We start from the raw sequence: 57,671 nt of genomic DNA on the forward strand, positions 1-57,671 counted from the left end.
GGTCCACGACGGCAGCTGGCTCGACCGCTGGCACCGCCGCGCAGCCACTCACCAGGCCTACTACCAGGCACACCCCGAACGATTCCGCCGACGCCCACACACCCCAGCACCAGCCAATACCGTCGGCATCAACCTACCCAAACCCGAAAACCGACTCCAAGCAGCTTGACAACGGCCGTGCGCGGCGGGCAGCGCAACACTTTCGTCGAAGTGGGCGCACGATAATGGCGCCATGAGCACGTGGACCAGAAACCTCCGTCTCGCGACGGTCACGGCCGGTGCGCTATTCGCGTGGTGTGAGTGGAGAACGTGGCAGGCATCGCGGGACGCGTTACCCGCCGACCGGCTCGATCCCGGCCGGATCACCCCGGGCGAGGCGATCCTTGTTCTCGGCTGCCCCGAGCCTGCCCTGCACCGCTGGCGCGTGCGCATCGCGATGCGCTCGACCGACCCGTCGCAAGCACGCTTCGTGTTCTCCGGCGGAGCTGTGCGGTCCGAACTCTCGGAAGCGCAGATGATGGCCAACTACGCCGTCGTGTCACGCGGTGTGCCCGCAGCCAACATTCGGCTCGACGATCAGTCACGCACGACGGTCGAGAACATCAGGAATTCGATACCGCTGTTGTCCGACGCCCCGGCCATCAAGATCGCGTCGAACACTTTCCACGCCCGCCGGGCGCGGCGCATATTGCACGACGAATCACCCGAATTGGCAGCCCGATTGGTGCGGGCCCGCGATTATCTCCCGGTCGAGTGGGGTGCCCTGCACGCGGTCATGGCGGGGCACGAAATCCTGCGGCGGCTGGTCCGGCGGGCACAGGGCACTCAGCGTCGGCGGGTTCGCAGATAGTCGCCGACGACCGCGGCACCCAGCCCGTCGAGATCCGGCACCACAACCCGCCCCGCGACGCGCCGCGCCACCTGGTCGATGAACCGGGCCAGCCCCGGATCACTGCCGAGCCGGAAGATCGTCACCTGAGCACCGAGCCGGGCGACCTCGTCGAAACCCCGCACGGTGTGGGCGATGGTGCGGGGGTGGGGTGGGTAGTCGAAGAACACCTCGGAACCATCGTCGAAGCCCTCCAGGTGCGCGGTGGGTTCGCCGTCGGTGACCACGAGCACGACGGGCTGCGCATTGGGATGCCTGCGCAGATGCCGAGACGCCAACGCCAACGCATGATGCAGGTTGGTGCCCTGCTCGTAAACCCCTTCCAGCGCGGTCAACTCGGCAGCGCTGACGGTGCGCGCATAGCGGCCAAAGGCGATGATCTGCAACGCATCTGACCGGAACCGCGTGCTGACGAGATGATGCAATGCCAGCGCCGTGCGCTTCATCGGCAGCCAGCGGTTCTCCATGACCATCGAGAACGAGGTATCCACCAGCAGCGCTACGCACGCCTGGGTGCGGGTCTCGGTCTCGGAGATCTCGACGTCTTCGACGGCAAACCGGATCGGCCGCTCCGCGACACCGGTGCCCGCCTGCCGTAACACCGCGTTGGTCACCGTGCGGGTGACGTTCCACGGCTCGGTGTCGCCGAACTGCCAGGGCCGGGTCGCGCCTGTCAGCTCGCCCGCTGCGCCGGCCCGACGGGTGTCGCGTTCCCCGTGCCGGCCCGAAAGTTGTTGCGCCACATCACGCAGGGCGGTCTGGCCCAGCTGACGCATGGCCTTGGGCGACAGCCGCCACTGCCCGTCGGAGCCGCGGTCCAGGAAGCCCTGGCTGACGAGGGCCCGCTCCAGCTCGGCGAGCGTGCGGGCGTCGATGGCGGCCTGGTCGCCGAGCTGGCGCGCCAGCGCGTCGAGGTCGACGTCCTCCATCGTGGCCCCGGAATAGCTCTGCGACAGCGCGTCGGCGAGTTGCTCCAGCTCGGCGATGTCGGACAGTGCCTGCGCGCCCTCGCCCATGCCCATCGGGTTGTCACCCGAGAACCGCTGCGAGCCCGACCAATCCTCGCCGGGGCGCGCGGCCTGCAGGTGTGCGTCGAGCCGGTTCAGCGCGTTCATCAGCGAGGGCGACCCGAAAGCCTGCTCCGCCAGGGCATCCAGCTCAGCACGCTGCTGCGCCGAGAGGCTGTTGCGGAAACGCTGCGCAGCGGCCGCACGCTGTGCCAGCGAGTCGAGCAGCTCGTCGATGTTCGACGGGTTCTCCGGGAAGAACTCGCCGTGCTTGTCCATGAAGTCTTGAAAATCCTGCTCGGTGTCCTCGCCGCGGGCGTGCTTGTCCAGCAGGTCGTTCAAGTCGTCGAGCATGTCGTTGACCCGCTGGCGATCCTCGTCGGTGGCGTTCTCCAACGCCTGTTTCATCCCGGCGAAGCGCTGGTCGAGCATCTCACGACCGAGCAGATCCTTGATCTGCTCGTACTTTTCGCGGGCCTCCGGCGAGCGCCACGCATACTCCGAGAGTTCCTGCACGGCCTTTGCAGGCGACGGCGACAACGACTCGAGCTGCAGTTCGCCGAAGCGGGCATCGTCGTCGAGGGCTCGGGCCAGCTCCTTGCGCTCGGCTAGCACGGCCTCGTCGAGCAGCTTCTTGATCTCCTGCAGGGTGCCGTCAAGGTTGTTGCGGGACAGCAGTTCTCGCCGACGCCGATTGGCCTCGGCGGCCAGCCGGTCGGTGCCACGCATGTCCCGCGTCCCGCGGCGCAGCAACTCCGACAGCGCGCGGCGTGGCGAGCTGCCCTCCATCACGTTCTGGCCGATCTGCTCGAGTGCGTCGCGCAGATCGATCGGCGGCGCCAGCGGATCGGGGCCGCCGCTGTATCGCGAATACCGCGAGGTGTGCCCGTGCCCTCTGGCCGCGCGGCCACTAGCCATAGACCGTCTCCCCCTCGCCCGACACCTTGTCGATGCGCTTGGCCAGATAGAGCGCTTCCAGGGCCAGTTCGACCGCTGCGGCCCGTTCACCCACCGACCGGGCTCCCAGCCGCGCGGCCACCGCATCCAATGCCGGCAGGGCGGGAAGGGCTGCCAATACGTCCTTCGCGGAGACCCGCTCACCGGTGGTCACCGGAGAGCCCTCCTCCACCGCGGCCACCACCGGGCCGACGTCGATGCCGCCGAGTAGCCGCTGCGCGGTGTCGGCGGTGGCGCGGCGCAGCAGATGCTCCAACACCGCCTGCTCGCGGCCTTCCTCGCCGGTCTCGAACTCCAGCTTGCCGCGCAGCACGTCGATCACGGTGGCGAGATCCACCACGCGCGCCACCGGATCGTCCTCGCCGATGATCGCGGCGCGGTGCCGGGCCGAGGCCGCGACCGTCTCGGCCGCCGCGATGGCGAACCGCGCGGACACACCCGAACGCTGGTCGATCGAGCTCGACTCACGCAGATTGCGGGAGAACCGGGCGAGCACACCGAGCAGGTAGTCGGGCACCTCGGCGGCCAGATGCGCCTCTTGGCGTATCACTCCGACCTCGGATTCGATCTCCAGCGGGTAGTGCGTGCGGATCTCGGCGCCGAACCGGTCCTTGAGCGGAGTGATGATGCGACCGCGGTTGGTGTAGTCCTCGGGGTTGGCACTGGCGACGACGAGCACGTCGAGCGGCAGCCGCAGGGTGTAGCCACGCACCTGGATGTCGCGCTCCTCCATCACATTGAGCATCGACACCTGGATCCGCTCGGCGAGGTCGGGCAGCTCGTTGACGGCCACGATGCCGCGATGCGCCCGCGGGATCAGGCCGTAGGCGATGGTTTCGGGATCGCCGAGGCTGCGGCCCTCGGCCACCTTGATCGGGTCGATGTCGCCGACCAGGTCGGCGACGCTGGTGTCCGGCGTGGCCAGCTTCTCGGTGTACCGCTCGCTGCGGTGCCGCCATTCGATCGGCAGGTCCTCACCGGAATCGGCAGCACGCCGGATGGATTCCGGCGTGATCGGGCTGTAGGGGTGCTCGCCCAGCTCGGCGCCGGCGATCACCGGTGTCCACTCGTCGAGCAGCCCGGTCAGCGCCCGCAGCAGCCGCGTCTTGCCCTGACCGCGTTCGCCGAGCAGCACCACGTCGTGTCCGGCGATCAGTGCCCGCTCCAGTTGCGGAATCACGGTGTCGTCAAAGCCCAGGATGCCGGTCCATACGTCACGCCGGTCGGCAAGGGCCGCCAGGAGATTCTCCCGGATTTCGGCTTTCACGCCTCGCTCACGATGCCCGGATGCGCGCAGCTCACCGACCGTCCGAGGCAGGTCCTTTGGTTGGCTCACCACTCCAAGCTACGACTGCTCCGGCGGCTCGGCATGGTCACCGGTCTGACTTGCGGTCACCATAGGGCTACAAAGTCGTGGCGACTGCCACTCGCCCGGTAGTCTGCGCCCATGCCGTTGGCTAGCGGTCAAGTCTTCGCGGGGTTCACCATCGTCAGGTTGGTGGGCACCGGTGGCATGGGCGAGGTGTATCTGGCGGCTCATCCCCGGCTGCCCCGCGAGGACGCCCTCAAGGTGCTTCCGCAGACCGTTAGCGCAGATAATGAGTTCCGTCAGCGGTTCATCCGCGAAGCCGACATGGCCGCCACGCTGTGGCACCCGCACATCGTCGGCGTCCATGATCGGGGCGAGTTCGAGGGCCGGTTGTGGATCTCGATGGACTACGTCGACGGCCACGACGCCGCCCGGCTGCTGCACGACGTGTATCCGTCCGGGATGCCCGCCGCGGATGTGATCGAGATCATAGCGGCGGTGGGCGACGCGCTGGACTACGCGCATCAGCGCAAGCTGCTCCACCGCGATGTCAAGCCGGCCAACATACTGGTGGCCGGCAAACATGGCGCCAAGCGCAGGATCATGCTCACCGACTTCGGCATCGCGCGCCGGGCCGACGAGGTGAACGGGTTGACGTCCACCAACATCACGGTGGGCTCGATGTCCTACACGGCGCCCGAACAGCTGATGGGCCAGACCCTCGACGGCCGGGCCGATCAGTACTCGCTGGCAGCGACCGCCTACCGCCTGTTCACCGGGTCGCCGCCGTACGCGCACAGCAACCCGGCAGTTGTCATCAGCCACCACCTGAGCTCCCCGGTTCCCAAGCTCGCGGCCACCAAACCTGAACTCGCCGTATTCGATTCGGTGATGGCCAAGGGTTTGGCGAAGGATCCCAAGGATCGGTACGACACCTGCCACGACTTCGCCAACGCGCTGGCCGAGGCCGCCGCCGGGGCATCGGCAACCCTCAAGATGCCTGCGCTGGCGCCCCCGCCGCCGGTGGCTCAGCAGCCTCTGGCCGCACCGCCGGTGGCGCCGCCGCCCATGCCACCGCCGCCGCGACCGATGTCCCCGTCGAATCCGACGAGCGCACCGGCCGCGCGCCCCACGCCGCCGTCTGAGCCTCCGGTCTTCACCTCGTCGTGGTCGGTCGCCGAGCCGCCCCGCAAACCGCCGACGACTCCACCGATGCCTGCGCCGGCGACCAGCTACGGCCCGCCGCCGATGCCGTACGTGGCACCGGTGAAAACGTCGGGGGGCAAGCGCAAGGGCCTGCTGATCGCGGGCGCGCTCGCCGCGGTCGTCCTGATCGTCGGCGGTGTGACGCTGGCGGTGACATCAGGTGGCGACGAGACTCCTCCCGGCCCCCAGACCACGACGGCCGCTGCGTCGACGAGCCCGACGACGACGGCATCAACGCCCCCGCAGCCGCCGGGCCACTCGTACACCATCGCGGACTACATCCGCGACAACAAGATCGCCGAAACGCCCATTCACCGCGCCGACCCGGGCGCACCGGTGTTCACCATGCCCACCCCGCCACCGTGGGCCGACGCGGGTACCCGCACCCCGTCGTGGGCCTACTCGGCGATCGTCAACGACAGCGTGACCCCGACGGATCCGCCGTCGGTGATCTCGTTGATCTCCAAGCTCGTCGGCGACGTCGACACCAACAAGCTGCTCGAGTTCGCGCCGAACGAACTGCAGAACCTCGCGGAGTACGAGCCGGTCGGCGGTGTCACGCGCGGCAATCTCAACGGATTCCCGTCGGTGTCCCTGGGCGGCTCGTACGTCAAAGACGGCCGGCGTCGGGCCATCACGCAGAAGACGGTGACGATGCCGATCCCGGGTGGGGCGTTCGTGCTGCAGATCAACGCCGACTCGCTGTACCGAGACATGAGCTCGCTGACCGACATCAACAAGGTCATCGATGCTCAGGCCACCATCGTGATGCCCTGAGCCGACGTCGCGTTTTTGTCTCACCCGAGTTACCCGATACCCTCGGTATCGTGAATTCGCTAGATTGGCACTCTCGGCCGACAACAGTGCACTTCGGACCGGCCGCGTGGCAGTCCAGAGCTCTGGGCGTTGGGTCGGCGATATTCTTCCGGCCGTTGCTGGGGCTGTTGACGCTGATCGGCCTTGCCGTCAATCGCGTCGCACCGGCGTTGTTGCAGCGCGCTCATCTCGACGTGATCGACCGCCCGCTGCGCGTCGTCCCGGCGCTGCCGGGTACCGAGGTGACGCCGGTCGCGCTGCCCAATTGCCCGGCGGAGTGGGTCAGCCAAGCCGGCGACTCCGAGTCGGTGATCGTGTACATGCACGGGTCGGCACTGGTGACGCTCGGGCTGAACTCACACCGGCGGTTCGTCTCGAAACTGTCGGCCAGCACCGGGGCCCGGGTGTTGAACGTGGGCTACCGACTGGCCCCGCAAGCCGGCATCGAAGAGGCGGTCGCCGACGGCCTCGACGCCTACCGGTACGTGCTCTCACTCGGCTACCAGCCCAATCGCATTGTGCTGGCCGGTGATTCGGCAGGCGGGCTGATCGCCGCCGACATCGCCATCGCCGCGCGCGACGCCGGCTTGGTGCCACCGGCGGGCCAGGTGCTGCTCTCGCCGTTGACCTCGTCGGACATGGAGCTCAAATACCGTGCCCTGCAACAACATCGGGACGTGATGTTCCCGTTCATGACGGTCAAGTTCATCTATGACGTGTTCGCCACCGTCAACGGCACCCGGCCCACGCCCGTCATGCCACCGGAAGCCGACCTGCACGGCCTCGGTCCGTTCCTGCTTCAGGTCGGCACCCACGAGATGCTGCTCAACGACGCCTTCGCCCTGGCCGACCGGCTCACCGCGGAGGGGATTCCCGTGTGGGTTCAGGTGTGGGAACGGGCGATGCACATGTTCCAGCTGAGCTTCGACGTCAACCCGGACGCTCGTCGAGCCATCGACGAGATCACGTCGTTCATCGAATTCGTGACGGCCGAGGAACAGGACGAAGTCAGCGCCTGACGCCGGCTACGGGTTCTTGACCGGCAGCACTTGAAAGCCTGACACCATCATGTCGGAGTCACGCTGGTACGTCAGGTTGTCGGGAGCTGTGGTCTGCACCGTCAAACCTGCGCAGTACGTTCGCAGTTCGCTGCGGTAGGCCACGAACAACGCGATGGCCGGGTGTGGCTGCAGCACACCCATCTGCGGTATCTGGTAGTGCACGGTCTGCGCCGGCAGTCCGCAGATGGTGATGTTGTCGACCTTCATGGCGCTCTCGGGCACGCCAAGGGTCGAGATCGACTTGCGCTGAGCAGCGAACACCTCGTCGGGAGTCATCGCATCGGCGACGCTTTCCAGCGCGATCACGATGGTCGGCTTGAAATTGCCGTTCTGCAAGCTCGCGTTGCTCATCGTGTAGCGCAGCAGATCGGTGTCGCGGCCCTCCACCCGCTCCCAGCCCGGAGGTTGCGGAATTCTGATGGTGGGCTCGTCGGCGTCCACGCGGGGCACCGTGACCAGCGGCGCGTCAACCGGATTGCACTTGAGCTCCCCGGTTTTCGCGGCCGCCAGCAGGTCTTGTGAGGCCACCGGATGACCGTCGACCAGATGCGTGCAGGACGTCAGCACCAGCGCCGCAGCCGCCAGCGCAACGGCCATCTTCGACGCAGTCGCCATGGTCGTCAATATTAGTGTGCGAAATGCCGTGCACCAGTGAGGTACAGGCTGATGCCGGCCTTGGCGGCCGCCTCGGTGACCACGTCGTCGCGCATGGAGCCGCCCGGATGCACGATGGCCCGGACCCCGGCTTGCGTCAGCGTCTCGAGCCCGTCGGGGAACGGGAAGAACGCATCGGAGGCCGCGACCGCGCCCACCACCCGGTCCCCCGCTCGCTGCACGGCCAGCGCCGCCGCGTCGACGCGGTTGACCTGTCCCATGCCGACGCCGACGGTGGCGCCGTCCTTGGCCACCACGATCGCGTTGGACTTGACCGCGCGGCACGCGCGCCAAGCGAAGACCAGGTCGGCCAACGTCTGCTCGTCGGCGGGGTTGCCGGTGGCCAGCGTCCAGTTGTTGGGGTCGTCGCCTTCGGCGTCGAGCGCGTCGCGGTCCTGCAGCAGCAACCCGCCGCTGATCGGGCGCATTTCGATGCCGCCGACCAAGGGTTCGGATGCGACCAGGATGCGGATGTTCTTCTTGCGCGCAAGCACTTCCACTGCACCGGGCTCGTACGCCGGCGCGATGATGACCTCGGTGAAGATGTCGGCGACGGTCTCTGCCATCTCGACGCTGACCTCGGTGTTCGAGGCGATGACGCCGCCGAACGCGCTGAGCGGATCGCACTCGTGGGCCTTGCGGTGCGCATCGGCCACCGAGACCGACGAGATGGCGATGCCACACGGGTTGGCGTGCTTGATGATCGCCACGCAGATCTCTTCGTGGTCGAACGCCGCCCGCCACGCCGCGTCGGCGTCGGTGTAGTTGTTGTAGGACATCTCCTTGCCGTGCAGCTGCTCGGCCTGCGCGAGGCCCGGCCACGCCGAATTGTCCCGGTAGACAGCGGCCTGCTGATGCGGGTTCTCGCCGTACCGCAACACCGCGCTGCGGTGCCAGGTGCCTGCGAACCAAGCCGGCAAGGGTTGCGCAGGCTCTTCCGGCGCCAGCGTCGAGGCCATCCAGCCGGCCACCGCGACGTCGTATTCGGCGGTGTGCCGGAATGCCAAGGACGCCAGCCGCTTTCGCTCGTCGAGGGTGAAACCGCCGGCCCGCACGGCGGCCAGCACTCCGTCGTAACCCAGCGGGTCCACCACCACCGCGACACTCGGGTGGTTCTTGGCCGCCGCCCGCACCATCGAAGGTCCGCCGATGTCGATCTGCTCGACGCATTCGTCGACCGACGCGCCGGATTCCACGGTCTCGGTGAAGGGGTAGAGGTTGACCACCACCAGCTCGAACGCTTCGACGTTCAGTTCTTGCAGGGCGGCAAGGTGTTCCGGCTTGCGGGTGTCGGCCAGCAGGCCCGCGTGCACGCGCGGGTGCAGAGTCTTCACCCGGCCGTCGAGCACCTCGGGAAAACCCGTCACCTCTTCGACCGGGGTCACCGGAACACCGCTCGAGGCAATGGTTTTGGCCGTCGAACCGGTGGAGACGATGGTCACCCCGGCCTCGTGCAGGCCGCGGGCCAGGTCGGCGAGGCCGGTCTTGTCGTACACGCTGATCAATGCGCGCCGGATCGGTCGCTTGTCGCTCATCCTATGGTCGCCTTTCGTCCGGTCCAGGTCACGCCGCGGGTTGCCAGCGCGGCCAGCACGTCCACCAAGAGTCGTCGTTCGACGACCTTGATGCGCTCGTGCAGTGTCTCTTCGGTGTCCTCGTCGCGCACCTCCACGGCGTGCTGCGCAAGGATCGGCCCGGTGTCCACTCCGGCGTCGACCAGGTGCACCGTGCATCCGGTCACTCGTACGCCGTAGGTCAGTGCGTCGGGCACGGCGTGCGCGCCGGGAAAGCTCGGAAGCAACGCCGGATGGGTATTGACCACCCTGCCGTTGAAGCGCGAAAGAAACTGTGGCCCAAGGATCTTCATGAATCCGGCGGATACCACCAGATCGGGTTCATGGGCCTCGGTGGCGGCGGTCAACGCCCGGTCCCACTCCGCCCGGTCGGGATGGTCGCCCAAGCGCACCGTGTAGGACTTCACGCCGGCGGCTGCCGCGATGTCGAGTGCCGCGCACGCGCGGTCCGTCCCGACCGCCACCACCCGGGCCGGGTAGTCGTCGACGGCGGCCGCCAGTAGCGATGCCAGCAGTGATCCGGTGCCCGAAGCCAACACGACCAGGCGTGCGGGCGCACTCGGGGGCACATGTAGCGGTTGCTGCACGCGCAGCAGCCTAGTCGGCTCTGTCGTGGGGCGGATCGCCGGTCACGTCATGATCGGCGATGAAGTGCTCCTCGGGATCCTCCGGGTAGTGGCCGGAGCGGTCGATGTCGGCGCTGGTGTCACCGCTCGACCACGCCACGATGGGCTCCTCATCGGGGGCGTCGACCTCCTCGACGTCGAGCGGAGGTTCCGCGTCATCGCCGCGCCGATACTCGGACTCGACGTCGGCCTCGCGGTCCTCCGGCTCGGCCACCGGTTCGTCGTCTTCGTCGTCGAACACCCGCGGTTGCGGTGCGGGCTCGGCGACCCGCCTCGGCGCGCGGGCGATGCCACCGGACATCGCCACCGTCAACCCGCCGATGCCGGCGAACCACAGGAACACCGCAGGTCCGAACGTCGACTGGTCCACCCCGACGTCACCGAAATTGCCCAACCGACCGCCCGCGGCGTAAGCCAGCAGCGCCATCGTCGCCGCCGCGACCGCCGATGCCACGGCGAGCTTCGCCACGGCGGGCAGCAGGGTCAGGGGTCGTCGCGCACACTGCTGCCCGACCGCCACCCCCGATGCGGCCCCGACGATCAGCAGCGCCACCCACACCGGCCCGAGGGGCGGCGAGGGCAGTGCGGCCAGCACGGGCACCGCGGGGATGTCGCCGCCGAAGACGGTGAACGAACTGAACGTCGCCAACCCCACGTGGGCGCTCGAACCGACCGCGATGGCCGCCGCCCCGACGATCACATTGGGGATGTAGAGGATGGCCAGCAGGGTCAGGCTGAGCTGGCCGAGCACGGTGTCGGTGATGGCGTAGAGGTCGTGCATGGTGGCCCAGTGGACGACCAGCGAGGCCGCGGTGACCGCGCCGGAGAGCCCGAACAGGGCGAGCACCCCCGCCATGGCCGCGCGCAACGCATCGGGCAGCCAGTTCGGCAACGGCGATTGGTGCAGGGTGCGGCGGCCGATCTTCGATCCGACACCGAGCACCGCACCCAAGGCATGTACCGCGAGCACTCCGGTGAAGGCCCGCAGCGCGCTCGGGGTCTGCAGCTCGGTGAGCACCGATGCCGCGTCATGGATGACGGCCAGCATGACCGCGGCGATCAGCACCGGACCGCCCAGAGCCGACGCCACCACCCAGCGGGTGACGAACCAGGACGAGTTGGGCGCCGTGGCAGCCGCCGTGGTGCGGGCTGTCCCCCACACCATCAACAGCACCGGCAGCAGCGGCATGACCCCGAGCACCCGCCCGCCGATGGACACCGGAACCTGGTGCACCCCCAGCCACATGCTGGCGATCGCACCGAACGCGCCGGTCATGTCGCTGTTGGCGATCAGCAGCTGCAACAGGGTGACAGCGGCGATGACCACCAATGCCACGACGGACGGACCGAATGCGACCCGAAGCAGTTCACGCGCCTGGCGTGTGCCGGCTGGCCGGTTGCTCACGGGGTTGGCCGCTCCTCGCAGATGATCACGCGTGTGCGGGTTGCGCACGCGCGGACCAGCTTACGACTGTGACGGACCGGATTGCTGTGAGGACGAGTGCTGAGTCGGTTGCTGCGTCGGTTGCTGCGTCGGTTGCTGCGTCGGGACCTGGGTGGTCGGCGCAGACGCGTTCGAACTGCTGGACGACGACTGCTGCTGCGGCTGTCCGAACGCGGGAAAACCGGTCGGCGGAGTCGGCGGGCCGTTGTGGCCACCCGCGGGACCGCTCTGGGGGCCGCCCTGAGGGTTCTGCTGAGCCTGGAAACCGCCGGTGTTGGGCCCACCCGAGTAGCCGCCGTACTGCGACGGGTAGCCCGGGCGCTGCTGCTGCGGCGGGGCCTGCTGATAGGGCTGGGCGCTGTGCTGCGGTTGGCTCTGCTGTCCGTAGTACTGCGACGGGCCGCCGTACTGGCCATACTGCGGGGCCTGCGGCTCGAACTGCGGCTTGGGCGCAGGCGGTGCGATGATGCCGGACTCCAGCAGCACCGCCCACAGGGCAAGACCGGTCTGCACGAGAGTGAGGCCGAGAACGACCCAGTACGCCCAGGTCGCTGTATCGAGGGCCGCGATGACATTGCGGATCACCAGCAGGAACCCGAACGTGGACAGCACTGCCACCAGCGCGGCGCGCTTCTTCTGCTTCGGCAGCAGGCTCACCCCGGCCACGAGGGCCGCGAGCAGGGCGGCGTAGATGTCCCATTCACCGTGGGAGACCAACGAGAAGCCGCCCGTGGAGGACTCGGTGAGACCGACGAAACTCAGCAGATAGGTCACCACCCCGAGACCGGCGACACCGCCGAGCAGATAGGTGGGCAGCGGGCTGTCACCCGCGGGCGCGGCTGCTGCGGCAGGGGCGGCGGGCCGCCCTGGCTGCTGCGGCGCACCGTACGGCGAGGTGGGCGGGTATCCGGGGCTACTGGGCGGATAGGACATGGAACCTCTCCTGTGCTGGTCGGGCGTCGCGTAGCGCGTTCACGCGGGCATCATCACGACCGCCTGAGTGCTTCGATCTTCCACGCTAGCGCACCCGGAGGTGTGGGTGGCACACGCTCCGGGTGTCATTCCGATCTCAAGCCGATACCAGAACAGGAGCATCGGCCGAATCCTGTTCGGCCGCCTCGATTTCGCGTACCAGCGGCAGCACTTTGGCGCCGAAGTACTCGATTTCCTCTTGGAAATGCAGGAATCCGCCGAGGATCAGATCGACACCGCGTTTGCGGTACGCGGCAATGCGTTCCGCGATCTGCTCGGGCGTACCGATTAGCTGAGTACGGAATCCGTCGTTGTACTGCACGAGGTCTTCGAAGGTGGAGTCCGCCCACATCCCCTTCTTGTCGCCGGTCGAATTCCCGGCTTGCTGCACGGCGTTGTGGAAACCTTCCACGGCGGGCTTGTTGGCCTTGGCGATGATCTCCTTGAGTGTCTCCTTTGCTTCCTTCTCTGTGTCGCGGGCGATGATGAAGCCGTTGAGCCCGAATCGCACTTCCCGGTTCACGTCCCGGGCGTGATCGCGCACCTCGACGACCTGCTCGGTCACCCCGTCGAAATCCTTGCCGTTGGAGAAGTACCAGTCGGCGTAGTAGCCACCGTTGCGCCGGGCCGCCGACGAGTTGCCGCCCTGGAACAACTCCGGGTTGGGACGCTCGGCGGTGTTGAGCGGCTTGGGCTTGAGGGTGAAGTCGTGGATGCGGTAGAAGTCGCCGCGGAAATCAACGTCGTCCTCGGTCCAGATCTTGCGCAGCACCTGCAGGAATTCGGCGCTGCGGCGGTAGCGCTCGTCGTGCTCGAGCCACGGTTCGCCCAGATGGGTGAACTCGTCCTTGAACCAGCCGGAGACCACGTTGACCGCGAACCTGCCGCCGGACAGGTGGTCGGCGGTGGCACCCAGTTTGGCCAGCACGCCCGGTTGCCACAGCCCGGGATGAACCGCGGCGATGACCTTGAGCCGCTGCGTTGCCAGCAACAACGCGAGGCTGAAACTGGTCGATTCATGCTGGAATTCGGCGCCGTAGCTGGCCTCGTAGCGCACCTGGCTCAAGGCGTACTCGAACCCGTTGTTCTCCGCTGTCTGCGCCAGTTTGGCGTTGTACTCGTAATTCCAGTCGGTGCGCTGTTCGATGTCGCTGGTCACCAGCCCGCCACTGACATTGGGCACCCAGTAAGCGAACTTGACGTGGTCGGCGATGCGTTCGGTCGTCATGGCGTTCGATACCAGCAAACATCGCACCGGTGGTCACGGGTAACACTCGCGCTGAACTTTTCCCGGCCTCGGCAGACGCCCGGCCTTGCCCTTCGGACTAGAACACGTTCTAATTCTGGAATGGACTACGGGCTCGTTCTCTTCACCAGCGACCGCGGTATCGCCCCCGCGAAGGCCGCCAAACTCGCCGACGACCACGGCTTCACCACGTTCTACGTGCCCGAACACACGCACATCCCGGTCAAGCGCGAGGCCGCGCACCCGACCACCGGTGACGAATCACTGCCCGACGACCGCTACATGCGCACCCTGGATCCGTGGGTCTCGCTGGGTACGGCGTGCGCGGTGACCTCGCGTGTGCGGCTGTCGACGGCTGTCGCGCTGCCGGTCGAGCACGATCCCATCACCCTGGCCAAGTCGATCGCGACCCTCGACCATCTGTCCGGCGGCCGGGTCAGCCTCGGTGTCGGATTCGGTTGGAACACAGACGAACTCGCAGACCACAACGTCCCGCCGGCACGGCGCCGGACCATGCTGCGCGAGTATCTGGAAGCCATGCGTGCGCTGTGGACCGAGGAAGAAGCCTCCTACGAGGGCGAATTCGTGAACTTCGGGCCCTCCTGGGCGTGGCCCAAACCCGTGCAGCCGCACATCCCGGTGCTGGTCGGCGCAGCAGGCACCGAGAAGAACTTCAAGTGGATCGCGCGATCGGCCGACGGCTGGATCACCACGCCGCGCGACTTCAACATCGACGAACCCGTGAAGTTGCTGCAGGACACCTGGTCGGATGCCGGACGGGACGGCGCACCGCAGATCGTGGCGCTGGACTTCAAGCCGGACGCCGACAAGCTGGCGCATTGGCGCGATCTCGGCGTGACCGAGGTGCTTTTCGGCCTGCCCGACCGTGCCGAGGACGAGGTGGCCGGCTATGTGGAACACCTGGCGGGCAAGCTCGCCGCGCTGGTCTGACAGGGTTCAGCTGCCGATCTGGTCGAGCACCCCGTCCATGATCTTCTTGACCTCGTCGGCCAACGGCTTGCGGTCCTGAGTCTGCACCTCGACCAGCACGTTGCCCTTGACGGCCAACGCCCGGTCGATCACCTGGTCACCACCTTGCAGCGTGCTCTCCAGCGTGGTGATCCCGTTTCCGGCATCGGTGGGGGTCCCCAGCTTCCAGGTCACCTGGAGACGGGTGTAGGTGAAATCCTTGCCGGCACAGTTGCGCAGGGTGTCGAGGTATTCGCTCATGGCCTTCTGGGCTTCGGCGGGGCTGTCGAACGTCGACACCGATTGGTCGACGGACGGCGTGGCGTCCGGCTTGGATTTGTTGGGGCCCGTGCGTGTCTGGAAGATCGACGAGTAGCCGTTGCCCGCGTAGACCACCGACATCCCGCTGTACAAAGCCCCGAGACAGTCACGTGGCACGTAGCTTTCCCCGCTGTCACTGGTGTCCGGTTTCATCCAGGACGAGATCGTCACCATGTTCGGCAGTCCCACGATCCCGGAGACCACATCGGGAGTGAGCAGCAACGATTCGAGATTGCCGCCATCGATCACGGGACCCTTGCCCGCCGCAGGCCCCGCCGCGACACCGTCGACAGTTCGCGTGCACGATGCCGTGACCGCGACCACCATCACCGCAACGGCGGCCACAGCGGCCTGGCAAACCCGAGAATTCTGCCGCGGCATCCGATGACTGCCCTGGCTCATACGCTCAGCCTAGGGCGGAACCCCGACTTTCGGGCTGCATCGCGCGGTCGGTCATATCAGTGCTGCGCGGTTGCCCTTCTCGCCGGAGCGCACCACGATCGACGCGCCGAGCGGGTCTCCGTGGCACAGCAGGCCCAGCAGCGCCTCGTCTTTCGTCGTGGCGAGGAACCGGCTGCCGTCAGAAGCCATCCGTCCGATGACGATGCCCATCGGGACCTGCCAGTCGTATCGGACCGTGTAGGTCTCGACAGTGGCTGCACCGTCGGCTTTTTCGGTCACCGACACCTTGGGCAGCGCGGCGATCTCGTCGCACAGCGCGGCGCTGTTGTCGGCGACCCAATCGGTGGGCTCGGTCGAGTAGATGCCAACCGAGTACTTGCTGGCGATCCCACCGTTGGCCCCGACGAGCGCGTATTGCCCTGGCTTGTCGCGCATTTCGTTGACCGCCTCGGCGATGGCGTGCATCGAGTAGTTGTTGCCCGGCCCGCCGAAGAACGGCAGCCCGCCGGTCAGGGTCAGGCCACGCTCGTCGTCGGTGGCCAACCCGGTGCCGTCGCAGATGTTGAACACCGGGAAGGGAAAACAGCTGTAGAGGTCGAACGCGGCCACCTCGTCGAGCCCGATTCCCGCCACCCGCAGCGCCTCGCCGACCGCCGCAACGGACGCGGGACTGGCCCCGACATCGGCCCGCTCGAGCAATTTCTGCTCTTTCATGTCGGCGTGGCCGTGCAGGTACACCCACTTCTCCTCGGGCACATCCAGCCTGCGCGCCGATTCGACCGACATCAGCAGGACCGCCGCGCCCTGGTTGACCTGATCGCGGGCCACCATGAACCGCGGATAGGGATCGCAGATCATCCGATTGCGGTCGGTGACCGCGGCCAACTCGTCGACCGAACGTTCCACCGGGGACGACGAAAAAGGATTCTTGGCAGCCACTTTGGAGAACGGCGCGAACAGCTCAGCCATGCTCTGCCGGTATGCGTCGACCGAGAGCCCCAGCCGGGCCCGCCGCGCGTTTTCCAGCAGCCCGTATTGCACCGGCGCGCCGATCAGCCCGTGGGCGATGGTGTACTCGTCGAAGATTCCGTCGTATCCGAAACCCCGGTCCTCCAACTGACCGCCGACGATCTCGGTGAAATCGGGCTTGTCGTCGCGCTTGGCGTAGAACCGCTCGGTGGACACCGCGTCGGAGCCGAACAGCAGGACAACGTCGGAGCGCCCCGCCGCGATAGAGCCGGCGAACTCGGTGACCAGATGCTGGGGGCCCTGCCCACCGATGACTTCGAGGACCGCGCGGGCGGGTTCCGCACCGATGCGCCGCGCCACCGACCGCGGGTAGTTGTCGGACGCTCCGAACGGAGGCGGTGTGGGCTTGGAGATCTCGAACTGCCGCACACCGGCGACGGTGTCGATGGCCCGGGCCACGATCCCCGCGTCGACTCCGCAGTCTCGCAAGGCCGCCCTGGCGCCCTCGGCGGCCAGCTCGACCGAGGACATACCGCGGTAGTCGGAGGCACCGATGTGCTCGGTGAACTGCCCGACGCCGACGATGACCGGGGTGCGCTGATCGACCACTGTGAACAACCTCCTGACACGTGTTAATTCGCCACGCTAACGGATTGGGATTTGTCGGCTCGCCTGGGTGCCACCGAGTTACACGCTGAATTTGACGTACATCGTTCATGACGTACATCAAGGCAAGCGTAGACTTTCGTCATGACCTGGCCCATTCGCCCGATGTCCCTGGTGGTGGGCGGCATCGTGCCTCCGGCCAACGTCGTCGGACGGGTCCGCGAGGAACAGGAGATTCTCGCGAGCCTGCCCGCCGGCGGCGCCGCATTGGTCGGCGACCGGCGACACGGCAAGACGTCACTCGCCCGGCTCGTCGCACACACCGCCCGCCAGCAGGGCCTGACGGTGGTCTCGGTCAGTGCCGAACGGCAAACCTACGCTGAATTCGTCACCGCATTGGCCGGCGAGCTCGGCCGCATCGACAACGCGCTGCGCCACGAGGTCGAACGGTGGAAGGTCGCCTTCGTCACCGGACCGATTCGCTTCGAGCGCACCCAGGCCGAGGCCGCCCTCGACGACCTTTTGCAGCGCGCCGTGTCGCGCGCCGAGCGCGGACCGCTGGTGCTGTTCATCGATGAAGTCACCGTGCTGGCGCGCAACCTGGAACGCGAGAAACCCGGCGGCGGGGACGCGTTCCTGCATCTGCTGAGACGTTTCCGGCAGGACAACACGGGCCGGCTCGCCACCGTGCTGTCCGGATCGATCGGCTTTCACCATGTTTCGGAAGACGCCCTGAGCTCGGTGAATGACATCCGTAAAGTCACCGTCGGGCCGATCCGCCACGACCACGCCACGTATCTGGCGGAGTGCCTGCTGCTGGGCGCGCAGGTTGCCACCACCGACCGGCACCGCGTCGCCGAATCCATCGCCGCCGCAGCCGAAAACGTGCCGTACTACATCCAGCACCTGGTCGCGGCGTCAGCGCAGGCCGGGCTGGTCGATCCCGACCGGATACCCGATCTGTTGCGCGCGGCCATCATCGACCCGCACGATCCGTGGGACCTGCGGCACTACCGGGACCGGCTGCGCAACTACTACGGCGACGACGCCGCCGCCATCGCCGACCTGCTCGACATCTACGCACACTCGTCGGACGCGTTGAGTGTCGACGCGACAGCACATCTGCTGCAGTCCGAGGGCTCCCCGATCCGCAACCGCGACCAACTGGTGTCGTTCATCGAGCGCCTCGAGCAGGATCACTATCTGCGCCGCGTCGGCGACGACGATTGCTTCGCTTCAGGATTGGTGAAGGCCGCGTGGCTGGCGATGCGGCGGTGAGCATTCCGCTGTTCACCCCGGCCGCGGTCGATCCGGCCGAGCTCGACGCGCGTACCGTCGGCCGGGCGGCATTCCTCACCCGGCTGACCGACCGGATCATCGACGCGGCGCGCGACGGCTCCCGGCCGCACACCCTGCTGATCGGCCCGCACGGCAGTGGCAAGACGCACACGTTGCACGTCGTGGTGCACCGAGCACTGTCCCGCGGTGATATAGCGAATGACGTTCTGCCGCTGCTACTCCCAGAAGACAGTCTCGCCATCGGAAGCTACGGCGATCTTCTCGTCGAACTCGTTCGGTCGCGTTTGCCCGACGCTCGGGAACTGCGCGACGACGTCATCGGATTGGAACGGGCCATCCTCGACCTGGCCGACGGCCGAATGATCCTGGTGGCGATCGAGAACCTGGACCGCGTGTTCGAGGCCATCGGCGAGGCAGGCCAGGGCAGCCTGCGGGCGTGGGTCGAAACATCCACTGCCGTCATGCTTTTCGCAACCGCACCGGCGCTCTTCCCGGCAGTCGCATCACGCACGCACCCGTGGTACGGCTCGTTCATCGTCGAGGAACTCCCCGACCTGACCATCGACGAGGGAGCCCAGATCATCGCGCCGACCGGCGAACTCGCCGAATATCTCCACTCCCCCGAAGGCCGGAACCGGCTGACTGCCATCGAACGGTTGGTCGGCGGCTCGCCGCGCTTGTGGCAGACGGTCGCCGACGTCGCCGACGTGCCGGCACTGCAGGCGTTGGAGCCGGTGATCGCCGCACTGTTGGACCGGCTGGCACCGTCGTACCAGCAGCGGCTCTGGCAATTGCCGACCGGCGAGCAGCGTCTGGTGGTCGAACTCGCACGCGGCGAAGGCGCCCGGACCGTGTCCGATCTGGCTGCCGCCGTGGGTGTTTCGAATCAGACCGCGTCGGCAGCACTGGGCCGGCTCACCGCCACTCGGTGGGTGGTCCGCGCGAAAGCGGAGGCCGGCGACCGCCGAGCCACGTGGTACGACCTGAGCGATCCACTCCTGCGCCGGGTCGTGCAGTACCGCGAGGGCCGCGTCTAACTCCTGCTCGCCGGGCAGGACGGTTGACGAACTTGTCACTTAGTGACACAGTTGAGCTGTCACTAAGTGACAGATCGGGGTGAGGGCAATCGGCGAGAAGCAGGACCAGGCGCGCCTGGCGGTGTCACGCATTGCCTGCGCCCTGTTCTGGGAACGGGGCGTCGCCGCAACGAGTGGTGACGACATCGCCGAGGCAGCAGGACTGTCCACCCGCACGATCTGGCGCTACTTCCGCAGCAAGGAAAGTTGCGTCGAACCGCTGCTCGCGAAGTCGGCCGACCGGTTCGTGGCGAGCGCCCGGCGCTGGCCGCACGAGCTGTCGTTATCCGAACACCTTGCAGCAGACAGCATTACACATCCGCTCTCACCGCAAGATATCGAGGATGAGCTCAGCGCGGTGCGGCTCGCCACCATGACGGCGACCGAACCTGCCCTGCGCACCGCGTATCTGATGGTGCACGACCGGATGGAGCAGGGGCTGATCCCGGTGATCGCCGACCGGTTGGGCCTGCCGGAAGGCGACCTCACCGTGCGGCTCTGCGCGGCCGCCGTCACCGGCGCCTTCCGGGTCGTCGATGAGGACGTCAGCCGAGCGATCGTCGTCGACGGCAAGGCCGTCACCCAGGACGAGGCACTCGCGCTGATAGACCGGGCCATCCGCGAAGCCACCAACGGCCGCCTCGGCGGGCCAGTCACACAGTAAACCCTTATTTCACAACCGAATACACATCACGAGCGGCGACGCCCGTCGAACAACCCTGCCTACAGAAAGGACCGCCATGGCGCTACCCGAACTCATCACCGTCGAAGACTTCTTCCGACCACCCGTGCGCACCGCCGCGACGATCTCACCCGACGGCACCCGAATCGCCTATCTCGCGCCGTGGCACAACCGGCTCAACGTATGGATCGAGAACCTCGATGGGGACCCCGACCCACGGTGTGTGACGGCCGACGAGACGCGCAGCGTGTACATCTACCGGTGGACCCATGATTCGCGCTGGTTGCTCTACCTGCAGGACACCGGCGGTGACGAGAACTGGCACATCTACCGCGTGGATTTGGAGCATCCCGAGAGCCCGGCGGTCGACCTGACGCCGTTTCCCGGCGTGCGATCGGACTTCAACCTCCTCAAAGGGCGTCCCGGCAAGGCGATGGTCCAACTCAACAAGCGCAACCCCGAGTTGTTCGACGCGTACGAACTCGACATCGCCACCGGCGAACTCACGCTGCTCGCGGAGAATCCTGGCACCGTGATCGGCTGGATGTGCAGCCAGCACGGCGACCTCTTCACCTCGGTGCTCACCGCCGACGGCGATGTCGAACTGTCGCAATGGGATACCGGCACGAAGTCGTTGCGATCCATCAAGACCTACGACGGCACCGACTATCCCATCGGCATCCATCCCGTCGCGATCACCCCTGACGGCACGGGCATCTGGCTCGGATCCAACCACGGCACCGACCGAACCAGGCTGGCCCGCCTTGATGTCGCCACCGGCGTGGAAACCGAGGTGGACAGCCATCCGGTGCTGGACCTGGCCGCTCAGATGGTCCTGCCATCACCGCTGATCCTCAGCGAGCGCACGGGCGAATTGATCGGGGCCCGCTACTACGGCGAGCGCCAGGTGATCCACGCGCTGGACGCGGATTTCGCTGCGGTACTGGAGAATCTGACGCGGCTCGGCGAAGGCGATCTCGGCGCCATCTCGTCGGACAGCAGCGGGCGGCGCTGGGTCGTCAACTTCATGCACGACCGCGACCCGTACGTCACGTATCTCTACGACCACACCACGGGCGAGAGCCGAATGTTGTTCCGGCCGTACCCGAATCTGGATCCTGACCAGCTGGCCCCGATGACACCGGTCACCATCACCGCGCGCGACGGACTGAACCTGCACTCCTACCTGACGCTGCCCGTCGGCGTGGATCCGGTGAACCTGCCGCTGGTACTGCTGGTACACGGCGGTCCGTGGTCACGGGACGTCTGGGCTTACCAGCCCGACGTGCAGATGCTGGCCAATCGCGGATATGCGGTGCTACAGGTCAACTTTCGGGGATCCACCGGCTACGGCAAGGCTTTCACCAAGGCAGCGATCGGGGAATTCGCAGGCAAGATGCACGACGATCTGATCGATGCCGTCGACTGGGCCGTCAAACAGGGCTATGCCGATCGCGACCGGGTAGCCATCTTCGGTGGCTCCTACGGCGGCTACGCGGCGCTGGTCGGCGTCACGTTCACCCCGGATGTGTTCGCCGCAGCCATCGACTACGTCGGGATTTCCAGTCTCGCGAACTTCATGCGCACGCTGCCGAACGTGGCCAGGCCGTTCCTGGCCACCAACTGGCACATGTACGTCGGCGACCCGAACGACCCGCAGCAGGAGGCCGACATGCTGGCCCGCTCCCCCATCACGAAGGTCGACCAGATACGTACTCCCCTGCTGGTTGTCCAGGGCGCCAACGACTCCCGCGTGGTGCAAGCCGAATCCGACAACCTCGTAGCGGCATTACGCGAGCGCGGGGTCGCCGTCGAGTACATGGTCAAGGACGACGAAGGCCACGGATTCCTCAACCCCGACAACCAGATCGACATGTACCACGCCGTCGAACGCTTCCTCGCCGAGCACCTAGGTGGTCGCCTTTAACTGCCGAGCAGACACGCAGGCCCCCGACACGCCGTGCGTGCGGGGGCCTCCGTGTCTGCTCGCGGGAGAAAAGTACCCGCGGGCGAAAAGCTACAGGCTCTCGAGGATGGCGCGGGCCAGTGCGGCGGTCTCCGAGGGGGTCTTGCCGACCTTCACACCGGCGGCCTCAAGGGCCTCCTTCTTGGCGGCGGCGGTGCCCGACGAGCCCGACACGATGGCGCCGGCGTGGCCCATGGTCTTGCCCTCCGGAGCGGTGAAGCCCGCGACATAGCCGACGACCGGCTTGGTGACGTTGGCCTTGATGTAGTCGGCCGCACGCTCTTCGGCGTCACCACCGATCTCGCCGATCATCACGATGACCTTGGTCTCCGGGTCCTTCTCGAACGCCTCGATGGCGTCGATGTGGGTGGTGCCGATGACCGGGTCTCCGCCGATGCCGATGGCGGTCGAGAAGCCGAAATCGCGCAGCTCGTACATCATCTGGTAGGTCAGCGTGCCGGACTTCGACACCAGGCCGATCGGGCCCTTGCCGGTGATGTTGTTGGGCGTGATGCCGACCAGCGACTCGCCGGGGGTGATGATGCCCGGGCAGTTGGGGCCGATGATGCGGGTCTTCTGCCCCTTGTCGACGTTGTAGGCCCACGCATAGGCGCTGTCCTGCACCGGGATTCCTTCGGTGATGACCACCAGCAGCGGGATCTCGGCGTCGATGGCCTCGATGATGGCGTCCTTCGAGAAGGCCGGCGGCACGAAGGCGATCGACACGTCGGCGCCGGTCTCCTTCATGGCCTCGGCGACCGATGCGAACACCGGCAGCTCGACGTCGTTGCCGTCTTTGTCCTTATGGCTGACCTTGGTGCCGGCCTTGCGCGCATTGACGCCACCGACCACCTGGGTGCCGGCCTTGAGCATCAGGGCGGTGTGCTTGGTGCCCTCACCGCCGGTGATGCCCTGGACGATGACCTTGGAGTCCTTGTTCAAAAAGATCGACATAGCAGCAGTCCCTTACTTATTCGCCAGCTCGGCGGCCTTGTCGGCACCGGCGTCCATGGTCTCGGCCTGGATGACCAGGGGGTGGTTGGCCTCGGCGAGGATGCGGCGGCCCTCTTCGACGTTGTTGCCGTCCAGGCGGACGACGAGCGGCTTGTTGGCCTCGTCACCCAGGATCTGCAGCGCCTTGACGATGCCGTTGGCCACCGCGTCGCACGCGGTGATGCCGCCGAACACGTTGACGAACACGCTCTTGACCTGGCTGTCGTTGAGGATGACATCCAGACCGTTGGCCATCACCTCGGCCGAGGCGCCACCACCGATGTCGAGGAAGTTGGCGGGCTTGACGCCGCCGTGCTTCTCACCGGCGTAGGCGACGACGTCGAGGGTCGACATGACCAGGCCCGCGCCGTTGCCGATGATGCCGACCGCGCCGTCGAGCTTGACGTAGTTGAGGTCGTTCTCCTTGGCCTTGAGCTCGAGCGGATCGGTCGCGTCCTTGTCCTCGAACTCGGCGTGACCCGGCTGCCGGAAGTCGGCGTTGGCGTCCAGGGTGACCTTGCCGTCGAGGGCCAGGATCTGGTCGTCGGGCGTGCGCACCAGCGGGTTGACCTCGACCAGGGTGGCGTCCTCCTTGACGAACACCTCCCACAGCTTCTGGATGGTCACCGCGGCGGCGTCGAGCACCTCGGCGGGCAAGTGGCCCTGCTCGGCGATGGACCGCGCGAAGGCCAGGTCGACACCCTTGACGGCGTCGACGGGGACCTTGGCCAACCGCTCGGGCTTGGTGGCGGCGACCTCTTCGATCTCCATGCCGCCCTCGACCGAGCACATGGCGAGGTAGGTGCGGTTGGCGCGGTCGAGCAGGAAGGAGATGTAGTACTCCTCGGCGATGTCGCTCGCCTCGGCGACCAGCAGCTTCTTGACGATGTGGCCCTTGATGTCCAGGCCGAGGATGTTCTGCGCGTGGGTGAACGCGTCGTCGGCGGTGGCGGCGTACTTGACGCCACCAGCCTTGCCACGGCCGCCCACCTTGACCTGCGCCTTGACCATGACGGGCTTGCCGATCTCCTCGGCGATGGCCTTGGCGCCTTCAGCGGTGTCGGTGACCCGGCCTGCCGAAGTGGGGACGTTGTGCTTGGCGAACAGCTCTTTCGCCTGGTACTCGAAAAGATCCATGTGTTTCCTCTATGAGGCGGTATCTGTCTGCTTGGCTTCTAACGCTTTTGAAGCTGCCCGGTCCGCATACCTTCTGACGGGCCCGTGGGCACTTTATCGATCGCCTCATCGGCCGTAACCACCGCCTACGACGATGTGGTATATCTCACCGGCCCTTGGCGGTGATACAGATCACATTCTGCAGCGGAATAGCCGGATGAGTTGCCACCATCATTGGGGTTTGGTTAACGTGCCTCTGGTCCAGATAACGTTGAGGTCACGACGAGAAGGATTTCCTGGGTTGTCGCAGCATCGTTCGTCCGTATCTCCCAAAGGGGTATCGATGAACGCTCGGGACCGAAAAAACGTCTCGCCCGCTGCGCTGGACGCCGCCGAGATCACCGACATCATCCCGTTCAACGAGTTCGGCGAACTGTCTGACCTGGAGTTTCACACCTCCGCCGCGTTCGATCGGGAATCTCGCGTGATCCACGCCCCCGAACTCGACGACCTGCACGACACCGATGACCTGATCCCGATCCGCCTGGCCGTGCCGTCGGAATTCCGCGCCGAATCCGGCGGTGACCGCGGCACCCGCGGCCCGAGCCACGCCTACCGTGACAGCCACACCGACGTGAGCGACGGCAATGCCGCCACCGACGTGATCGACATGAGCAGCCGCCGCGGCGCTCACCGCAAGGAAACCCCCGGCCCGGTCAAGAGCCGCCTGCTGATCGCCGCCATGGCGGCGGGCGCCACCGCCGCAGGGGCCTACTCGCTGACCACCGGCACACAGGCCAGTGCCGACGACACCATCGTCGCCTCCGGCGCCAACACCGCACGCACCGCCGGGGCGACGGGCTCGGTGGACGGCATGCAGATCGTGACCGTCGCCGCCGACAACACCTCCGCAGTGCACGCCGAAGAGATCACCAAGGCCGCCGCGTTCGCACAGGAGCGCGCCGAGCGTGAGGCCCGGCTGTCCCGCCCGCTGTTCGTGATGCCCACCAAGGGCTTTGTCTGGACCTCGACCTTCGGGTACCGCTGGGGTGTCCTGCACGCCGGCATCGACCTGGCGAGCCCGATCGGCACGCCCATCGCCGCGGTCTCCGACGGCGTGGTCATCGACGTCGGCCCGACGGCCGGTTACGGCGCCTGGGTCAAGCTGCGCCACGCGGACGGCACTGTCACGCTGTACGGCCACATCAACAGCTGGAACGTCAGCGTCGGTCAGCGCGTCATGGCAGGCGACCAGATCGCCACCGTCGGCAACCGGGGTAACTCGACCGGCCCGCACCTGCACTTCGAGGTTCTGCTCAACGGCACGCAGCGCATCGATCCGGTGCCGTGGCTGGCGCAGCGCGGGCTCAGCCCGGGCAACTATGTTGGCTGAGTGAGCGACTCCGCCGACAACAGAGCCTCAACCGGCCCGTCCGACGATCAGACTCGCATCATCCGGCGACAGCCCGTCGACCCGGCGTCCGCCCCGATGTCGGTGCAGCACGAACCCAAGACCAGCATCATCCGGCGCCATCCGACGGGCGCCATCCCCACGGCAGCCGACGCCGAACCCGCGACCGGACTGATCTCGCGCGACGCCGACGACCAGAGCCAGACCCGCTACATCCCCCGCGCCCGGCCGCTGGCGATTCCCCGCACCCCGGCCGGCGCCAACCCGCGCACGTCGGTCGCCGCCGCGACGGCCGGCATCCTCAGCGGCTGGGCCACCGCCATGATCGCCACCGACCTGATCGCCGGGTGGTGGCACAGCGACCGGCTGTTCTGCGTCGCGATCGGCTTTCTCACCGCGATATCGGCCGCCGCCACCATCGGCGGGCTCATCGCCCTGCTGCTGCGCAAGCGCATGGGCCGGCTGCTGATCGTGGTGGGCTCGATCATCGGGCTCTTGATCTTCGGCAGCCTGTTCATCGCAGGCGCCCGGCTGCACCCGGTGGTGTATGCGATGCCGGCGCTGCCGGTGGCGGCCATCGCGCTCACGCTGCTGCCGTCCACCCGGCGCTGGGGAGCGGGGCCGCGACCGTGAATCCGATGACCTACCAACCCGTTTCGACATCGCGAGGCCATGGCATCGCGGTCACGACGACGGTGCTGGCCGTGCTCTGCGCCGGAGTCAACCTGCTGGCCGCCGCGAGCGCGGTGTTGGTGCATCTGTTCTTCGAGCTGCTCGACGCGGTGCAGAACTGGGACAGTCTGAAACCCGAGTCCGGCCGGGAGCAGTCGTCGGTGTTGTTCGTCGCGGCAGCGGCCGTGCTGATCATCGCCGCGGTCGGGTTGATCGTGGGCGCGGTTCAGCTGATGCTGCGCAAGACGTCAGGGCAGATCGCCGTGGTGGTGAGCGCGGTGATCTCCGCGGTCGCGCTGATCGCCACCCCGCTGGCCTGGGCCACCGCGATGACCTTGAGCATCGCTCCGCTGATCACCGCCGGCTTGGCGTTGCTCCCCGGCATCAGGCACTGGTGTAGAGGACTCGGCTAGAGCTTCTGCACCGGTGCGTGGTTGTGCATCAGCTTGACCCTGCCCGCGCTGCCGAAGTCGATCAACGACATGGCGGTCTCGCCCATCCCTGAGACCTCCTCGACCCGTCCCAGGCCGTACTTGTCGTGGGTGACCCGATCGCCGGGCTCCAGCACGATCAGGGGGCGGTTACGGGCCGCGGCAGGGCGTGCCGGGGCCGGACGCGGGGTGCCGTAGCGGCCGGCGTTACCGGCTCCCGCCCAACCCGTCGCACCGCTCGCCCCGGAAGCGCTGTACGCCGACGCCGGCTGCTCGACACGGCGCCAATTGATGAGTTCCTCCGGGATCTCCCGCAGGAAGCGGGATTCCGGGTTGAGCATCGGCTGGCCCCACGACGAGCGGACCTTGGCCCGGCTGAGGTAGAGGCGCTGCCGCGCGCGGGTGATGCCCACGTAGGCCAGCCGCCGTTCCTCGGACAGCTCGGTCGGATCACCCAGCGCCCGCATGTGCGGGAACATGCCGTCCTCCCAGCCGGTGACGAACACCGCGGGGAACTCCAGCCCCTTGGCGGTGTGCAGCGTCATCATCGTCACCACACCGGCGCCATCCTCAGGGATCTCGTCGGCGTCGGCGACCAGTGAGACCCGCTCCAGAAATTGAGCCAGCACACCGGTTTCGGGAATGTCCTCGTCGACCGGTTCGTCTTCGGCCAAGGCCTTGGCGTTGGCCAGGTCGATGCTGAACTCGTGCGCGACGCTGACCAATTCGTTGAGGTTGTCGAGCCGCGCCAAATCCTGTGGATCGCTGGAGGCCTCCAGTTCGCGACGGTATCCGGTGCGTTCCAGCACGGCCTCGACCAGATCGCCCAGCTCGCTGTCGAGCTTGCCGCGCAGATCGTCGAGCAGTGCGACGAAACTCGCGATCGCCTTCTCCGAGCGGGTGTTGAGCATCGGCACCCGGCCCTCCGCGGCGGCCTGCAGCGCATCGTTGAAGCTGCCCCCGGTGTTCTCGGCGTACACCGCGACGCACGCCTCGGCCCGGTCCCCGATGCCACGCCGCGGGGTGTTGAGGATGCGGCGCATGCTCACCGAATCACCCGGATTGTCCAGGACGCGCAGGTAAGCGACGATGTCGCGGATCTCCCGGCGCTCGTAGAAGCGCACTCCCCCAACCACTTTGTAGGGAATGCCGGCGCGGATGAACACCTCTTCGAGGGCACGCGACGAGTTGTTGGTGCGGTAGAACACCGCCACGTCGCCGTACTTCAGCCCCTCCCGGTCGGCCAGGGCGTCGATCTCCTCGGCGACGAACCGGGCCTCGTCGTGCTCATTGTCGGCCACATAGCCGACGATCAGCTCACCCTCGCCGGCGTCGGTCCACAGCCGCTTCTCGCGGCGGCCGGTGTTGCGGGCGATCACCGAGTTGGCGGCGTTCAGGATGGTCTGGGTGGAGCGGTAATTCTGTTCCAGCAGAATCGTGGTCGCGTCGGGATAGTCCCGTTCGAAATCCTCGATGTTGCGGATGGTGGCGCCGCGGAAGGCGTAGATCGACTGGTCGGCGTCACCCACCACGCAGAGCTCGGCGGGCGGCACCGTGTTGTCGGTGCCCTCGATGTCGTGTCCGACCAATTCGCGGACCAGGACGTACTGGGCGTGGTTGGTGTCCTGGTACTCGTCGACCAGGATGTGCCGGAACCGCCGCCGGTAGTACTGCGCGATCTGCGGGAAGGCCTGCAGGACGGCGACCGTCTCACCGATCAGGTCGTCGAAGTCCAGCGCGTTGGCCGCGCGCAGGCGGCGCTGGTACTCGGCATAGACCTGGGCGACGACGCCGGCCATCTCCTCGGCGGCCTCCGATGCCTCGGCCGCGGCCTGTTCGGGGCCGATCAACTCGTTCTTCAGGTTGGAGATGCTGTTGGCCAGCAGCCGCGGCGAATAGCGCTTGGTGTCCAGACCCATGTCCTTGCCGATCATCATCAGCAGGCGGCGTGAGTCGTCGGAGTCGTAGATCGAGAAGTTGGAGTTCAGCCCCGGCAGCAGCGAGGCCTGGTTGCGCAGAATGCGCACACACGAGGAGTGGAAGGTGGAAACCCACATGTTCCTCGCCCGCGGCCCCACCAAGCCGACGACCCGCTCCCGCATCTCCGCAGCGGCCTTGTTGGTGAACGTGATGGCCAGGATCTGTCCCACCCCGACGTCGCGCGCGGCGAGCAGATACGCGATGCGCCGCGTCAGCACCGCGGTCTTGCCCGATCCGGCACCCGCCACGATGAGCAGCGGAGAACCCTCGTGCAGCACGGCCTGGCGCTGCTGGGGGTTGAGCCCTTCCAGGAGCTGATCGGTTTCGGAAGCAGTCGGGGAAGCGACGGGCGAGGTGGTCATATCGTCATCAAACTTACCGCCGCACCACGACAGTTTTGCGCTGGCACGGGCTTGACTGAGACCATCGAGCCGTGCCTGACATCGATGAACTGCGTCGCGAGATCGACGAACTCGACGCCACCATCCTGGCCGCCGTCCAGCGGCGCACCGAGGTTTCCAAGATGATCGGCCAGGCCCGCATGGCGTCGGGCGGCACGCGTCTGGTGCACAGCCGGGAGATGAAGGTCATCGAGCGCTTCAGCGTGCTCGGGCCCGAGGGCAAAGACCTGGCGATGCTTCTGCTGCGCCTCGGCCGGGGCCGGCTCGGCCACTAAATCCCCGCGGAACTGCATTCCCGGTCGTTAAACGCGCCACTAAGCAACCCTCCCTTCCGTCTGGCGGCGGGCCCACGCCGCGCGCACGCGCTCGAGAATGTCGCGTGGTCGATCCTCCTTGATGACGCGGATGTGCAGCCAGCCTCGGCGTTGGACTTTCCTGAGCCTGATCACGTCCCACGCATACCTGACCCGGTCGGTGCGGTGTTGATCGCCGTCGTACTCGACCGCGATCATGGCGTCCTCCCAACCCATGTCCAGATATGCGAACTCGTTGCCGTATTCGTCCAACACGGGAATCTGCGTCTGTGGTCGGGGATAGCCGGCATCCACCAAAAGCAACCGAACCCGTGTTTCTTTCGGCGACTGTGCACCGGCATCCATCAGGCTCAGCGCTTCCCGACACCGCCGTACTCCATGGGCGCCCCGGAAGTCCTCGACCAGTGGCAGGACATGGTCGGCCGCCAGACCGGTCGCTCGGGCAAGTGCGTCGAGGTGCTCAACGGCCGCGCCCCGAGGCAGGAACCGGCCGAGGTCCAACGCGGTCCGCTGAATGGTCGCGACCGCCATACCGTTGATCTCGACGACATCGTCACAGGTGAAGCGGTCGTTGTGGGTGATGATGCCCGGCGGCGGTCGGTGGTTCTGCCAGATCAATTCGATCGGAGCATCGTCGTCGACCCATTGCGCCCCGTGCAAAGCCGATGCAGCCCGCCCCGTGATCACCGCCCGCCGCTTGGACCACAGCCAGGCGGCCATCGTGTTGCCGTACAGCGTCGGTTCGGCGATGCGGGGTTGATACACGTCGGGAAATATCGGGCGGTACGCAGACCGTAAGCGACCGCGGGTGAGTTCACCGCGTGCCAGCGCCTCACTGCCCAAGAAGATGGTGCCCATGGCGGCGATCTTGCTCAGCTGCTCCGACATGCGACCCAGACGGCAGTCAGGGCTGCTTAGCCGCTGGTTTTACGACCCGGAATGCCGTTCCGCGGTGAAGGTGAAGGTGGAGGTGGCGGGGCCGCGCTGGGCGGCGGCGGGGTGCGCAACGCGTCGGCCAACCACGGCGCGAGCCATTTGACGGCCTCGGCCGTGGGGTGCACGCCGTCGCTGCGCATCCTGATCCCGTCGATACGGGCGGTGTACACCCCACCGGGATCGAGCTTCGCATTGAAGTCGAGGACCTCGAAATTCGGCCGGTTACCGACGGCCGTGCGCAGAATCTTGTTCCATTCCTCTACTCGCGCGGGCTGGTCCTCGGGGTAGAGACTGCCGTCGGACCGTTCACCGCGACGGTTGTACGGAGCCGTCGTCACCACCACCCGCGCGCCTGTCGAACCCAGGATGTCCAGCGCGCGCTGCAACTCACCCTGCAGGTACTTGGTGAAGTCCGGGTCGCCGATGTGCGTCCAGTGGCCCTGCCACATCCGGTCGACGGTCTCCCAGCGGCCGATCATCAGCAACACGACGTCGGGCCGGTCGTGGGTCACGCGCTGCGTCCAGCGCTCCGGCCAGGTGTCGCACTCGGGCTTCTGGTTGAGGGTCTCCCCGCTGGACCGGTATGGGCCGCCACGGGCGATGCCGCAACCGATGGTGGTGTAGTCGTTGAAGCGCAGTCCCGGGGTGGACGGCAGATAGCGCATCAGCGTCCACGCCACCGAGTCGCCGAACACCCCGACCACCTTGGTGTTGGGGTCGCGCACCTGCGTATTGCCCACCGCCACGGGCACCTCGGCGCCGACGTCCTCCTTGAGGGCGGCCGACATCACGTCCGGGCCGGTGCGTTCGGTGGGCTGCGGGACGGGCAGGACGCCCATCGTCACCACGGCCGCCGTCGCGACCGTCGCCGCGGCCAGCCGCAGCATCGGCACGTGCGCGGGACGCCAGCGCCGCACGGGTTGCTCGATCAGCCACCACGACGCGATGGCCACCGAGAGCGTGACCGCGCACCGCAGCGCCAGCAACGACCAGCCCGTCCACCCGGTGCGTTCGCCGTTGAGGATCAAGAAGATCGGCCAGTGCCACAGGTATACGCCGTAGGAGACGGCACCGAGTGCGACGAGCGGACGCCAGGCCAGTGCCTTCGCGACGTAGCCGTCCTGATCCAGTGCGACCGGCGCGACCACAAGGACCGCGCCGACCGCGACGACGATCAGCAGGCCGCGGCGGAAGTCGTCGGCGCTACCCGAGGCCACGTGTGCCGCCGCCGCGAGCAGCGCGAGCCCCACCACTGGCAGCAGCCAGGCGACCCAGCGCAGACGGCGAGTGCGTATCAGCGTGCCGGACATGGTCAGCGCCGACCAATCCCGTACCAGCAGGGCCGCCGCGGCCGCCCCGACCAGCAGCGCCTGCACACGCGTGTCGGTGCCGAAATAGACCCGGTTGACGTCCTGCGTGCTGTCACCGACCAGCAGGATGGCTTCGGCGGCCGACGCCACGACACCCGCCGCGGCGATGCCGACCACCGCCCATCGCACGGTGCCCGCCGAGCGTCGACGCAGCAACAACGCCACGCCCACCAACAACAGCGGCCAGATGAGGTAGTACTGCTCCTCCACGCCCAGCGACCAGGTGTGCTGCAACGGGGACGGGGTGCCGCCCTGGGTGAAGTAGTCCACCTTCTGGAACACGAAGCCCCAGTTGGCAATCCAGAACAACGCGGCGACGGCGTCGTTGCGCACCCCGGCGACCGCGTCCGGCGGGAACAGATCCCGCGCAGCGACCACGGCCAGCGTCATCACGAGCATCGCAGGCAGCAGCCTGCGCGCCCGGCGAACCCAGAACGCCTTGAGATCGATGCGGTAGGTGTTGCGGTACTCGTCGAGCAGCAGCGAGGTGATCAGGAATCCGCTGAGCACGAAGAACACATCCACGCCGATGAAGCCGCCGCCGAGTCCCGGGACGCCGCCATGGGCGGCCACGACCAGCAGCACCGCAACAGCACGGATGCCGTCCAGTGCCGGGATGTCGCGGCGGGCGGTGGTAGCCCGGCGAACGGGAACCCGGACCGGCGCCGCAGTCACGTCCATGCCCTCCCGTCTAGGGTTCGAGCATGAGAGTCTAAGTGGCCTGCGGCGCCGAATCGGGAAGGCGCGCTGGGGAAATCCCTACTTGGATGGGCGCAATGTCCGCGCGCTAACGCGTCAGCGCAATGTACTTGGTATCGAGGTACTCCTCGATACCCTCGGAGCCACCCTCGCGACCGAAGCCGGACTCTTTGACGCCGCCGAACGGTGCGGCCGGGTCGGAGATGACGCCCCGGTTCACGCCGACCATGCCGGAGTCGATGCCCTCGGCGACCCGCAGCGCACGGTCGAGCGACTGCGTATAGACGTAGGCAGCCAGTCCGTACTCGGTGTCGTTGGCTGCCTTGATGCCCTCGTCTTCGGTGTCGAATCCGATGATCGGCGCGACCGGACCGAACACCTCCTCCTTGAGGATGCGGGCGTCGGCAGGCACATCGGTGAGCACAGTGGCCGGGTAGAAATTGCCGGGGCCGCCGGGAGCGACGCCACCGACGGCGACCGTCGCGCCACGCGACACAGCGTCGGAGACCAATTCGGTGACCGTGGCGACCTGGCTGGAATTGATCAGCGGACCCAACGTGGAGGACGGGTCGAGCCCCTTGCCGAGGGTGAACTCGCTCATCCGCTTGACCAACTTGTCGGTGAATTCTTCGCGCACGGCGTTGGCGACGTGGAACCGGTTGGCGGCCGTACAGGCCTCACCGCCGTTGCGCATCTTGGCCAGGATCGCGCCGTCGACGGCGGCATCGACGTCAGCGTCGTCGAATACGACGAACGGCGCGTTGCCGCCCAACTCCATCGATGTGCGCAACAACGCGTCGGCCGACTGCTTCACCAGCGCCTTGCCGACGCCCGTCGAACCCGTGAAGGTGAGCTTGCGCAGGCGGCCGTCGTCGATGAGCGCCGTGGTGACTCCACGCGCATCATTGGTCGGCAGCACCGACAAAACACCCTTGGGCAAACCGGCCTCGTCCATCAGCTGGGCGAGCAGCAGCATGGTCAGCGGGGTCTCCTGCGCGGGCTTGACGATCATGGTGCAGCCCGCGGCGAACGCCGGACCCATCTTGCGAGTGCCCATGGCCAGAGGGAAGTTCCACGGCGTGATCGCGTAGCAAGGGCCGACGGCCTGCTTGGTGACGATGATGCGACCGTTCCCCGCGGGGCTTGCGGTGTAGCGCCCGTCGATGCGGACGGCCTCCTCGGCGAACCAGCGGAAAAACTCGGCGCCGTACTTCACCTCGCCCTTGCTCTCCGCGAGCACCTTGCCCATCTCAAGGGTCATCAGCGCGGCGATGTCGTCGGCGCGTTCGGTGATCTTCTCGAAGACCGCCCGCAGAATCTCGCCGCGTTCCCGCGGAGCGGTGGCCGCCCAGTCGGCCTGGACCGCGCAGGCGGCGTCGAGCGCCGCGATCGCATCCTGGGGCGTGGCATTGGAGACGGACGTCAGAACCTGGTCGTCACTGGGGTCCAGCACATTAAAGCTTGACGAGCCCTCACGTTCCTCACCACCGATCCACAGGCCGGTTGGAACTGACTTCAACAAGGCGGCGGTATCCATACCTCCATCATTTACTCCATTGCCCATCGGGCCGCACTAGGGTTCTCCATATGAGCGCTGACATTTCGGCCACGCCCGCCTGGCAAGCACTGGTTCGTAACCACGACAAAATCGGTGAGACTCATCTGCGCGAGTTCTTCGCCGAGGATCCTTCCCGCGGCACCGAGCTGGTGTTGACCGTCGGCGATCTCTACATCGACTACAGCAAGCACCGCGTCACCCGTGAGACGTTGAAGCTTCTGGTCGACCTGGCCCGCGCCGCGGGACTGGAGCAGCGGCGCGACGCCATGTTCGCCGGCGAGCACATCAACACCTCCGAGGACCGCGCGGTGCTGCACACCGCGCTGCGGTTGCCGGTCGGCGCCGAGCTCACCGTGGACGGCCAAAACGTGGTGACCGACGTGCACGAGGTGCTCGACCGGATGGGCGCGTTCACCGACAAGCTGCGCTCGGGTGAGTGGACGGGAGCCACCGGCAAGCGCATCACCACTGTGGTCAACATCGGCATCGGCGGCTCGGACCTGGGTCCCGTGATGGTGTACGACGCGCTGCGCCATTACGCCGACGTCGGCATCTCGGCGCGCTTCGTGTCCAACGTCGACCCGGCCGACCTGGTTGCGAAACTCGACGGACTCGACCCCGCCACAACGCTTTTCATCGTCGCATCCAAGACCTTCTCGACGCTGGAGACCCTGACCAACGCGACCGCCGCGCGGCGCTGGCTGGTGGAATCGCTGGGCGACGCCGCGGTGTCCAAGCACTTCGTGGCGGTCTCGACCAACAAGAAACTGGTCGACGCGTTCGGCATCAACACCGACAACATGTTCGGCTTCTGGGACTGGGTCGGCGGCCGCTACTCGGTGGACTCGGCGATCGGCCTGTCGGTGATGGCGGCGATCGGCAAGGAGCGCTTCGCGGAGTTCCTGGCCGGGTTCCACCTTGTCGACGAGCATTTCCGCACCGCCCCGCTGGAGGCCAACGCCCCGGCGCTGCTCGGCCTGATCGGCCTGTGGTACTCGAATTTCTTTGGCGCACAGTCACGTGCGGTGCTGCCCTACTCCAACGACCTGTCCCGGTTCGCGGCGTATCTGCAGCAGCTGACCATGGAGTCCAACGGCAAGTCGGTGCGTGCCGACGGGACGCCGGTGAGCACCGACACCGGTGAAATCTATTGGGGCGAACCCGGAACCAACGGTCAGCACGCCTTCTACCAGCTGCTGCATCAGGGCACGCGGTTGATCCCCGCCGACTTCATCGGGTTCTCCCAGCCCACCGACGACCTGGCGACCGCCGACGGCACCGGCAGCATGCACGACCTGCTGATGAGCAACTTCTTCGCGCAGACACAGGTTTTGGCGTTCGGCAAGACCGCGGCCGAGATCTCCGCCGAAGGCACCCCGGCTTCAGTGGTGCCGCACAAAGTGATGCCGGGCAACCGGCCGTCGACCTCGATCCTGGCAACCAAGCTGACCCCGTCGGTCGTCGGCCAACTCATCGCCCTCTACGAACACCAAGTCTTCACCGAAGGCACCATCTGGGGCATCGACTCCTTCGACCAATGGGGCGTCGAGCTCGGCAAAACCCAAGCCAAGGCACTCCTGCCCGTCATCACCGCCGACACCTCCCCCGCCAAACAAACCGACTCATCCACCGACGCCCTCGTGCGCCGCTACCGCGTCGAGCGAGGCCGCACCGCCTAACCCACTACGCAAAACGCTTGGTGTACTTGGGCGGTAACAGCCGCAGCACCTGGGTCAGCGGAGCCCAGGGCCACCGCGGCACGACGGCGCGGCCTTTCTCTTTCTCGATGGCTTCGACCATCGCGCGCACGCCGGTCTCGTTGTCGACCATGAGCATGGTCGTGTTCGACCGGGCCGTCATCTCCGACTCGATGTAGCCCGGCTCGATGACGGTCACCCGGATCGGGCCCTTGTCGTACTCGGCACGCAGCGACTCCCCCAGCGACGACATACCGGCCTTGCTCGCACAGTAGGCCGCTTTGCCGCCCGGCACGCCGCTGTTGCCCAGCACCGACGAGATCAGCACGAGGTGCCCGGACCCGGACTTCTTGAACATCTCCAGCGCGGACTCGATCTGCACCAGTCCGGCAACGAGATTGGTTTCCAGCGTGGCCTTGTTGGCCCAGGGCTTGCCCTCGCCCAGGGGCCAGCCCTTTCCGATGCCGGCGTTGACGATGACGCGGTCGATCCCGCCGAGTTCCTCGGATAATTCGCCGAACACCCGGGGCACAGCCTCGTGGTCGTTGACGTCGAGTGCCGCGACCGCCACCTTGATGTACGGGTGACGATCTGCCAGCTCGGCTTTGAGTTCGTCGAGCCGGTCGGTGCGGCGCGCACACAAAGCCAGATCACGGCCCTTGGCCGCGAACTGTCGGGCCATGCCTGCGCCAAGGCCTGAGCTGGCACCGGTGATGAGGATCTTCTGGCGGGTCATGGCAGCAGGATAACCGAGTTAGACAGCTGTCAAGAAACGCTTCCGGTGCGGGCGCTCTTTCGGCGTGGTCGCACCAGGACGAGCACGACGACAATCGCCACCACGGGCACCGCGGTCAGTATCCAGCCCAGCGTATGGATCGCGTCGACCATGCTCGCCTGAGCCCCTGCCACAACCTCCCGCGCCCGCTGCGGATCCAAAACGTTGGCGCCGCCGACCGCACCGGGGCCGCCATGGGCCGCCCTCAACGCCTCACGCGCTTGATCGTCGGTGATCCCGGCGCCCGCGAGCTTGTCCCGGCCGGAGTGCAGAAACACCGTGGTGCCAATCAGCGCGAACACCGCGGGCCCCAAGGAGTAGGCAGCTTGGCCCACACCGCTTTTCACCGCAGAGACGGCGCCGCTCAACTCGACGGGAGCGGTTTCGAGCATGATGGTCGCTTCGATTGTCTCCGCGACGGCGGCGCCGACGGCATTGAGGGCGACGGCCGCGAACAGCACCCACAGGGGGCTGTGTTCTCCGAGCCTGGTCAGGACCAGCAACCCGGCCAGCAGCAGGAGCAGTCCGGCGACGAACACCGCTCGCCCACCCACTCGTGCGGCCGCACGGCCCGCTGCCGCCGCGCCGAGTGCGGACAGCAGCGCCGCCGGTGCCATGAGAAACCCCAGCAGCGTGGAGGATTCGTCACGAACGGAGACGAGATAGAAGGCGAGCAGGATGGTCATGCCACCGCCCAGGAAATTGAAACTGGCGCCGGCGAAGACCGCGGCATCGAACGCCCCGGACCGGAAGATCCGCATGTCGAGGGCGGGGCTGGGCGTACGCAGTTCGTAGACGACGAATCCGGCGCCCGCGACCAACCCGAACACTATGCAGACGATGGCCGTGGTGTTCAGCCCACCCTGCAGATGTGCCAGACCGTAGACCGTGGCCAGCAAGGCCGCCGCCACCAGAAGCAGGCCGGGTACGTCGAGTCGCCGGGCACCGCGCGGCGTTTCGGGCACGTACCGCAGGAGTAGGACCAAAGCGATGAGCGCCACCACAGGTGCGACGAGAAAGCCGGTGCGCCAACCGATGTGCTGAACCAGCAGGGTGCCGACGGCCGGCATCGGAACCGCGACGGCGAAGCTCGCGCCCAGATGCAGTGAGATCGCGGCCGCCCGGCGTGGTGGCGCGAAGACGACGTTGATGATGGCCAGCGACAGCCCCAGTTGCAGGGCGAACGCCACACCGATTGCGCCACGGGCGAATATCAGCACGGCGGCGTTGGGCGCCGCGGCGGCGAGGACACCGAACACCACGGTGCCCAGCAGACCGAGGGTGTACATCCGCTTCATGCCGTACTTGTCGCCGAGCGCCCCGGCTCCCAGGACGGTCGCGGCCAACGTGAGCGTGGCAACGCTCGCGACGAAGCTGGCGGTTCCGGCGGTCAGATGCAAGCCGGCCCGTACCGATGAGATGTTGGCCGCGAGGATGACCGGGTCTGCCGCCGTGATACTGGCGCCCAGCCCTGTCGCGAGGATGGTCATGGTCGCGGCGGTGCCCGACACCCAGGTGGGCTGGTCTGCGGTGACTGTCAAGTGTCGCTACTTCAGCAGCCGCGACATCCGGCGGTCGGCCAGCACCTTGCCGCCGGTCTGGCACGTCGGGCAGTACTGAAAAGACTTGTCCGCGAAGGACACTTCCCGCACGGTATCACCACATACGGGACAGGGCAGCCCGGTGCGGGCATGCACACGCAGCCCGGACCGCTTCTCGCCCTTCAGCGTGGCGGCCTGCTGCCCGACCGAGCGGGTCACCGCATCGGTCAGCACCGAGATCATCGCATCGTGCAGATCGGCCAGCTGGGCCTCGGTGAGCTTGTTTGCCGTCGCGAAGGGCGACAGCTTGGCCACGTGCAGGATCTCGTCACTGTAGGCGTTGCCGATCCCGGCGATCACTTTCTGGTCGGTGATCACGTTCTTGATCCGGCCACTCTCGCCGGCGAGCGCGGCACCCAGCGCGGCCTGATCGAGTGCCAGCGCGTCCGGCCCGAGCGCCGCGATCTGGGGCACGTCGGACGGATCACGCACCACCCACACCGCGAGCCGCTTCTGCGTGCCTGCCTCGGTGAGGTCGAAGCCCTGCCCGTCGAGATGGACCCGCAGCGCGATGGGTCCCTTCCCCGACGGTTTGAGCGGGGTGGGTGCGAGCTTGTCCGACCAGCGCAGCCAGCCGGCGCGCGACAGGTGGGTGATCAGGTAGAGCTCACCGGCCTGCAGCCCCAGGTACTTGCCCCACCGGGCCGCCCCGGTGACAGTCTGCCCGTGCAGCGCCGACACCGGCGGGTCGAAGGTCTTGAGCACTGACAGCGCGGCGACGTCGACGCGCGTCACCGGCCGTCCGGTGGCATGTCGACGCAGGTGGTCGGCGAGGGCCTCTACCTCAGGCAACTCGGGCACGCCTTCCAGTGTGTCAGGCCGACACCGAGCATGCTGGTATCCATGCCAGAGCGGCCGCCGCCAAAACCGGTTTCCCACCCGCTGCGCAACGTCTTCGTGCTCAACCCAGGGCCGCAGCGCTTTCTGTTCGCCCTGCGCGCCGGGCTGTGCATGGCGGTCCCGGTCCTGGTCGGCTGGGCCGCAGGGCACACCGCTGCCGGGTTGATCGCCACCATCGGCGGGTTCACGTCCGTGTACGGCAGCGGCAGACCCTATCTCAACCGGGGCATGTATCTGGGCACGGTGGTGCTGTGCTTCGCGGCCGCGGTGGCACTCGGGGATTGGGCCGCCGCGACGCCGTGGCTGGCGGTGGGAACGGTGACGGTGATCGCGATGGTCGCCGCACTGGTGTGCAATGCGCTGGCCATCGGACCACCCGGCGCTTACCTGTTCGTGCTGGCGTGCGCGGCCGGCACGGGCGTGGCCACCACGCATCTGTCGCCGCTGCACCTCGCGGCGCTCGTGCTGGCCGGGGGCGCCTTCGCGTGGGTGGTTCACATGGCGGGCGCGCTCGCGCGTCCGCGCGGCCCGGAGCGCGCCGCGGTGGCGGCCGCCGCGACGGCGATTGCCGGGTACATCGACACGATCGGTGACGGGGCCGCCGAAGCATCAGCCCGGCACCGGGCCGCCACGCTGTTGCACACGGCGTGGATCACTCTGGTCACCTACCAGCCGGTGCAGCCCAAACCGGACGACACCCTCTACCGCCTGAGGGTGATCAACCGTCGGCTGCACGCGCTGTTCGCCGAGGCCATGCGCAGTGCCGACACGGGTCGGCCGCTGCCGTTCGACGGGGCCGAGCTGGCCAGGCATCTGGCCACCGTGCCCGCCGACGCCTTCGTCGACGACCATGGCGCAGAAGGGGTTCCGCTCGGCAGGCCCAGCGCGGCCACATTGTTGCGCCGGGCCGCGACCCCGGGTTCGAACTCGCTGCGACTGGCCGGCCGCGTCGGAATCGCCGTCTTGATCGCCGGCGCCATCGCCGGCGCGCTGGGTATCAGCCACGCGTATTGGGCGATGGCGACTGCGGTGCTGATGCTGCATCAGGGATTCGACTGGACGCGGACCATACAGCGCGGCATCGAACGGACGCTGGGTACCTGGCTGGGCCTCGGCGTCGCGGGGGCGATCCTGGCCCTGCACCCGCAGGGAGTGTGGTTGGCCGTGGTGCTGGGTGCCTTGCAGTTCACCATCGAGATGTTCGTGGTGCGCAACTACACGCTGGCCGTCATCTTCATCACGCCCGCAGCGCTGACCATCGCGTCGGGCGGCGCCCCGGTCGCCGACGTCGGGAGCCTGTTGCTCGCCCGCGGCGGTGACACGCTAATCGGTTGTGCGGTGGCCCTTTTGGTGTATTGGGTGACCGAGCGCAGCCGTCCGCCTGCCGGACTCACCGCTGCCATCTCGGCCACCCTGGCCGCGGTCGACACGACAGTCAGGCATCTTGCGGCCGGCGACGTCACCTCACCGATCGCCCGCACGGATCGCCGCGATCTGCAGCTGCAGGCGATGGCGATGCTGCCCGCGTACGACATCGGGGTCGGTGGATCGGCCGCGCAACGCGCTGCCGCCGAACGTTTATGGCCCACGGTGGTGGTCGCCGAGCAACTCGCCTATCGCACGCTGGCGGCGTGCTGGGCGCTGGAACACGACGGGAACACCGAGGCAGCCGCCGATACGGCTGCCGATCTGGCCGAGCAGCTCTCAGCGCTCGGGTTGCCAGACCAGTGACAGTAGCCAGCTGACGATCGACAGCACGATCGCCGCCCAGATCGCGGTCCACCAGAACTCGTTGATCTGCAGACCCCAGTGGGTGGTGCTCTCGGTGATCCTCGACGTGATCCACAGCATGAGTGCGTTGATCACGATGTGGATGAGCCCGAGCGTCAGGATGTAGAGCGGTATCGAGAGGATCTGAACGATCGGTTTGATGATGGCGTTGACGACGCCGAAGATCACCGCGACGACGAAGATGATGCCGACGCGTTGCAGCGTGGTGTCGCCGCCGACGAAACTCATTCCCGGCACGATCAGCGTCACGATCCACAGTGCGAGCCCGGTCAGCCCGGCGCGCAACAGAAATGAGGTCATGGGTGTCAGTCTGCCGATCGCAGTAGGTAGGTGTCCATGATCCAGCCGTGGCGTTCGCGCGCCTCGGCCCGCGCCGCGACGATCTGCTCACCCACCTCGCCGACGCGGCCGGCGAACAGGATCTCGTCGGGTGTGCCCAGGTAAGCGCCCCACCAGATCCGGGTCTGCTGCGGGCAATCCTGAAACGAGCATTCGGCGTCCAGCATCACCACCGCGGTGCCCGAGATGCCCTCGTCGCGCAACCGGCGGCCCGTGGTGATCAGTACCGGCTCGCCGACGTCGTTGAGCGGTATGCGATGCCGCGCCGTCAGCGCCTGGACAGCGGTGATGCCAGGGATGACGTCGTAGTCGAATTCCACATGCTCGGCGACCCGGTCGAGGATGCGCAGGGTGCTGTCATACAGCGACGGATCTCCCCACGCGAGAAACGCACCGGTCCCGTCCGGCCCCAGCTCGGTCTCGATGGCCTGAGCCCAGATCCTGGCCCGTTCGGCGTGCCAGTCGGCGACGGCACTGGTGTACTCCCCGGTGGTGGCGCGTGGCGGGTCGACCAGTTCCACGAACCGATAACCGGGCTCGCGAATGAAGCGTTCGCAGACGGCTCGTCGCAGCGCGACCAACTCGTCGGAATCGGTCCCGCGCCGCGGCGCCTTGTCCATCGCGAAGAACACCTGCGTGTCGTTGAGCGCGGAAACCGCTTGTGCCGTGACGTAGTCGGGATCGCCCGCGCCGATACCGATGACATGGATGTGGCGCACACCCGAAGGGTAACGATCCGACAGCGCGCCAAAGTATGCGGTACCGTAGGTATTGACTAAATGTTGCGAAGAGCCCTAATTTCGATGGGCAGCTTCGCTCCGGTCAGTCGAAGGGACGTCAACGGTGACAACTTCGGTCAGGGCGGCCAACGCCGCCACACGTGACGAGTTCTCCGAGCGCCTGCTCAAGGGTTCGGTGCGCAAATCCTATGCACCGGTCGTAGACATCGACTGGGACGCACCGCTGGACCCCGACAAGTTCTATCTGCCCCCGAAGACGGTGTCGTTGTACGGAACCCCGTTGTGGGACAGCATGACCCGCGCCCAGCAGATCGAGCTGTCGCGCCAGGAGCTGGTCAACACGCTTTCGGCGGGCATCTGGTTCGAGAACATCCTCAACCAGGCGCTGCTGCGCAAGATGATGCATCAGGACCCCACCGCCCGCGCCACCCACTACGAACTCACCGAACTGGGCGACGAAACCCGGCACATGGTGATGTTCGGCAAGGCCATCGAGAAGGTCGACGCCAAACCGGTGCGCCCGCGGCTGTACCAGCGCATGATCATCAACGCCCTGCCGTTCGCATTTCGCGGCTCGTTGCTGTGGGTGGCAGCGCTGATCGGTGAGGAGATCTTCGACTCGCTGCAGCGCCAGATGATGGATGATCCGGAACTGCAGCCAATGATCCAGCGCCTCATGCGGATTCATGTCACCGAAGAGGCCAGGCACATCCAGTTCGCCCGCGACGGGCTGCGCAAGCGCACGCCGACGATGCCGTGGATCACCCGCGCCTGGGTCGGCAATCTCAACGGGGTCGGCGGTCTGTTCTTCCGCTTCCTGTTCACCAACAAGGTGCAGTACCACCGCGTCGGTCTCGACGCCCGCGCGGCCCGCGCGATGGCTCGCGCCAGCAGCCACCGACACGAGACTCAGATCGCCGGATTCGCCCCGCTGGGTGCGTTCCTGGAAGAGGTCGGGCTGATGGGCCCCATAGCGCGCCGGTTGTGGCGCCGTACCGGGTTCCTGCCCGCCGCCGCACCGCGTGGCGGCGCGCTGCCGACGAGCGCGGGTACGGGCGCCGAGGCCGACGATGACGACGTATACGACGGCGCGGCGACGCTGCAGATCGCCGGCCAGGAACACCCCGTTCACGTCCGCCTGACCGGACACGTGGACCCCATCGACGGCCGATACCACTGGCGTGGAACGATTCTCGACGCACCGGCCGCTGCGAACGTCGGCCCGGTACGGCTTGCCATCGAATCCCGATGCGTGGACGCGCGAATCACCGAACGTACCACGCAGGGCAGCTATTCGATCGTCGGCATCGGCGCGCCGCCGTTCGCGCTGCCGCACGTGGAGGTCACCGTCGTCGAGTGACGACAGTGGTGGCGAGCAACCCCACCGCGAACACACCGCCTGCGACGCCTGACACCAGCAGCGGCAGCTGCCCGGCCTGGCCCGCAATGCCGTTCCACAGCAGCCCGGCCCACAGTCCGGCGCCGAGCACGGCAAAACCGCTGAGGCCCTGGAAAACTCCCTGGGCGCTGCCCTGCAGATCGGTGCTCACCAACGACGACACCCAGGCTTTGCCGACCCCGTCCGTACAGCCGGTGAACAGGCCGTACGCCCCGATCAGCAGCCAGGCCACCACGGGATCGGTGGTCAGCCCGAGCCCGGCGTAGCCGACCGCGAAGAACACCAACCCGACGCCGAACACCGGCAACCGCCCGATCCGGTCGGCCAGCAGTCCCGCCGGGTAGCTGGAGATCGCGTACACCGCGTTGTAGGTCACGTAGGCCAGGATCACCTCGACGACGGAGAAGCCGAGCTCGTTGAGCCGCAACAACAGCAGTGCGTCAGGGAAATTCACCAGCCCGAACAGCACCAGCACGGCCGTCACCCGCCAGTAGCGGGCCGGCAGATCGCGCACCCGCGCGAAGGTCGGCGTACGCGCCGTAACGGGCGCCCGGCGTTTCTCGGTGACCATGAACACCAGCGCCACGCTGAGCACGGCAGGTACCACCGCGATCCACAGCAGCGGCGGGATCCGGTGGTCGAGCAGTTCATAGCCCGCGAGGCCAAGCAACGGGCCGACCACAGCACCCAAAGTGTCCATGGCCCGGTGGAATCCGAAAACCCGACCGCGGAAGGACTCGTCGATGCCGGCGACCAGAAGGGCATCCCGTGGAGCGCCCCGCACCCCCTTGCCCAATCGGTCCACGACGCGGCCAGCCAGCACGCCGGGCCAGGCCCCGGCAGCCGCGACGATCACCTTGCCCAGTGCGGCCATACCGTATCCGGTGGCGATCAACGGCCGCTTCGCAAACCGGTCACCGAGCGGGCCCGCCGCCAGCTTCGTCAGGGCGGCGGCCCCTTCGGCGGCGCCCTCGACGGCGCCGACGACCGCCGGTGGCGCGCCGAGGACAGCGGTGAGATAGATGGGCAGCAAAGGATAGAGAAGTTCACTCGCGGCGTCCTGAAGAAACGACACCGCGGAGAGCACCCGGACATTGCGGGTAAGCCAGGGCCGCACACGGAAATCATGCCGTGTCGCGATGCATTGCCTAGGCGTAGGTTGGGTAACCAGGGCACATAAAGGTGCGCAATGACAGACTTTGACGGGGCAACAGGCGTGGTTGCGGTCGGCGCTTCGGCCGGCGGCGTGGAAGCGTTGACCCGTTTGGCAGCCGGCCTCACACCGGATCTGCCCTATGCGGTACTGGTGGTACTGCACGTGCCGGCCGACGCTCCGAGCGTGCTCGCGAGAATCCTCAGTCGAGCCGGCCCACTACCGGCGAGGACGGCGTTGACCGGCGCGCCATTGGAACCCGGAACCATCTATGTCGCGGCGCCGGATCGCCATCTGCTGGTCCACGACCATCAGACGCTGTTGACCGAAGGGCCGACCGAGAATGGCCACCGCCCGGCCATCAATGCGTTGTTCAGATCAGCCGCCCTCACGTTCGGCCCGCGCGCCATCGGCGTCCTGCTGTCGGGCGTGCTCGACGACGGTGTGCTCGGTTCGGCCGCGATCCGGTCCCGGGGTGGCACCACCATCGCACAGACTCCATCCGATGCGCTGTTCGCGTCGATGCCGCAGAACGCGGTCGAGGCGGGAGTGATCGACCATCAGGCCGACGCCGCAGAGATGGGAGGCCTCATCAAACAGCTCACTGGGCGGGTGATCGAGGAACGACAGATGGAACCTGACAACTCCATGGAGCTCGAGAACAGAATTGCGATGGCGAAACCATTTTCGACCGACTTCGACAGCGAGGCGCTCGGCCCCCCGTCCGGCTACATCTGCCCGGACTGCCATGGCTCGCTCGCCACCGTGGGCAAGGGCAGCTATCGGTGCCGCGTCGGCCATGCGTGGACGGCCGAAGCCTTGCTGCGGGCCCGCGATCAAGAAATGGAGACCGCGCTGTGGGTCGCGGTACGCAGTCTGCAGGAAAAGGCCAAGCTGTCGCGGCACCTCGCAGAGCAGACCGGCCCCGGGCAGATCGCCGAACGGTACTACAAGATCGCCGACGAGGCCGAGCACGCGGTATCGGTACTCGGCGAACGCCTGTCGGCGACGACCCGTCAATCGGAGGGTCGCGGTGGCTAGCTCACAGAGCCCCATTGCCGTGTCGGCACACACCTGGGGCAAGAGTCAGGTGCTCAACGTTGACGGCGTCCTCGACGGCAGCACATATCGCGAGCTGCGCGACGCCGTGATCAAGACAGCGCTGGATGAGCCTCGGGCAGTCATCGTCGATGTCACCGATCTGCAGGTCTTGGCCGAGTCGGCATGGTGTGTGTTCACCAGCGCCCGCTGGCACGTCAGCGTCTGGCCCGACGTGCCCCTGATTCTGGTCTGCCGCAATGCCGGCGGGCGCGATGCGATCAGGCGCAACGGCATCACCCGGTACGTCCCGCTGTACTCAACGCTCGAGTCCGCGCACGCGGCCGCCCGCAGCGACGACCTGGAACCGCCGCGTCGGCGCGCACGTGCTCAGTTGCCCGCGGTGCATTCGAGCTTGCGCCGCGCGCGGCAACTGGTGGCCGAGTGGTTGACGAACTGGTCGCAGGCAGACTTCATTCCGGTGGCCGCCATCGTGGTCGATGTTCTGGTGGAGAACGTCCTGGAACACACCCTCAGCGCGCCGCGACTCATTGTCGAAAGCCGGGATGACGCGGTCACCATCGCGGTCTCCGATGACAGCCGGGCACCTGCGGTTCGGCACGAGGACCCGCGTCGGGGCGGCGACACGGTGTCCGGGCTTGCGGTGATCGCGGCGCTGGCCCGCGCTTGGGGCAGCACACCGACGTCCACCGGCAAGACCGTGTGGGCAGTTATCGGTCCGGAGAATTCGCTGTAGCCCCGAGTAGTGTTCAGCACAACCTGTAGACGGTTGAACGGGGCGATATGGAACCGACGGACGAGTCTTTCGAGGCGCTACTGCGCTATATGCGCGACTCGCGCGGATTCGACTTCACCGGTTACAAACGCACGTCACTGATCAGGCGAGTACGGCACCGCATGGACCATGCCGGCTACGACACGTTCGACCAGTACCTCGACGTGCTGCAGGCGAGCTCCGAGGAGTTTTCTGCGCTGTTCAACACCATCCTGATCAACGTCACCTCGTTCTTCCGCGATCCCGACGCCTGGGATTTCGTCCGCACCGACGTGATCCCCCGCATGCTCGCCGAACGCGGCCCCGACGATCCCATCCGGGTGTGGAGCGCGGGTTGCGCCTCGGGCCAGGAGGCCTACACGCTGGCCATCCTGCTGGCCGAGGCCCTCGGGCCGGACGCGTTCCGGCAGCGGGTCAAGATCTACGCCACCGACATCGACGAGGAAGCCCTCACCGAGGCCCGCGCCGCGTCCTATGACGAGAGGGCGATCGAGTCGGTTCCCGCACCCCTGTTGGCCCGTTACTTCGAACAGCTCAACGGCCGCTACATCTTTCACAAGGATCTGCGCCGTGCGGTCATCTTCGGTCGCAACGACTTGGTCAAAGACGCTCCGATCTCACGCGTCGACCTGCTGGTGTGCCGCAACACCCTGATGTACCTCAACGCCGAAACACAACGAAACGTCTTGGGCCGCTTGCATTTCGCGCTGGCCGCACAGGGCACACTGTTTCTCGGCCACGCCGAGATGCTGCTGAGCCACGCCGACCGGTTCACTCCGCTGAACCTCAAGCACCGGGTGTTCCGCAAAGCGGCAGGCTCCCACACCGGCCTGGAGCGCTACGATCCGGCAGCGTCCATGTACGACCGCCACGGTGACCTGCCCGGTCTGAGCACCGTGCGCGAGCTGGCGTTCCGCGCCAGCCCGGTCGCCCAGATCGTCGTCACCGGCGAAGACACCGTCGCCATGATCAACCAGCAGGCCGAGTCGATCTTCGGGCTCTCGGCCCGCGACATCGGCCGCCTGCTGCGTGATCTCGAAGTCTCCTACCGTCCAGTCGAATTGCGCGCCTACATCGAGCAAGCCAAGGTCGAACGCCGTTCGGCGCGGATCCAGGACGTCAAGTGGCAACGTCCCGGCGCGGAGACGGTGTGGTTCGAGATCCACGTCAACCCCTTGGTGGACGCCGAGAACGGCCTGCTGGGCGTGTCGATCGTGTTCTTCGACGTCACCGCGACCCGAGCCTTGGTCGACAAGGTGGTGCAGACCAACCGCCAGTTGGAGGCGGCCTACGAGGAGCTGCAGTCCACCAACGAAGAACTCGAAACCACCAACGAAGAGCTGCAGTCGACCGTGGAGGAGTTGGAGACCACCAACGAAGAACTGCAGTCCACCAACGAAGAACTCGAAACCATGAACGAGGAGTTGCAGTCCACCAACGACGAGCTACACACCATCAACGACACGTTGCGAGAACGCAGTATCGAACTCGACGACGCCCGGACGTTCCTGGATTCACTGGTCAACTCGATCCATCTCGGCATGGTGGTTGTCGACCGCGAGATGCGCGTGGTGGTGTGGAACCGGCATTGCGAGGATCTGTGGGGTCTGCGTTCCGACGAGACCACCGGCACCGTATTCACCTCGCTGGACATGGGGCTGCCACTCGACGGGATCCGACCGCTGATAGGCAATGCCTTCGTCGATTCCGGTCAGACCGGCGAGGTCACCGTCGACGCCGTCAACCGGCGCGGCAGGCACACCCGAATCAGGGTGAGCTGCACGGCATTCCGGTCCGTCGAAGGCGCCGTCAAGGGCGCTTTGCTGCTGATGGAAGAACTGGCCTAACTGGCTTCGGCATCGGCTGCTGCGGCGTCGCGCGCGGCCGCGGCGGCGGCTTCATGCCATTCGGCCGCGTTGCGGTGCATCTCCGCGGCGTCCTGGTGTTTGCTCGCCTCACCGTTGGACGCGAGCATGGCCACCTGCTCGTGCGCGGCGGCAGCGCGCCGATGAGCCTCGCCGGCCTCGGTATGGCGTTGCGCGGCAGCCAAATGGGCGGCCGTGGCGTTCTGACGTGACTGCTGCGCGCGCAGCCTGGCGTACGCGACGTCCTGGGCCGTGGGTGCTATGCCCCGGGCCAGCTCAGCGCGGCGTTGCTGAAGCTCGTTGACCCTCAACCTGGCGGCGTCGGCGCGAGCGCGCGGGGTCGAGCGGCCGGCTTCGTCAGTTGTCGACGACATCGGAGGCACGATCAGCCGTCACGATCTCGTGCGCAATGTCGACGAGAGGCGTGTTCGAGTTCTGCGACAAGCGCTTGAGAACCTCGAAAGCCTGCACAGCGTCGATCTTGAAGCGTTCCATCAGCATGCCTTTCGCCTGGCCGATGACGTCGCGGGTAGCCAGCGCACTGCGGAACTGTTCGTCGCGCCGCAGCAGGTTCCACGCCAGCGCGGCGTGGGTGGCCACAATCAGACCGGCCTCTACCGCCTCGGCGTCGAATGCGTAGGGGCGCTCGGCGTAGAAGTTGAGCGCACCCATCGTCTGCTGATCGGCGTACAGCTGAAACGCCATGATCGACCGGATCGGAGTCTCGTCGAGCGTATCCCGGCAGTAGGCGGGCCACCGCTGCTCGGACTCGACATCGTCGACCTTGATGACGTGCTGATCCCAGGCCGCGGTGAGGCAGGGGCCGTCTCCGGCCCGCTGCTGGAACTTGTCGAGCAGGATCGGGTACTCGCTCGTGGCCGCTGCCGTGTGGAGCTTGCCGTCCCGCGATGCGATGGTGATGCCGGCGTGCTGCGCGGCCGGGATATAACTGACGCCGCTCTCGGCGAGCTCACCGAGGATGGCGTCGACGTCAACGTCGGCGTGCGGCGATTGCTGGATGTCGCGGATCATGTCGCTGATCTGCAGAGCAATGACCGCGTGTGGGGTCTCTGACATCGAGTTCACTCCGATCCCCCTCGGGCGACAGGCGCATCGCGAAAGGCAGTCCCGTCAATCGTAGTCCCACGCTGCCGACAATTGACTCCCGCGACTTCTAGAACACGTTCTAGTGTGTAGGCCATGCGGTTCACCTATGCCGAAGCCATGACCGATCCCACCTACTACATCCCGTTGGCCAAGGCAGCTGAAGCGGCCGGCTACCACGCCATGACGATTCCGGACAGCATCGCCTACCCGTTCGAGTCGGATTCGACATATCCCTACACCCCCGATGGCAACCGCGAGTTTCTCGACGGCAAGTCCTTCATCGAGGCGTTCGTGCTCGCCTCGGCGCTGTGCGCGGTGACCACCACGCTGAAGTTCAACTTTTTCGTGCTCAAACTGCCGATCCGCCCGCCTGCCCTGGTCGCCAAGCAGGTCGGGTCGCTCAATGCCATGTTCGACAACAGGCTCGGCCTCGGCGTGGGCACCAGTCCGTGGCCCGAGGACTACGAGTTGATGGGCGTCCCGTTCGCCAAGCGGGGTAAGCGCATGGACGAGTGCATCGACATCATCCGTGGGCTCACCACCGGTGAGTATTTCGAGTATCACGGCGAGTTCTACGACATTCCCAAGACCAAGATGACGCCCGCGCCGTCGCGGCCGGTTCAGATCCTGGTCGGCGGGCATGCCGAAGCCGCTCTGCGCCGGGCAGCCCGCTGCGACGGCTGGATGCACGGCGGCGGCACCGACGACCTCGACGTACTGATCAAGCGGCTGAACCGGATTCGCGAGGAGGAGGGGCATACCGGTCCCTTTGAGGTTCACGTGATCTCGGCCGACGCGTTCACCCTCGACGGCATCAAGCGCCTCGAGGACAAGGGCGTGACCGATGTGATCGTCGGGTTCCGGCTGCCCTATATCAAGGGCGAGGACACCGAGCCGCTGGACCGCAAGATCCGGCACCTGGAGAAGTTCGCCGAACACGTCATCGCCAAGGCGTAGCCACACCTACAGCGCGTCGATGGGCCTGCGGGCCGACCCACTTCGTAGAAGATCATCGCGAGCACCTCACCCACGGTCGATCTGTCGTGCGCGTAACCTCGCTCACTTTTGCCTGCAAAATGCAAAAGTAAGTTGATGGAACATCAGAAGTCCCGATAGCGTTGCAGACGCCGTTCTCGCCAATGCCGCCCGAGAGCTCCGACATCCCGCCCTACCGGAGAGCCGTATCCGCATGACGACGACTTCCCCCAACCGCCCGGCAGGACCCGTCTCCGTGGTCGCACCCGATCCCACCGTGCGCTGGCTCGCCGTGGTCGCGCTGGCGCTGGGAGGCTTCGGTATCGGTACCACCGAGTTCGTAGCCATGGGTCTGCTGCCCGACATCGCGGCGAGCTTCGGCATCAGCGAACCCACCGCAGGCCACGTCATCTCTGCCTACGCACTGGGCGTCGTCGTCGGCGCACCGGTCATCGCGGCCGTGACCGCGCGGCTGCCGCGCAAGGCGCTGCTGCTGGGCCTGATCACCGTGTTCACCCTGGGCAACCTCGCCAGCATGGTGGCGCCCTCATATTCGACCCTGGTCGCGGCCCGCTTCGTCGCAGGCCTGCCGCACGGCGCGTTCTTCGGAATCGCCGCGCTGGCCGCCGCGCACCTGATGGGACCGCAGAACCGGGCCAAGGCCGTAGCGCACGTGCTCTCCGGTCTGACCATCGCGACGGTGCTCGGCGTGCCGATCGCGTCGTGGCTCGGTCAGGCGCTGGGCTGGCGCAGCGCATTCGGCCTGGTGGTCGCCATCGGTGTGATCACGCTGACAGCGCTGTGGTTCTGGCTGCCCGACCACCTGCGCACCATGCACGCCTCCAGTCCGCTGACCGAACTCGGCGCGCTGCGCCGCCCCCAGGTCTGGCTGGCCGTGCTGGTCGGCATGATCGGCTTCGGCGGCATGTTCGCCGTCTACACCTACATCAGCACCACGATGACCGACGTCGCCGGGCTGTCCCGCACCCTGGTGCCGGTCGCGCTCATGGTGTTCGGCCTCGGCATGGTCCTCGGCAACCTGGTCGGCGGCCGGCTGGCCGACATGTCGGTGATTCGGGCGCTCTACCTGTCCCTCGGCACACTCGGGGTTTTGCTCGCGGTGTTCGTCGCGGCCGCCCACAATCCGTGGACCGCGCTGCTGGTGCTGTTCGGCGTAGGCGCGGCCGGATCCGCGGTGGGTCCCGCGCTGCAGACGCGGCTGATGGACGTGGCGCACGACGCGCAGACCCTGGCCGCCGCGCTCAACCACTCCGCGCTGAACATCGGTAACGCGACAGGCGCCTGGGTGGGCGGACTCGTCATCGCGGCGGGTTACGGCTACACAGCTCCCGCTGCTGCCGGTGCGCTTCTCGCGGTCGGCGGCCTGCTGGTGCTCACGGTGTCGGTGGCGTCAGAACGACGGGCCACCATCCGGCGATGATTCGGGGATGATGTGGACCGCGGCCTCTTCAGCGGAGGCCGCGCCCCCGTCGATGCCGACCTCATACCCGAGCATCTCGTCCTCGTCGTCTTCGCCGAAACCCGCATTGGGTGCGACCAGGCGGCCCGAACGCCGGTCTCCGACCTCGTCGTCGCCGGCCTGCTCATCGGGATAGTCGGGGTCGTCGAGCTGCATTGCCGGGTCGGGTTCCTCCTCGGCGAGCAACTCGTCGAGAGTCTCGTGATCGCGCGGTTCCCGCCACCGATCCGGAGGCGTGTACCCCTCGTCGAGCAGATCATCGACACCCCGGTCGATGAGCGCGTCCTCCTGAGTCAACTGGTCGTCGTCATCGACGCTGTACTCGTCAGCGGCGTTGTCACGGTTGCTCATGTTCAAACGATGTCACACTTCGTGCGTGCCCGCGGTGGGCGCGGCCGTGCACCTGCGTCACAGCGCTCGGCTGATGATCTCCTTCATGATCTCGCTGGTGCCGCCGTAGATCTTGTTGACGCGCGCGGCCGCGTAGGCCCGCGCGATGGGGTACTCCATCATGTAGCCGTATCCCCCGAAGAACTGCACACATCGATCGACGACGGCGACGCCCTTGTCGGCGGCCACCAGCTTGGCCATCGAGGCCAGCGCGGGGTCGATGGTGCCGTCGATGAGCTGCTGCACGCAGTAGTCGACGGTGGTCTTGATGGACAGCACCTCGGCTTTCAGCTCGGCGAGCTCGAATCGGGTGTGCTGGAACTTGATCAGCTCGCGCCCGAAGGCTTCGCGCTGCTTGGTGTATTTGATCGCCTCCAGGACAGCGGCTTCGGCCATGCCCGCGCAGATCGATGCGATCACGAGCCGCTCGCGCGCCAGCTGCTCCATCAATTGATAGAACCCCAGCCCTTCCTGGGCCCCGAGCAGGTTGGCGGCAGGCACCCGCATGTCGGTGAAGAACAGCTCACGGGTGTCCTGACCGTGCTGTCCAACTTTCTCCAGCACCCGCCCACGTTCGAAACCCTGTAGCGCATCATTGGTTTCGGCGACGATCAGCGATACGCCCGCCGCTCCCGCGGTCGGGTCGGTCTTGGCGACGATCACCAGAAGATCGCAGTGAGACCCGTTGGAGATGAACGTCTTCGACCCGTTGATGACGTAATCGTCGCCGTCGCGAACAGCGGTCGTGCGCACCGCCTGCAGGTCTGACCCGGTGCCCGGCTCCGTCATGGCGATGGCGAGCACCAACTCGCCGCTGATGACCTTGGGCAGCCACCGCCGCTTCTGCTCGTCATTGCCGTAGGTGTTGAGGTAGTGCGCGACGATCGGCGAGTGCACCGACCAACCCGAGGCCGAATCATGGGCCAGCGCAAGCTCTTCGGCGACGATGGCCGAGTAGCCGAAGTCGCCTCCGGTGCCCCCGTACTCCTCGGGCAGGTCCAGGCCGAGCAGACCGGCGTCGCCGAGCTTGGTCCAGAACTCCCGGTCGACCTGATGGTTGCGGGCCCACCGCTCCTGATTGGGCGTGGCCTCCTTGCGCAGAAACTCCGCGGCGTGCCTGCGCAGCTCACGGTGTTGGTCACTTTCCCAGGTGGCGCGGTAGCCAGGAAACAGTTCCGACATGCCGCAGACGATACACTTGTATCGTTTACTGGTCGACTGTATGGGGCGTGGGCTGATGAACGACGAGGACCTGACCGCCAAGGCCCGAATTCGCAACACCGCACTCGAGCTGTACGCACGACACGGCGAGGACCGAATATCGTTGCGCACCATCGCCGCCGAGGCCGGTGTCACCCTCGGCCTGGTGCAGCACCATTTCAAGACCAAGGCCGGATTGCGCGATGCCGTCGATCAGCTCGTGGCCGACCACTTCGCATCGACGCTGGCGCAGGTGCCCGCCAACGCTACCGTGGCGGTCCGCGACGAGGCCGTCCGCCAGATGCTGCGCGACAACCCAGCGGTGGTGAACTACGTGCGCCGCGCCCTCCTCGACCCGTCGGCCGAACGGCTACACCTGCTCGACGTGCTGGTCGAACTCACCCAGCGGGAGGTCGGCAAGCTGCGCACCTCCGGGCGGGCATCGGTCAAACGCCGCGAATCCGCCCAGGTGGTCACCGTGCTGGTACGGCAGATGGGCGAGCTGCTGCTACAGCCGATGGTCGACGCGATCTGGGCACGCGTCGCCGCACCGGGCACCGAGCCCAAACCGCGGCTGCGGGTGAGCGTCGACGACGCCTGAGCCGGCCACGCTCATGCGACCTCGCCGCGAGGTCGTCACATCCGCAACACCAGCCCCGGACAGCATCACGGCCGTCCCGAATCGGACAGCTCGCGCATTTTTTCCGCCGCAGTAGGGTACCCCCTCGCCGTGGCATTCGACCTCACCCCGACCGCGGCCCAGCATGACCTGGCCCGCCGCACGCACGAGTTCGCCGAGCAGGTCGTGCGCCCGGTCGCCGCCGACTACGACCAACGTCAGGAGTTCCCCTGGCCGGTTCTGGAAGAAGCAGCGGCCCAAGGCTTCTACAGCCCGCTGTTCTACCGTGACCTGATCGGCGATCCGACCGGGCTGTCCCTGCCGATGTTCATGGAGGAGTTGTTCTGGGGTTGCGCAGGCATCGGCCTCGCCGTCGTCATGCCCGCACTGGCGCTGTCGGCGATCGGCCAGGCCGCCTCGCCCGAACAGATGCTCAAGTGGGCGCCCGAATGTTTCGGCAGCCCGGGCGATCTGAAGCTCGCGGCGCTGGCCATATCCGAACCCGAAGGTGGCAGCGACGTGCGCAATCTCCGCACGTATGCCGTCCGTAGCGGCCCGGGGCCCGACGCCGACTGGATCATCAACGGTCACAAGATGTGGATCGGCAACGGTGGCATCGCCAACGTGCATGTGGTCAACGCCGTCGTCGACAAGGAGCTCGGCCACAAGGGCCAGGCGCTGTTCATCGTGGAAGGCGGCACACCGGGACTGGAAATGGTGCGCAAACTCGACAAGCTCGGCTGTCGCGCCTCGCACACCGCAGAACTGAGGTTCAACGACGTCCGGGTCCCGGCCGAGAATCTGCTCGGCGGCCACGAGAAACTCGAGTACAAGCTGGCACGAGCTCGCGAAGCTGTCGAAGGCGCGAGGCATTCGGGCTCGGCAACGCTGGGCACCTTCGAGCAGACCCGACCGATGGTCGCCGCGCAGGCGCTCGGAATTGCCAGGGCCGCACTGGAATACGTCACCGAATACGCGAACCGCCGGGAAGCGTTCGGCGCGCCCATCATCGACAACCAGGGCATCGCGTTCCCGCTCGCCGACCTGGCCACGCAGATCGATGCCGCGCGACTGCTCACGTGGCGGGCGTCCTGGATGGCGGCCACCGGGGTGCCGTTCGACCGCGGCGAGGGCTCGATGTCGAAACTGGCCGCCAGCGAGGTGGCGGTCCGCACCACGGAGCGGGCCATCCAGACCATGGGCGGCTGGGGCTACATCAGCGATCACCCCGTCGAGAAGTGGTACCGGGATGCCAAGCTGTACACCATCTTTGAAGGCACCAGCGAGATCCAGCGCGTCGTCATCTCCCATGCGCTGGGCGCCGCCGACGGTAAACCACCCCTGCACGTCGATTTGGAACCATCAGGCGGCCCGTTGAACCGGTGGTTCGGCCGCGGTACGCCGCTGCGGACCCGCGCGGCCGATGCCGCGCTCTCGTCCAAAGACCGGGTGCCGGAACCGATCATGCGTTTGGCGATGAAAGTCCTGCAGCCGCCGCGCAAGTGATCGCCGGCGGAGCGACGTAAGCTGGGCCCGCCATGAGCATCACCGTCGACGAAATTCAGATCGCCGATCCCGCGGACGCGTGGGCCCGCGCCGGATTCAGTGTTGACTCCGATTCGGTGTGTCGTATCGGCGGTGTCCGTATCCGACTCGGAGCCTGCGACCGAGGCAGCGGCATCGTCGGGTGGTCGTTGCGCGGCCTGCCGCCGGCATTTCCCGATGATCTCGACGGGATTCCGACGAAGCCGTCGACCGCTGCCGCCGCCGAGCCTGCCACGCACCCGAACGGAGTCACCGGCATCGACCACATCGTGGTGCTCTCCCCCGGCTTGGACCGCACAGTGGAATCGCTCGCCGACATCGGCGTGCACCCGCGCCGGGAACGCGACGGCGAACTCGGCGGGCAACCCATTCGGCAGATCTTCTTCCGGTTCGGGGAGGTGATCATCGAGGTGGTCGGATCGCGCGAGACGGTATCCGACGGGCCATCGACGCTGTGGGGTATCACGTACGTCGTGGCGGACATCGATGCGACGGCCGGGTTCTTCGGCGACCTCACGGGTCCGGTGAAAGCCGCGGTCCAGCCGGGACGCCGCATCACCACGCTGCGGCACCGAGATCTCGGGATGTCGGTTCGGACGGCGGTGATCTCGGCGCGTCCGTGATGCGGTTGTCGCCGCAATGCCTATCCTCAGGCCATGACCGAGCCTGCCGACCGTGGCCCCGCCTTCGACGGCATCCGGATCGGCAGGCCCGCGACGGGCGCGCTCATCGATGCGGGTTACCGCGAACTTTCCGATCTGCCCGCAGATCTCGACGGCCTGCTCGCCTTGCACGGCGTCGGCCCGAGAGCCGTGCGGCTGCTGCGCGAGGCCTTGGAGAACCGATGAGCGACAACGTCGTCGTGATACATACCGACGGTGGGTGCCGCCCGAATCCCGGCCCCGGCGGCTGGGGTGCCGTGCTGCGTCACCGCGAACACGTCCGCGAAATGTTCGGCGGGGAACCGGGAGTCACCAGTAACAATCGGATGGAACTGACGGCGCCGATCATGGCGCTCGAGGCCCTCACCCGACCTGTGGTGGTGCACCTGTATACCGACAGCACCTATGTACGCAACGGCATCACGAAGTGGGTGCTCGGTTGGGAACGCAACGGCTGGCTGACCGCGGCGAAGCTTCCGGTGAAGAACGTCGACCTCTGGCAGCGGCTGCAGGCCGCCTGTGCACTGCACCAGGTCGAGTGGTTCTGGGTGAAGGGCCATGCGGGTATCGCCGACAACGAGTTGGCCGACCAGCTGGCGACCCGGGGTTTGGAGGAAGCTGTCGGCGCTGCCGTCAGCTGACGGTCTGCGTTAACAATCACCGCCGCGCCGAAACTCACACCAGGGACAAATGAGTCGCGGAATTTGTCCCTGACGTCAGTCTCGGTGACTCGACACCGAGATCGCCTCGCCCCCGCGATGAATTTTGCCTTGCGGTGCAGTCTGAACTGCGTGGGCAAACTCATCTATGGCTTCAACGTGTCGCTGCGACTGTTGGAGAACCGCACCTTCCCGGGCGGTACGGTCCTGCTGCGCTACGCGGCGAAACACGACTGATCACCGCAGAGACGCGATCACTCCCACACCACGTCGTCGGGCGTCTTGTCCGGGCGCAGGCCCCGCCAGCTGGGCTGACGCAGCCGCTTGTCGGACGTGCGTTCGCTGTAGCGCACCTCGCCGACCAACTCCGGCCGCACGAACGTCACCCCCCGCGCGTCAAGGGTGGGAAGTGGTGCATTGAACGGTGATTCGTCGGTATGCAGCGGAGCCAGCAGCTTCTTCAGCTTGCCCAGTTCCTTTTCGGTGAAGCCCGTGCCGACCCGGCCGGCGAAGTGCAGCCCACCCTCATCCGGAATTCCGAGCATCAACGCACCGATACCGCTGCTGCGCCCACCCTCGCCCTGACGCCAGCCGCCGATCACCACCTCCTGGGTATTCCAGAACTTGTCCTTGATCCACGACGCCGACCGCCGACCAGGTTGATACGTGGCATCACGCTTCTTGGCGACCACGCCCTCGAACCGCTGCTCGCGCGCATGGTTGATGGCCTCGGGACCGTCACCGGGCAACAGCGGCGGCACGATCAGCGCGCCACCGGCGGCCAGCGCCTCCAAAACCCGACGCCGATCGACATACTTGACCCGCAACAACGACCGGCCGTCGAGCAGCAGGATGTCGAACGCCCAGAACTCGACCCGAGTAGATCTCGCCCGGTTCTGCATCTCACCGAAACTCGGTACGCCTGCCTCGTCGAGCGCGACGACTTCGCCGTCGAGAATCACGTGGTGGTCGGCGAGATCGGCGGCAAGCGCCTGTAGTTGCGGATACTCACCGGTGACATCACGCCCCCTGCGTGAGCGCAACTGCAGCTTGCCGTGGTCTGCGTCG

52 protein-coding genes and 1 pseudogene (1 of these 53 running past the window's edge) are annotated in these 57,671 nt (G+C 66.9%); 26 read left to right on the forward strand and 27 right to left on the reverse strand.

What is annotated here, in order from left to right; genetic code table 11:
• Positions 1-232 precede the first annotated feature (232 nt).
• Positions 233-850, forward strand: coding sequence for a YdcF family protein (locus RMCB_RS02455; protein WP_062827489.1), 618 nt, complete (start codon positions 233-235; stop codon positions 848-850).
• On the opposite strand, the gene RMCB_RS02460 is transcribed toward RMCB_RS02455, so the two are convergent.
• Positions 826-2,814 (reverse strand): vWA domain-containing protein, encoded by a 1,989-nt coding sequence (locus RMCB_RS02460; protein WP_062827490.1) that lies wholly within the window; start codon positions 2,812-2,814, stop codon positions 826-828. The two genes, RMCB_RS02455 and RMCB_RS02460, sit on opposite strands and share 25 nt — an antisense overlap.
• Positions 2,807-4,189 (reverse strand): sigma 54-interacting transcriptional regulator, encoded by a 1,383-nt coding sequence (locus tag RMCB_RS02465; RefSeq protein ID WP_029369193.1) that lies wholly within the window; start codon positions 4,187-4,189, stop codon positions 2,807-2,809. The genes RMCB_RS02460 and RMCB_RS02465 overlap by 8 nt, the downstream gene beginning before the upstream one ends.
• 111 nt (positions 4,190-4,300) lie before the next feature.
• Between RMCB_RS02465 and RMCB_RS02470 the strand changes: the two genes are divergently transcribed.
• Together RMCB_RS02470 and RMCB_RS02475 are read left to right on the forward strand one after the other, a co-directional pair.
• On the forward strand, positions 4,301-6,145 hold the full coding sequence (locus RMCB_RS02470; protein ID WP_062827491.1) for an LpqN/LpqT family lipoprotein: 1,845 nt from the start codon (positions 4,301-4,303) through the stop codon (positions 6,143-6,145).
• Between the two features lie 47 nt (positions 6,146-6,192).
• Positions 6,193-7,203, forward strand: coding sequence for an alpha/beta hydrolase (locus RMCB_RS02475; RefSeq protein ID WP_407662103.1), 1,011 nt, complete (start codon positions 6,193-6,195; stop codon positions 7,201-7,203).
• 6 nt (positions 7,204-7,209) lie between these two features.
• Here RMCB_RS02475 and RMCB_RS02480 read toward each other — a convergent pair whose 3' ends face one another.
• From RMCB_RS02480 to sfnG, 6 genes are all read right to left on the reverse strand, one after another.
• The gene (locus RMCB_RS02480; protein WP_029369197.1) at positions 7,210-7,860 is read right to left on the reverse strand and encodes a hypothetical protein; all 651 of its coding nucleotides are present in this window, start codon (positions 7,858-7,860) and stop codon (positions 7,210-7,212) included.
• An 11-nt stretch (positions 7,861-7,871) separates the two neighbouring features.
• On the reverse strand, positions 7,872-9,434 hold the full coding sequence (purH, locus tag RMCB_RS02485) for a bifunctional phosphoribosylaminoimidazolecarboxamide formyltransferase/IMP cyclohydrolase (RefSeq protein ID WP_062827493.1): 1,563 nt from the start codon (positions 9,432-9,434) through the stop codon (positions 7,872-7,874).
• On the reverse strand, positions 9,431-10,060 hold the full coding sequence (gene purN, locus RMCB_RS02490) for a phosphoribosylglycinamide formyltransferase (protein ID WP_062827494.1): 630 nt from the start codon (positions 10,058-10,060) through the stop codon (positions 9,431-9,433). Before purN ends, purH begins: the two co-directional genes overlap by 4 nt.
• 10 nt (positions 10,061-10,070) lie before the next feature.
• Positions 10,071-11,504, reverse strand: a complete 1,434-nt coding sequence (locus RMCB_RS02495) for a cell division protein PerM (protein WP_062827718.1) — start codon at positions 11,502-11,504, stop codon at positions 10,071-10,073.
• A gap of 60 nt (positions 11,505-11,564) precedes the next feature.
• Positions 11,565-12,476, reverse strand: a complete 912-nt coding sequence (locus RMCB_RS02500) for a DUF5336 domain-containing protein (RefSeq protein WP_062827495.1) — start codon at positions 12,474-12,476, stop codon at positions 11,565-11,567.
• 136 nt (positions 12,477-12,612) lie between these two features.
• Entirely contained in the window at positions 12,613-13,743 is a 1,131-nt protein-coding gene (gene sfnG, locus RMCB_RS02505; protein ID WP_029369202.1) for a dimethylsulfone monooxygenase SfnG, read from the reverse strand.
• Positions 13,744-13,863: 120 nt separating this feature from the next.
• Between sfnG and RMCB_RS02510 the strand changes: the two genes are divergently transcribed.
• Positions 13,864-14,712, forward strand: a complete 849-nt coding sequence (locus RMCB_RS02510) for an LLM class F420-dependent oxidoreductase (protein WP_062827496.1) — start codon at positions 13,864-13,866, stop codon at positions 14,710-14,712.
• Positions 14,713-14,718: 6 nt separating this feature from the next.
• Here RMCB_RS02510 and RMCB_RS02515 read toward each other — a convergent pair whose 3' ends face one another.
• Entirely contained in the window at positions 14,719-15,453 is a 735-nt protein-coding gene (locus tag RMCB_RS02515; RefSeq protein WP_084388344.1) for a sensor domain-containing protein, read from the reverse strand.
• 51 nt (positions 15,454-15,504) lie between these two features.
• On the reverse strand, positions 15,505-17,031 hold the full coding sequence (locus RMCB_RS02520; RefSeq protein WP_062827498.1) for an acetyl-CoA acetyltransferase: 1,527 nt from the start codon (positions 17,029-17,031) through the stop codon (positions 15,505-15,507).
• 162 nt (positions 17,032-17,193) lie between these two features.
• Here RMCB_RS02520 and RMCB_RS02525 point away from each other — a divergent pair, with 162 nt between their 5' ends.
• From RMCB_RS02525 to RMCB_RS02540, 4 genes are all read left to right on the forward strand, one after another.
• Entirely contained in the window at positions 17,194-18,306 is a 1,113-nt protein-coding gene (locus RMCB_RS02525) for an ATP-binding protein (protein WP_062827499.1), read from the forward strand.
• Positions 18,285-19,364: a MarR family transcriptional regulator gene (locus tag RMCB_RS02530; protein ID WP_109784152.1), complete on the forward strand. Its 1,080-nt coding sequence runs from the start codon at positions 18,285-18,287 to the stop codon at positions 19,362-19,364. Before RMCB_RS02525 ends, RMCB_RS02530 begins: the two co-directional genes overlap by 22 nt.
• Before the next feature lie 88 nt (positions 19,365-19,452).
• Positions 19,453-20,067, forward strand: coding sequence for a TetR/AcrR family transcriptional regulator (locus RMCB_RS02535; protein WP_201028226.1), 615 nt, complete (start codon positions 19,453-19,455; stop codon positions 20,065-20,067).
• A gap of 76 nt (positions 20,068-20,143) precedes the next feature.
• On the forward strand, positions 20,144-22,012 hold the full coding sequence (locus RMCB_RS02540) for a S9 family peptidase (protein WP_062827500.1): 1,869 nt from the start codon (positions 20,144-20,146) through the stop codon (positions 22,010-22,012).
• Between the two features lie 90 nt (positions 22,013-22,102).
• Here the strand turns inward: RMCB_RS02540 and sucD are convergent, their stop codons facing one another.
• Together sucD and sucC are read right to left on the reverse strand one after the other, a co-directional pair.
• Positions 22,103-23,005: a succinate--CoA ligase subunit alpha gene (sucD, locus tag RMCB_RS02545; RefSeq protein ID WP_062827501.1), complete on the reverse strand. Its 903-nt coding sequence runs from the start codon at positions 23,003-23,005 to the stop codon at positions 22,103-22,105.
• Positions 23,006-23,017: 12 nt separating this feature from the next.
• Positions 23,018-24,181, reverse strand: a complete 1,164-nt coding sequence (gene sucC / locus RMCB_RS02550) for an ADP-forming succinate--CoA ligase subunit beta (protein WP_029372565.1) — start codon at positions 24,179-24,181, stop codon at positions 23,018-23,020.
• A gap of 322 nt (positions 24,182-24,503) precedes the next feature.
• Here sucC and RMCB_RS02555 point away from each other — a divergent pair, with 322 nt between their 5' ends.
• Genes RMCB_RS02555 through RMCB_RS36245 form a run of 3 tightly spaced genes read left to right on the forward strand, consistent with a single transcriptional unit; the run spans position 24,504 to position 26,656 of the window.
• Positions 24,504-25,553, forward strand: a complete 1,050-nt coding sequence (locus tag RMCB_RS02555) for a M23 family metallopeptidase (RefSeq protein ID WP_234791968.1) — start codon at positions 24,504-24,506, stop codon at positions 25,551-25,553.
• A complete protein-coding gene (locus RMCB_RS02560) occupies positions 25,554-26,204 on the forward strand; it encodes a hypothetical protein (RefSeq protein ID WP_062827503.1) in 651 nt (216 codons plus the stop codon).
• 5 nt (positions 26,205-26,209) lie between these two features.
• On the forward strand, positions 26,210-26,656 hold the full coding sequence (locus tag RMCB_RS36245; protein WP_201028218.1) for a hypothetical protein: 447 nt from the start codon (positions 26,210-26,212) through the stop codon (positions 26,654-26,656).
• Here the strand turns inward: RMCB_RS36245 and pcrA are convergent.
• Positions 26,653-29,016, reverse strand: a complete 2,364-nt coding sequence (gene pcrA, locus RMCB_RS02575) for a DNA helicase PcrA (protein ID WP_062827505.1) — start codon at positions 29,014-29,016, stop codon at positions 26,653-26,655. The two genes, RMCB_RS36245 and pcrA, sit on opposite strands and share 4 nt — an antisense overlap.
• Before the next feature lie 71 nt (positions 29,017-29,087).
• Here pcrA and RMCB_RS02580 point away from each other — a divergent pair, with 71 nt between their 5' ends.
• Positions 29,088-29,330 carry a chorismate mutase gene (locus tag RMCB_RS02580; RefSeq protein WP_029372559.1) on the forward strand — a complete coding sequence of 81 codons (243 nt, stop codon included), beginning with the start codon at positions 29,088-29,090 and terminating at the stop codon, positions 29,328-29,330.
• Positions 29,331-29,369: 39 nt separating this feature from the next.
• On the opposite strand, the gene RMCB_RS02585 is transcribed toward RMCB_RS02580, so the two are convergent.
• The 3 genes from RMCB_RS02585 to RMCB_RS02595 form a co-directional block, all read right to left on the reverse strand.
• Positions 29,370-30,227, reverse strand: a complete 858-nt coding sequence (locus tag RMCB_RS02585) for a putative endonuclease domain-containing protein (RefSeq protein WP_062827721.1) — start codon at positions 30,225-30,227, stop codon at positions 29,370-29,372.
• Between the two features lie 56 nt (positions 30,228-30,283).
• A complete protein-coding gene (locus RMCB_RS02590; RefSeq protein WP_062827506.1) occupies positions 30,284-32,356 on the reverse strand; it encodes an SGNH/GDSL hydrolase family protein in 2,073 nt (690 codons plus the stop codon).
• 106 nt (positions 32,357-32,462) lie between these two features.
• Positions 32,463-33,911 (reverse strand): NAD-dependent succinate-semialdehyde dehydrogenase, encoded by a 1,449-nt coding sequence (locus tag RMCB_RS02595; protein ID WP_029372556.1) that lies wholly within the window; start codon positions 33,909-33,911, stop codon positions 32,463-32,465.
• A 50-nt stretch (positions 33,912-33,961) separates the two neighbouring features.
• Here RMCB_RS02595 and pgi point away from each other — a divergent pair, with 50 nt between their 5' ends.
• Positions 33,962-35,611, forward strand: a complete 1,650-nt coding sequence (gene pgi, locus RMCB_RS02600) for a glucose-6-phosphate isomerase (protein WP_062827507.1) — start codon at positions 33,962-33,964, stop codon at positions 35,609-35,611.
• 4 nt (positions 35,612-35,615) lie between these two features.
• Here pgi and RMCB_RS02605 read toward each other — a convergent pair whose 3' ends face one another.
• Genes RMCB_RS02605 through RMCB_RS02615 form a run of 3 tightly spaced genes read right to left on the reverse strand, consistent with a single transcriptional unit; the run spans position 35,616 to position 38,806 of the window.
• A complete protein-coding gene (locus RMCB_RS02605; RefSeq protein WP_029372554.1) occupies positions 35,616-36,365 on the reverse strand; it encodes an SDR family oxidoreductase in 750 nt (249 codons plus the stop codon).
• A 29-nt stretch (positions 36,366-36,394) separates the two neighbouring features.
• Entirely contained in the window at positions 36,395-37,945 is a 1,551-nt protein-coding gene (locus tag RMCB_RS02610; protein WP_234791970.1) for an MFS transporter, read from the reverse strand.
• A 6-nt stretch (positions 37,946-37,951) separates the two neighbouring features.
• Positions 37,952-38,806: a DNA-formamidopyrimidine glycosylase family protein gene (locus RMCB_RS02615; RefSeq protein ID WP_062827508.1), complete on the reverse strand. Its 855-nt coding sequence runs from the start codon at positions 38,804-38,806 to the stop codon at positions 37,952-37,954.
• Between the two features lie 42 nt (positions 38,807-38,848).
• Here RMCB_RS02615 and RMCB_RS02620 point away from each other — a divergent pair, with 42 nt between their 5' ends.
• A complete protein-coding gene (locus tag RMCB_RS02620) occupies positions 38,849-40,576 on the forward strand; it encodes an FUSC family protein (RefSeq protein WP_201028219.1) in 1,728 nt (575 codons plus the stop codon).
• On the opposite strand, the gene RMCB_RS02625 is transcribed toward RMCB_RS02620, so the two are convergent.
• Both RMCB_RS02625 and cobF read right to left on the reverse strand, forming a co-directional pair.
• Complete coding sequence (locus tag RMCB_RS02625; protein WP_029372550.1) at positions 40,550-40,936, reverse strand: phage holin family protein; 387 nt, start codon at positions 40,934-40,936, stop codon at positions 40,550-40,552. The two genes, RMCB_RS02620 and RMCB_RS02625, sit on opposite strands and share 27 nt — an antisense overlap.
• 5 nt (positions 40,937-40,941) lie before the next feature.
• Positions 40,942-41,694 (reverse strand): precorrin-6A synthase (deacetylating), encoded by a 753-nt coding sequence (gene cobF, locus RMCB_RS02630; RefSeq protein ID WP_062827509.1) that lies wholly within the window; start codon positions 41,692-41,694, stop codon positions 40,942-40,944.
• A gap of 124 nt (positions 41,695-41,818) precedes the next feature.
• Here cobF and RMCB_RS02635 point away from each other — a divergent pair, with 124 nt between their 5' ends.
• Positions 41,819-43,075 carry a diiron oxygenase gene (locus RMCB_RS02635; protein WP_062827510.1) on the forward strand — a complete coding sequence of 419 codons (1,257 nt, stop codon included), beginning with the start codon at positions 41,819-41,821 and terminating at the stop codon, positions 43,073-43,075.
• Here RMCB_RS02635 and RMCB_RS02640 read toward each other — a convergent pair.
• Positions 43,059-44,231 (reverse strand): MFS transporter, encoded by a 1,173-nt coding sequence (locus RMCB_RS02640; RefSeq protein ID WP_109784155.1) that lies wholly within the window; start codon positions 44,229-44,231, stop codon positions 43,059-43,061. The genes RMCB_RS02635 and RMCB_RS02640 overlap by 17 nt on opposite strands.
• Positions 44,232-44,303: 72 nt before the next feature.
• Between RMCB_RS02640 and RMCB_RS02645 the strand changes: the two genes are divergently transcribed.
• From RMCB_RS02645 to RMCB_RS02655, 3 genes are read left to right on the forward strand one after another with little or no spacing between them, the layout of a single operon-like run.
• A complete protein-coding gene (locus RMCB_RS02645; RefSeq protein WP_062827725.1) occupies positions 44,304-45,308 on the forward strand; it encodes a chemotaxis protein CheB in 1,005 nt (334 codons plus the stop codon).
• The gene (locus tag RMCB_RS02650) at positions 45,301-46,062 is read left to right on the forward strand and encodes an STAS domain-containing protein (RefSeq protein ID WP_062827511.1); all 762 of its coding nucleotides are present in this window, start codon (positions 45,301-45,303) and stop codon (positions 46,060-46,062) included. Before RMCB_RS02645 ends, RMCB_RS02650 begins: the two co-directional genes overlap by 8 nt.
• Before the next feature lie 47 nt (positions 46,063-46,109).
• Positions 46,110-47,948: a CheR family methyltransferase gene (locus RMCB_RS02655; RefSeq protein WP_062827512.1), complete on the forward strand. Its 1,839-nt coding sequence runs from the start codon at positions 46,110-46,112 to the stop codon at positions 47,946-47,948.
• Here the strand turns inward: RMCB_RS02655 and RMCB_RS02660 are convergent.
• On the reverse strand, positions 47,945-48,340 hold the full coding sequence (locus RMCB_RS02660) for a hypothetical protein (protein WP_062827513.1): 396 nt from the start codon (positions 48,338-48,340) through the stop codon (positions 47,945-47,947). The genes RMCB_RS02655 and RMCB_RS02660 overlap by 4 nt on opposite strands.
• On the reverse strand, positions 48,324-49,043 hold the full coding sequence (locus RMCB_RS02665) for a GAF and ANTAR domain-containing protein (RefSeq protein ID WP_062827726.1): 720 nt from the start codon (positions 49,041-49,043) through the stop codon (positions 48,324-48,326). Before RMCB_RS02665 ends, RMCB_RS02660 begins: the two co-directional genes overlap by 17 nt.
• A 123-nt stretch (positions 49,044-49,166) precedes the next feature.
• Between RMCB_RS02665 and RMCB_RS02670 the strand changes: the two genes are divergently transcribed.
• Entirely contained in the window at positions 49,167-50,030 is an 864-nt protein-coding gene (locus RMCB_RS02670) for an LLM class flavin-dependent oxidoreductase (protein ID WP_062827514.1), read from the forward strand.
• A gap of 232 nt (positions 50,031-50,262) precedes the next feature.
• Positions 50,263-51,489, forward strand: coding sequence for an MFS transporter (locus RMCB_RS02675; protein WP_062827515.1), 1,227 nt, complete (start codon positions 50,263-50,265; stop codon positions 51,487-51,489).
• Here RMCB_RS02675 and RMCB_RS02680 read toward each other — a convergent pair.
• On the reverse strand, positions 51,460-51,879 hold the full coding sequence (locus RMCB_RS02680) for a DUF5709 domain-containing protein (protein ID WP_062827516.1): 420 nt from the start codon (positions 51,877-51,879) through the stop codon (positions 51,460-51,462). The two genes, RMCB_RS02675 and RMCB_RS02680, sit on opposite strands and share 30 nt — an antisense overlap.
• A 57-nt stretch (positions 51,880-51,936) precedes the next feature.
• A complete protein-coding gene (locus RMCB_RS02685; RefSeq protein ID WP_062827517.1) occupies positions 51,937-53,100 on the reverse strand; it encodes an acyl-CoA dehydrogenase family protein in 1,164 nt (387 codons plus the stop codon).
• A gap of 55 nt (positions 53,101-53,155) precedes the next feature.
• Here RMCB_RS02685 and RMCB_RS02690 point away from each other — a divergent pair, with 55 nt between their 5' ends.
• The 6 genes and pseudogenes from RMCB_RS02690 to RMCB_RS02715 form a co-directional block, all read left to right on the forward strand.
• On the forward strand, positions 53,156-53,719 hold the full coding sequence (locus tag RMCB_RS02690) for a TetR/AcrR family transcriptional regulator (protein WP_234791972.1): 564 nt from the start codon (positions 53,156-53,158) through the stop codon (positions 53,717-53,719).
• 129 nt (positions 53,720-53,848) lie between these two features.
• The gene (locus tag RMCB_RS02695) at positions 53,849-55,243 is read left to right on the forward strand and encodes an acyl-CoA dehydrogenase family protein (protein WP_062827519.1); all 1,395 of its coding nucleotides are present in this window, start codon (positions 53,849-53,851) and stop codon (positions 55,241-55,243) included.
• A gap of 32 nt (positions 55,244-55,275) precedes the next feature.
• Entirely contained in the window at positions 55,276-55,905 is a 630-nt protein-coding gene (locus tag RMCB_RS02700) for a VOC family protein (protein WP_062827520.1), read from the forward strand.
• A 33-nt stretch (positions 55,906-55,938) separates the two neighbouring features.
• A complete protein-coding gene (locus RMCB_RS02705; RefSeq protein ID WP_029372531.1) occupies positions 55,939-56,130 on the forward strand; it encodes a hypothetical protein in 192 nt (63 codons plus the stop codon).
• Positions 56,127-56,585, forward strand: coding sequence for a ribonuclease HI (gene rnhA / locus RMCB_RS02710; RefSeq protein ID WP_062827521.1), 459 nt, complete (start codon positions 56,127-56,129; stop codon positions 56,583-56,585). Before RMCB_RS02705 ends, rnhA begins: the two co-directional genes overlap by 4 nt.
• 177 nt (positions 56,586-56,762) lie before the next feature.
• A pseudogene (locus RMCB_RS02715) lies at positions 56,763-56,840 on the forward strand (dihydrofolate reductase family protein); the annotation flags it as partial.
• A 17-nt stretch (positions 56,841-56,857) separates the two neighbouring features.
• On the opposite strand, the gene RMCB_RS02720 reads toward RMCB_RS02715, so the two are convergent.
• A protein-coding gene (locus RMCB_RS02720; protein ID WP_109784156.1) for an ATP-dependent DNA ligase crosses the window boundary here: on the reverse strand, positions 56,858-57,671 show its 3' portion. It continues 1,445 nt past the right edge of the window; only the last 814 of its 2,259 coding nucleotides appear in the window; its start codon lies beyond the right edge, outside the window — the gene reads right to left on this strand; its stop codon occupies positions 56,858-56,860.

The organism is Mycolicibacterium brisbanense, from assembly GCF_001570425.1.
Taxonomy (GTDB): Bacteria; Actinomycetota; Actinomycetes; order Mycobacteriales; family Mycobacteriaceae; genus Mycobacterium; species Mycobacterium brisbanense.

Excerpts from the sequence above, each read along its gene's own strand:
- RMCB_RS02455 (WP_062827489.1), top strand. The coding sequence starts at position 233 with ATGAGCACGTGGACCAGAAACCTCCGTCTCGCGACGGTCACGGCCGGT.
- RMCB_RS02460 (WP_062827490.1), bottom strand. The coding sequence starts at position 2,814 with ATGGCTAGTGGCCGCGCGGCCAGAGGGCACGGGCACACCTCGCGGTAT.
- RMCB_RS02470 (WP_062827491.1), top strand. The coding sequence starts at position 4,301 with ATGCCGTTGGCTAGCGGTCAAGTCTTCGCGGGGTTCACCATCGTCAGG.
- RMCB_RS02480 (WP_029369197.1), bottom strand. The coding sequence starts at position 7,860 with ATGGCGACTGCGTCGAAGATGGCCGTTGCGCTGGCGGCTGCGGCGCTG.
- purH (WP_062827493.1), bottom strand. The coding sequence starts at position 9,434 with ATGAGCGACAAGCGACCGATCCGGCGCGCATTGATCAGCGTGTACGAC.
- RMCB_RS02500 (WP_062827495.1), bottom strand. The coding sequence starts at position 12,476 with ATGTCCTATCCGCCCAGTAGCCCCGGATACCCGCCCACCTCGCCGTAC.
- sfnG (WP_029369202.1), bottom strand. The coding sequence starts at position 13,743 with ATGACGACCGAACGCATCGCCGACCACGTCAAGTTCGCTTACTGGGTG.
- RMCB_RS02510 (WP_062827496.1), top strand. The coding sequence starts at position 13,864 with ATGGACTACGGGCTCGTTCTCTTCACCAGCGACCGCGGTATCGCCCCC.
- RMCB_RS02515 (WP_084388344.1), bottom strand. The coding sequence starts at position 15,453 with ATGAGCCAGGGCAGTCATCGGATGCCGCGGCAGAATTCTCGGGTTTGC.
- RMCB_RS02525 (WP_062827499.1), top strand. The coding sequence starts at position 17,194 with ATGTCCCTGGTGGTGGGCGGCATCGTGCCTCCGGCCAACGTCGTCGGA.
- RMCB_RS02540 (WP_062827500.1), top strand. The coding sequence starts at position 20,144 with ATGGCGCTACCCGAACTCATCACCGTCGAAGACTTCTTCCGACCACCC.
- sucD (WP_062827501.1), bottom strand. The coding sequence starts at position 23,005 with ATGTCGATCTTTTTGAACAAGGACTCCAAGGTCATCGTCCAGGGCATC.
- sucC (WP_029372565.1), bottom strand. The coding sequence starts at position 24,181 with ATGGATCTTTTCGAGTACCAGGCGAAAGAGCTGTTCGCCAAGCACAAC.
- RMCB_RS02555 (WP_234791968.1), top strand. The coding sequence starts at position 24,504 with ATGAACGCTCGGGACCGAAAAAACGTCTCGCCCGCTGCGCTGGACGCC.
- RMCB_RS36245 (WP_201028218.1), top strand. The coding sequence starts at position 26,210 with ATGACCTACCAACCCGTTTCGACATCGCGAGGCCATGGCATCGCGGTC.
- pcrA (WP_062827505.1), bottom strand. The coding sequence starts at position 29,016 with ATGACCACCTCGCCCGTCGCTTCCCCGACTGCTTCCGAAACCGATCAG.
- RMCB_RS02585 (WP_062827721.1), bottom strand. The coding sequence starts at position 30,227 with ATGGGCACCATCTTCTTGGGCAGTGAGGCGCTGGCACGCGGTGAACTC.
- RMCB_RS02590 (WP_062827506.1), bottom strand. The coding sequence starts at position 32,356 with ATGGACGTGACTGCGGCGCCGGTCCGGGTTCCCGTTCGCCGGGCTACC.
- RMCB_RS02595 (WP_029372556.1), bottom strand. The coding sequence starts at position 33,911 with ATGGATACCGCCGCCTTGTTGAAGTCAGTTCCAACCGGCCTGTGGATC.
- pgi (WP_062827507.1), top strand. The coding sequence starts at position 33,962 with ATGAGCGCTGACATTTCGGCCACGCCCGCCTGGCAAGCACTGGTTCGT.
- RMCB_RS02605 (WP_029372554.1), bottom strand. The coding sequence starts at position 36,365 with ATGACCCGCCAGAAGATCCTCATCACCGGTGCCAGCTCAGGCCTTGGC.
- RMCB_RS02620 (WP_201028219.1), top strand. The coding sequence starts at position 38,849 with ATGCCAGAGCGGCCGCCGCCAAAACCGGTTTCCCACCCGCTGCGCAAC.
- RMCB_RS02625 (WP_029372550.1), bottom strand. The coding sequence starts at position 40,936 with ATGACCTCATTTCTGTTGCGCGCCGGGCTGACCGGGCTCGCACTGTGG.
- RMCB_RS02645 (WP_062827725.1), top strand. The coding sequence starts at position 44,304 with ATGACAGACTTTGACGGGGCAACAGGCGTGGTTGCGGTCGGCGCTTCG.
- RMCB_RS02655 (WP_062827512.1), top strand. The coding sequence starts at position 46,110 with ATGGAACCGACGGACGAGTCTTTCGAGGCGCTACTGCGCTATATGCGC.
- RMCB_RS02660 (WP_062827513.1), bottom strand. The coding sequence starts at position 48,340 with ATGTCGTCGACAACTGACGAAGCCGGCCGCTCGACCCCGCGCGCTCGC.
- RMCB_RS02665 (WP_062827726.1), bottom strand. The coding sequence starts at position 49,043 with ATGTCAGAGACCCCACACGCGGTCATTGCTCTGCAGATCAGCGACATG.
- RMCB_RS02670 (WP_062827514.1), top strand. The coding sequence starts at position 49,167 with ATGCGGTTCACCTATGCCGAAGCCATGACCGATCCCACCTACTACATC.
- RMCB_RS02675 (WP_062827515.1), top strand. The coding sequence starts at position 50,263 with ATGACGACGACTTCCCCCAACCGCCCGGCAGGACCCGTCTCCGTGGTC.
- RMCB_RS02680 (WP_062827516.1), bottom strand. The coding sequence starts at position 51,879 with ATGAGCAACCGTGACAACGCCGCTGACGAGTACAGCGTCGATGACGAC.
- RMCB_RS02685 (WP_062827517.1), bottom strand. The coding sequence starts at position 53,100 with ATGTCGGAACTGTTTCCTGGCTACCGCGCCACCTGGGAAAGTGACCAA.
- RMCB_RS02690 (WP_234791972.1), top strand. The coding sequence starts at position 53,156 with ATGAACGACGAGGACCTGACCGCCAAGGCCCGAATTCGCAACACCGCA.
- RMCB_RS02700 (WP_062827520.1), top strand. The coding sequence starts at position 55,276 with ATGAGCATCACCGTCGACGAAATTCAGATCGCCGATCCCGCGGACGCG.
- RMCB_RS02705 (WP_029372531.1), top strand. The coding sequence starts at position 55,939 with ATGACCGAGCCTGCCGACCGTGGCCCCGCCTTCGACGGCATCCGGATC.
- rnhA (WP_062827521.1), top strand. The coding sequence starts at position 56,127 with ATGAGCGACAACGTCGTCGTGATACATACCGACGGTGGGTGCCGCCCG.